The organism is Pseudomonas sp. VS40 (assembly GCF_018587885.1).
In the GTDB taxonomy this organism is placed as follows: domain Bacteria; phylum Pseudomonadota; class Gammaproteobacteria; order Pseudomonadales; family Pseudomonadaceae; genus Aquipseudomonas; species Aquipseudomonas pergaminensis.
Genome location: NZ_JAGYWD010000012.1, coordinates 1 through 57,671, shown reverse-complemented (window position 1 = coordinate 57,671; position 57,671 = coordinate 1). Strand labels below are relative to the sequence as shown.

47 protein-coding genes (1 of these 47 running past the window's edge) are annotated in these 57,671 nt (G+C 61.7%); 19 read left to right on the top strand and 28 right to left on the bottom strand.

The window, feature by feature from the left end:
• On the bottom strand, positions 1-348 hold the 5' end (the start) of the coding sequence (ettA, locus tag KHP07_RS26660) for an energy-dependent translational throttle protein EttA (RefSeq protein WP_025859215.1). 1,317 nt of this gene lie to the left of the window's left edge; the window shows 348 of its 1,665 coding nt (coding positions 1-348); the start codon lies at positions 346-348; its stop codon lies off the left edge, out of view.
• Positions 349-509: 161 nt separating this feature from the next.
• On the opposite strand from ettA, the gene KHP07_RS26655 reads away from it, so the two are divergent.
• From KHP07_RS26655 to glyA, 3 genes are all read left to right on the top strand, one after another.
• Positions 510-1,121, top strand: a complete 612-nt coding sequence (locus KHP07_RS26655) for a LysE family translocator (protein WP_100492124.1) — start codon at positions 510-512, stop codon at positions 1,119-1,121.
• Between the two features lie 115 nt (positions 1,122-1,236).
• Positions 1,237-5,088, top strand: coding sequence for a bifunctional diguanylate cyclase/phosphodiesterase (locus tag KHP07_RS26650; RefSeq protein ID WP_099491003.1), 3,852 nt, complete (start codon positions 1,237-1,239; stop codon positions 5,086-5,088).
• Positions 5,089-5,318: 230 nt separating this feature from the next.
• A complete protein-coding gene (gene glyA / locus KHP07_RS26645; protein WP_017737423.1) occupies positions 5,319-6,572 on the top strand; it encodes a serine hydroxymethyltransferase in 1,254 nt (417 codons plus the stop codon).
• A 177-nt stretch (positions 6,573-6,749) separates the two neighbouring features.
• Here the strand turns inward: glyA and yjiA are convergent, their stop codons facing one another.
• The 3 genes from yjiA to KHP07_RS26630 form a co-directional block, all read right to left on the bottom strand.
• A complete protein-coding gene (yjiA, locus tag KHP07_RS26640) occupies positions 6,750-7,709 on the bottom strand; it encodes a GTPase (protein ID WP_214498332.1) in 960 nt (319 codons plus the stop codon).
• Between the two features lie 147 nt (positions 7,710-7,856).
• Entirely contained in the window at positions 7,857-8,054 is a 198-nt protein-coding gene (locus KHP07_RS26635) for a YbdD/YjiX family protein (protein WP_003194308.1), read from the bottom strand.
• Positions 8,055-8,069: 15 nt separating this feature from the next.
• The gene (locus tag KHP07_RS26630; protein WP_034107129.1) at positions 8,070-10,136 is read right to left on the bottom strand and encodes a carbon starvation CstA family protein; all 2,067 of its coding nucleotides are present in this window, start codon (positions 10,134-10,136) and stop codon (positions 8,070-8,072) included.
• Between the two features lie 174 nt (positions 10,137-10,310).
• Here KHP07_RS26630 and KHP07_RS26625 point away from each other — a divergent pair, with 174 nt between their 5' ends.
• On the top strand, positions 10,311-10,679 hold the full coding sequence (locus KHP07_RS26625; RefSeq protein ID WP_214498331.1) for a PilZ domain-containing protein: 369 nt from the start codon (positions 10,311-10,313) through the stop codon (positions 10,677-10,679).
• 135 nt (positions 10,680-10,814) lie between these two features.
• Here the strand turns inward: KHP07_RS26625 and radA are convergent, their stop codons facing one another.
• The 3 genes from radA to katB all read right to left on the bottom strand — a co-directional run bounded on the left by radA (position 10,815) and on the right by katB (position 14,405).
• Positions 10,815-12,182 carry a DNA repair protein RadA gene (gene radA, locus KHP07_RS26620; protein WP_003235145.1) on the bottom strand — a complete coding sequence of 456 codons (1,368 nt, stop codon included), beginning with the start codon at positions 12,180-12,182 and terminating at the stop codon, positions 10,815-10,817.
• Between the two features lie 35 nt (positions 12,183-12,217).
• Complete coding sequence (locus KHP07_RS26615) at positions 12,218-12,757, bottom strand: ankyrin repeat domain-containing protein (RefSeq protein ID WP_099491006.1); 540 nt, start codon at positions 12,755-12,757, stop codon at positions 12,218-12,220.
• 106 nt (positions 12,758-12,863) lie between these two features.
• The gene (gene katB / locus KHP07_RS26610) at positions 12,864-14,405 is read right to left on the bottom strand and encodes a catalase KatB (RefSeq protein ID WP_078050264.1); all 1,542 of its coding nucleotides are present in this window, start codon (positions 14,403-14,405) and stop codon (positions 12,864-12,866) included.
• 287 nt (positions 14,406-14,692) lie between these two features.
• Between katB and mscL the strand changes: the two genes are divergently transcribed.
• A complete protein-coding gene (mscL, locus tag KHP07_RS26605) occupies positions 14,693-15,112 on the top strand; it encodes a large-conductance mechanosensitive channel protein MscL (RefSeq protein WP_078050265.1) in 420 nt (139 codons plus the stop codon).
• A gap of 45 nt (positions 15,113-15,157) precedes the next feature.
• Here mscL and KHP07_RS26600 read toward each other — a convergent pair whose 3' ends face one another.
• On the bottom strand, positions 15,158-15,934 hold the full coding sequence (locus tag KHP07_RS26600) for a ferredoxin--NADP reductase (protein WP_099491007.1): 777 nt from the start codon (positions 15,932-15,934) through the stop codon (positions 15,158-15,160).
• 379 nt (positions 15,935-16,313) lie between these two features.
• On the opposite strand from KHP07_RS26600, the gene KHP07_RS26595 reads away from it, so the two are divergent.
• A complete protein-coding gene (locus KHP07_RS26595) occupies positions 16,314-17,024 on the top strand; it encodes a helix-turn-helix transcriptional regulator (RefSeq protein ID WP_078050267.1) in 711 nt (236 codons plus the stop codon).
• 157 nt (positions 17,025-17,181) lie between these two features.
• Positions 17,182-18,306: a methyltransferase gene (locus KHP07_RS26590; protein ID WP_100492116.1), complete on the top strand. Its 1,125-nt coding sequence runs from the start codon at positions 17,182-17,184 to the stop codon at positions 18,304-18,306.
• Positions 18,307-18,371: 65 nt separating this feature from the next.
• On the opposite strand, the gene KHP07_RS26585 is transcribed toward KHP07_RS26590, so the two are convergent.
• From KHP07_RS26585 to KHP07_RS26575, 3 genes are read right to left on the bottom strand one after another with little or no spacing between them, the layout of a single operon-like run.
• Entirely contained in the window at positions 18,372-18,539 is a 168-nt protein-coding gene (locus tag KHP07_RS26585; RefSeq protein WP_078050269.1) for a DUF2474 domain-containing protein, read from the bottom strand.
• Positions 18,540-18,551: 12 nt separating this feature from the next.
• Positions 18,552-19,559, bottom strand: a complete 1,008-nt coding sequence (cydB, locus tag KHP07_RS26580; RefSeq protein ID WP_078050270.1) for a cytochrome d ubiquinol oxidase subunit II — start codon at positions 19,557-19,559, stop codon at positions 18,552-18,554.
• Between the two features lies 1 nt (position 19,560).
• Positions 19,561-21,000, bottom strand: coding sequence for a cytochrome ubiquinol oxidase subunit I (locus tag KHP07_RS26575; RefSeq protein ID WP_100492115.1), 1,440 nt, complete (start codon positions 20,998-21,000; stop codon positions 19,561-19,563).
• 318 nt (positions 21,001-21,318) lie between these two features.
• On the opposite strand from KHP07_RS26575, the gene KHP07_RS26570 reads away from it, so the two are divergent.
• On the top strand, positions 21,319-22,545 hold the full coding sequence (locus KHP07_RS26570) for an MFS transporter (protein WP_214498330.1): 1,227 nt from the start codon (positions 21,319-21,321) through the stop codon (positions 22,543-22,545).
• Positions 22,546-22,693: 148 nt separating this feature from the next.
• Here KHP07_RS26570 and KHP07_RS26565 read toward each other — a convergent pair whose 3' ends face one another.
• From KHP07_RS26565 to KHP07_RS26550, 4 genes are all read right to left on the bottom strand, one after another.
• Entirely contained in the window at positions 22,694-24,877 is a 2,184-nt protein-coding gene (locus KHP07_RS26565) for a xanthine dehydrogenase family protein molybdopterin-binding subunit (protein WP_099491010.1), read from the bottom strand.
• A complete protein-coding gene (locus tag KHP07_RS26560) occupies positions 24,874-25,863 on the bottom strand; it encodes an FAD binding domain-containing protein (protein ID WP_078050274.1) in 990 nt (329 codons plus the stop codon). Before KHP07_RS26560 ends, KHP07_RS26565 begins: the two co-directional genes overlap by 4 nt.
• Positions 25,860-26,366, bottom strand: a complete 507-nt coding sequence (locus KHP07_RS26555) for a (2Fe-2S)-binding protein (RefSeq protein WP_100492114.1) — start codon at positions 26,364-26,366, stop codon at positions 25,860-25,862. Before KHP07_RS26555 ends, KHP07_RS26560 begins: the two co-directional genes overlap by 4 nt.
• A 96-nt stretch (positions 26,367-26,462) precedes the next feature.
• Complete coding sequence (locus KHP07_RS26550; protein WP_078050276.1) at positions 26,463-26,909, bottom strand: DUF4879 domain-containing protein; 447 nt, start codon at positions 26,907-26,909, stop codon at positions 26,463-26,465.
• Between the two features lie 173 nt (positions 26,910-27,082).
• Between KHP07_RS26550 and KHP07_RS26545 the strand changes: the two genes are divergently transcribed.
• Together KHP07_RS26545 and trmA are read left to right on the top strand one after the other, a co-directional pair.
• Positions 27,083-28,378 carry an NCS2 family permease gene (locus tag KHP07_RS26545; RefSeq protein WP_078050277.1) on the top strand — a complete coding sequence of 432 codons (1,296 nt, stop codon included), beginning with the start codon at positions 27,083-27,085 and terminating at the stop codon, positions 28,376-28,378.
• On the top strand, positions 28,375-29,454 hold the full coding sequence (trmA, locus tag KHP07_RS26540; RefSeq protein WP_078050278.1) for a tRNA (uridine(54)-C5)-methyltransferase TrmA: 1,080 nt from the start codon (positions 28,375-28,377) through the stop codon (positions 29,452-29,454). Before KHP07_RS26545 ends, trmA begins: the two co-directional genes overlap by 4 nt.
• A gap of 88 nt (positions 29,455-29,542) precedes the next feature.
• Here the strand turns inward: trmA and KHP07_RS26535 are convergent, their stop codons facing one another.
• The 7 genes from KHP07_RS26535 to KHP07_RS26505 form a co-directional block, all read right to left on the bottom strand.
• On the bottom strand, positions 29,543-30,859 hold the full coding sequence (locus KHP07_RS26535) for a TolC family outer membrane protein (protein WP_214498329.1): 1,317 nt from the start codon (positions 30,857-30,859) through the stop codon (positions 29,543-29,545).
• Positions 30,856-32,181 (bottom strand): HlyD family type I secretion periplasmic adaptor subunit, encoded by a 1,326-nt coding sequence (locus tag KHP07_RS26530; protein WP_214498328.1) that lies wholly within the window; start codon positions 32,179-32,181, stop codon positions 30,856-30,858. Before KHP07_RS26530 ends, KHP07_RS26535 begins: the two co-directional genes overlap by 4 nt.
• Complete coding sequence (locus tag KHP07_RS26525) at positions 32,178-33,914, bottom strand: type I secretion system permease/ATPase (RefSeq protein ID WP_214498327.1); 1,737 nt, start codon at positions 33,912-33,914, stop codon at positions 32,178-32,180. Before KHP07_RS26525 ends, KHP07_RS26530 begins: the two co-directional genes overlap by 4 nt.
• Before the next feature lie 176 nt (positions 33,915-34,090).
• Positions 34,091-34,714, bottom strand: coding sequence for a heme acquisition protein HasA (locus KHP07_RS26520; protein ID WP_078050282.1), 624 nt, complete (start codon positions 34,712-34,714; stop codon positions 34,091-34,093).
• Positions 34,715-34,817: 103 nt separating this feature from the next.
• Positions 34,818-37,568 (bottom strand): TonB-dependent receptor, encoded by a 2,751-nt coding sequence (locus tag KHP07_RS26515; protein WP_214498326.1) that lies wholly within the window; start codon positions 37,566-37,568, stop codon positions 34,818-34,820.
• Between the two features lie 1,020 nt (positions 37,569-38,588).
• Positions 38,589-39,587 (bottom strand): FecR family protein, encoded by a 999-nt coding sequence (locus KHP07_RS26510; RefSeq protein WP_214498325.1) that lies wholly within the window; start codon positions 39,585-39,587, stop codon positions 38,589-38,591.
• A gap of 63 nt (positions 39,588-39,650) precedes the next feature.
• Positions 39,651-40,172, bottom strand: coding sequence for an RNA polymerase sigma factor (locus KHP07_RS26505; protein WP_078050285.1), 522 nt, complete (start codon positions 40,170-40,172; stop codon positions 39,651-39,653).
• Between the two features lie 207 nt (positions 40,173-40,379).
• On the opposite strand from KHP07_RS26505, the gene aroQ reads away from it, so the two are divergent.
• Positions 40,380-40,829: a type II 3-dehydroquinate dehydratase gene (gene aroQ / locus KHP07_RS26500; protein ID WP_078050286.1), complete on the top strand. Its 450-nt coding sequence runs from the start codon at positions 40,380-40,382 to the stop codon at positions 40,827-40,829.
• Positions 40,826-41,674 (top strand): shikimate dehydrogenase, encoded by an 849-nt coding sequence (locus KHP07_RS26495; protein ID WP_214498324.1) that lies wholly within the window; start codon positions 40,826-40,828, stop codon positions 41,672-41,674. The genes aroQ and KHP07_RS26495 overlap by 4 nt, the downstream gene beginning before the upstream one ends.
• Before the next feature lie 145 nt (positions 41,675-41,819).
• On the opposite strand, the gene KHP07_RS26490 is transcribed toward KHP07_RS26495, so the two are convergent.
• Together KHP07_RS26490 and quiC are read right to left on the bottom strand one after the other, a co-directional pair.
• The gene (locus KHP07_RS26490) at positions 41,820-42,461 is read right to left on the bottom strand and encodes a TetR/AcrR family transcriptional regulator (RefSeq protein ID WP_078050288.1); all 642 of its coding nucleotides are present in this window, start codon (positions 42,459-42,461) and stop codon (positions 41,820-41,822) included.
• A gap of 77 nt (positions 42,462-42,538) precedes the next feature.
• A complete protein-coding gene (quiC, locus tag KHP07_RS26485; protein WP_214498323.1) occupies positions 42,539-44,440 on the bottom strand; it encodes a 3-dehydroshikimate dehydratase QuiC in 1,902 nt (633 codons plus the stop codon).
• 222 nt (positions 44,441-44,662) lie between these two features.
• On the opposite strand from quiC, the gene KHP07_RS26480 reads away from it, so the two are divergent.
• Entirely contained in the window at positions 44,663-45,997 is a 1,335-nt protein-coding gene (locus KHP07_RS26480) for an MFS transporter (protein WP_099491020.1), read from the top strand.
• A gap of 1 nt (position 45,998) precedes the next feature.
• On the opposite strand, the gene KHP07_RS26475 is transcribed toward KHP07_RS26480, so the two are convergent.
• Positions 45,999-46,877 carry a DMT family transporter gene (locus KHP07_RS26475; RefSeq protein WP_078050291.1) on the bottom strand — a complete coding sequence of 293 codons (879 nt, stop codon included), beginning with the start codon at positions 46,875-46,877 and terminating at the stop codon, positions 45,999-46,001.
• 178 nt (positions 46,878-47,055) lie between these two features.
• On the opposite strand from KHP07_RS26475, the gene KHP07_RS26470 reads away from it, so the two are divergent.
• The 3 genes from KHP07_RS26470 to KHP07_RS26460 all read left to right on the top strand — a co-directional run bounded on the left by KHP07_RS26470 (position 47,056) and on the right by KHP07_RS26460 (position 49,505).
• The gene (locus KHP07_RS26470; RefSeq protein ID WP_078050292.1) at positions 47,056-47,472 is read left to right on the top strand and encodes a membrane lipoprotein lipid attachment site-containing protein; all 417 of its coding nucleotides are present in this window, start codon (positions 47,056-47,058) and stop codon (positions 47,470-47,472) included.
• Between the two features lie 155 nt (positions 47,473-47,627).
• Positions 47,628-48,515: a KPN_02809 family neutral zinc metallopeptidase gene (gene ypfJ, locus KHP07_RS26465; protein WP_078050293.1), complete on the top strand. Its 888-nt coding sequence runs from the start codon at positions 47,628-47,630 to the stop codon at positions 48,513-48,515.
• Positions 48,516-49,505 carry a hypothetical protein gene (locus tag KHP07_RS26460; RefSeq protein ID WP_100492104.1) on the top strand — a complete coding sequence of 330 codons (990 nt, stop codon included), beginning with the start codon at positions 48,516-48,518 and terminating at the stop codon, positions 49,503-49,505. It begins immediately after the preceding gene.
• Between the two features lie 130 nt (positions 49,506-49,635).
• Here the strand turns inward: KHP07_RS26460 and KHP07_RS26455 are convergent, their stop codons facing one another.
• The 3 genes from KHP07_RS26455 to KHP07_RS26445 are packed head-to-tail and all read right to left on the bottom strand — an operon-like array spanning position 49,636 to position 51,697.
• The gene (locus KHP07_RS26455) at positions 49,636-50,223 is read right to left on the bottom strand and encodes an HAD family hydrolase (protein ID WP_214498322.1); all 588 of its coding nucleotides are present in this window, start codon (positions 50,221-50,223) and stop codon (positions 49,636-49,638) included.
• Entirely contained in the window at positions 50,220-51,089 is an 870-nt protein-coding gene (gene tesB, locus KHP07_RS26450) for an acyl-CoA thioesterase II (RefSeq protein WP_025858197.1), read from the bottom strand. The genes KHP07_RS26455 and tesB overlap by 4 nt, the downstream gene beginning before the upstream one ends.
• Before the next feature lie 38 nt (positions 51,090-51,127).
• A complete protein-coding gene (locus KHP07_RS26445; protein WP_214498321.1) occupies positions 51,128-51,697 on the bottom strand; it encodes a GNAT family N-acetyltransferase in 570 nt (189 codons plus the stop codon).
• A gap of 75 nt (positions 51,698-51,772) precedes the next feature.
• On the opposite strand from KHP07_RS26445, the gene KHP07_RS26440 reads away from it, so the two are divergent.
• The 3 genes from KHP07_RS26440 to KHP07_RS26430 all read left to right on the top strand — a co-directional run bounded on the left by KHP07_RS26440 (position 51,773) and on the right by KHP07_RS26430 (position 57,546).
• Positions 51,773-52,693, top strand: coding sequence for a histone deacetylase family protein (locus tag KHP07_RS26440; RefSeq protein ID WP_100492102.1), 921 nt, complete (start codon positions 51,773-51,775; stop codon positions 52,691-52,693).
• Positions 52,694-52,922: 229 nt separating this feature from the next.
• Positions 52,923-56,246: a type III effector HrpK domain-containing protein gene (locus KHP07_RS26435; RefSeq protein WP_214498320.1), complete on the top strand. Its 3,324-nt coding sequence runs from the start codon at positions 52,923-52,925 to the stop codon at positions 56,244-56,246.
• A 73-nt stretch (positions 56,247-56,319) separates the two neighbouring features.
• Positions 56,320-57,546: a TIGR03862 family flavoprotein gene (locus tag KHP07_RS26430; RefSeq protein WP_214498319.1), complete on the top strand. Its 1,227-nt coding sequence runs from the start codon at positions 56,320-56,322 to the stop codon at positions 57,544-57,546.
• The last annotated feature ends 125 nt before the right edge of the window (positions 57,547-57,671 follow it).

The following is a 57,671-nucleotide window of genomic DNA, read 5'->3' as shown; positions in this document are numbered from 1 at the left end:
GGCATCCGGTTCGGCGTAGGCGGCGTAGACCTCGTCCAGGCGCGCCTGGGCGTCCTTGATCACGCTGACGGCCTCTTCGACCACTTCACGCACGGTTTTGGCCGGGTCCAGCTGAGGCTCTTGCGGCAGGTAGCCGATGTTCAGCTCGGGCATCGGGCGGGCTTCGCCTTCGAACTCGGTGTCGACGCCGGCCATGATTTTCAGCAACGTGGACTTACCCGAACCGTTGAGGCCGAGCACGCCGATCTTGGCGCCTGGGAAAAAGGACAGCGAAATATTTTTCAGGATTTCCCGCTTCGGAGGGACAACTTTACCCAGCCGATGCATGGTGAAGACGTATTGAGCCAAAATGTGGACCTCATGAAAAAGTGAGAACAGGCCTACGTAGCGTCATGGCGCTGTACATAGCATTGCGAATCCTCAAGGTTAACCTAAGTGACCGAGCGTATCGAAATCTATCTGTTAGATTAGCTGGCCATCCCCCTCAGCGGCTCCAGGAAACACCCTTCATGCTCAGCGTCATGTCTGCACTCGGGTTGCTGCTATTAATGCCGGGCCCCACCAATACGCTGTTGTTGCGCTCGGGATTACTCGCCGGCTTCAAGCGCGCCTGGCCACTGAGCCTTTTGGAGTGCCTGGCCTACCTGCTGCAAATATCCTTTTGGGGCTACCTGCTCGGCCATCTGGGTGACAGCGCGCCCTGGGGCCTGAAGCTGGTGCAGTTCGCGTCGGTCTGTTATTTGATCAGGACCGCCTACCTGCTGTGGTGCAATCCCGACGAAACACTCAAATCAGCGCCTGAAGCCCGCGTCTCCAGGCTGCATTTCTTTTTGCTGACGCTGATCAACCCCAAGGGTTTGCTGATCGTTTCGTTTATCGTGCCGCTGCAGACGTTTGCCGACGTGGCCCTGTATATGCAGTTCGTCGCGCAATTCACCCTTGTGGTGGTGCCGGTTGGGTGCGTCTGGGTGTTGTTTGGCGCGCGCATCAAACGGCGCGGTTACGCCTGGTTGACGCCGCACACGATCAACCGCACGGCCTCTGTGGTTATCGGCCTCTTCACGCTGGCAATCCTGACTCGGCTGGCGGACAGCCTGATCCACACCGGCGGCGTGCTTTAGTCCCGCCAGGCGGGGCTGGCACTTTGCCACAAGTCAAGGCATGCTAGCCGCCCTCCGGGCGTCCGGCTTATAGTGCACGTCGCGCGCCAGTCCAGCCAAACCGCAGGATCACAGCTTGTCCAAAGTCACGCCGCCAACTCCTCTGCGCGCCGCTCATATTGCGCCGGGAGCGCCCCTGCACGGCACCCTCAAAGGCGCATTGGCGACGCTTGTCCTCATGCTGCTCGCGTTATTGTTCTGGCAGTTGCTGGACCAGTTGCAGCAAAACCAGAAGAACCAGCAGCAATACACCATCGACTACAGCGCCGACCTGGCTGAACAGATCAGCCTGAACATGGCCCTGAGCGCAAAGATCGCCCTGAACCTGCTGCCGATGGTCGAGCCACCGCGCGACAGCGAACAACAACAGGCGTTGATGCGCACCTTGCAACGCTCGCTGCCGGAACTGCGCAGCGTCGCCCTGCTCGCCCCCAGCGGCGCAATGATCAGTGACAGCGCCACCGACAGCCAGGACAGCGCCTGGCTGGAAGAATTGGTACAGCGCAGCCACGCCCAGTCCTATTACCTGAGCAACAGCAACGACGGCACCATCATCTATCTGTTGCTGCACCAGCCCAGCGGCGGTTCACGCCTGTATTGGGCATTGCGCCTGGCGCCCAACTACCTGGCCAACCTCACCCGCCAGGACGGCGAGGGCCAGCGCCCGATGTGGGTCATCGAGAATCGCGTCAACCATCGCGTCATCAACCGTGACAGCGGCATGCCAGCCCAATGGGCCGGCGCCCTCACCCCGGACGAACTGAATAAAAGCGTACTGGTCACGCCCCTGAGCAAAAGCGACTGGCAACTGCGCGGGCTGTTCGACCGCACGGCCGTGCTGGAGCAATTGCTCCCGGCCTTCATCGGCAAATGCCTGCTGGGCCTGGCGTTCTCACTGGTCCCGGTGATCGTGCTGCTCAACATGCGCCGTCGCCAGCGCCAGGTGCACGAAGGCCGCCGGCGCTACCAGGACATTTTCGAAGGCACCGGCGTGGCCCTGTGCGTGCTTGACCTGTCGGGCCTGAACGCCTTCTTCGACAAGACGCTGCTCGAAACCCGCGAGCAGTTGCACGCTTGGCTGCAGGACAACCCCGACCAGCGCCAGCAACTGCTCAAGGAACTGCGCATCACCGAGGTCAACCAGGTGGCGGTGCGACTGCTCAACGTGGGCTCCTGTGAGGAGGCCTGGGAACGCCTGATCGATGACTGCCCGCGCAATGCCACGTCTATCGGTTACCAGATTCTCGAAGCCGTGCTGACCCAACAGCACCAGTTGGAGCTGGAAATCCAGCTCAAGGACGTGGCCGGCAACGAACAATACCTGTGGCTGGTGATGCGCCTGCCGGAGCAGCAGGACGACTTCAAGGCCGTGATCCTCAGCATCAGCGATATCACCAGCCGCAAGCTGATCGAGCTGTCGCTGGTGGAGCGTGAGAGCTTTTGGTCGGACGTGGTGCGCACTGTGCCCGACCACCTGTACGTGCAGGACGTGATCAGCCAACGGATGATTTTCAGCAACCACCATTTGGGGCACACACTCGGCTACAACAAGGCCGAACTGCAGCAAATGGGCGAGTACTTCTGGGAAATCCTGCTACACCCCGAGGACGCCGAGCATTACCACGACTTGCGCCTGGCGCAACGCCAGGTCGGCTATACCACCCAGTTGCAATGCCAGCTGCGTTTCCGTCACCGCAACAACCAGTGGCGGCGCTTTGACATCCGCGAACAGGCCCTGGCCCGCGACAAGTCCGCGCAGATCACCCGCATCATCGGCGTGGCCAAGGACATCACCGACCAGATCGAAGCCAGCGAATCCCTGCGTGACAGCGAACAACGCTACCGCATGCTCGCCGAAAGCATCAGCGACGTCATCTGCTCCACTGACAGCCAGTTGGCCCTCAACTACATCAGCCCCTCGGTCAACGCCGTGCTGGGCTATGACGTGGACTGGGTGTTCAAGAACGGCTGGCAGTCGATCATCGCCAACCCGCAGCAACTGACCGGCATTTATAGCCTGGTGGAACAGGTCAGCCGTGCATTGGGCAATGTCGAGGCACTGAACACGCTGCGCGACGAAGTTCAGACCCAGTTGTTCCTGTTCGACTGCCTGCGCGCCGATGGTCGCAAAGTGCCGATCGAGCTACGCCTGGTACTGGTGTGGGACGAACATGGCGCCTTCGAGGGCATCCTCGGCGTAGGCCGTGATATCAGCCAGCAACGCCGCGCCGAAAAAGACCTGCGCATGGCGGCGACGGTGTTCGAGCACTCCACCTCGGCGATCCTGATCACCGACCCTGCGGGTTATATCGTGCAGGCCAACGAGGCCTTCAGCCGGGTGAGTGGCTATGCGGTCAGCGATGTGCTCGACCAATTGCCGAACATGCTCACCGTCGACGAACAACAGGAAGCCCACCTGCGCTACGTGCTCAAGCAGTTGCACCAGCACAGCACCTGGGAAGGCGAAGTGTGGCTCAAGCGTCGCAATGGCGAGCATTACCCGGCGTGGGTGGGCATTACCGCCGTGTTCGACGACGAAGGCGACCTGGCCAGCTATGTGTGTTTCTTCAGCGACATCAGCGAGCGTAAGGCCAGCGAGCAGCGCATCCACCGCCTGGCCTACTACGACGCCCTGACCCATCTGCCCAACCGCACGCTGTTCCAGGACCGTCTGCACACCGCGCTGCAGTCGGCCGAACGGCAGAAGTCGTGGGTGGTGCTGATGTTCCTCGACCTCGACCGTTTCAAACCGATCAACGACTCCCTCGGCCACGCCGCCGGCGACCGCATGCTCAAGGAAATGGCCACGCGCCTGTTGGGCTGCGTGGCCGAAGACGACACCGTGGCGCGCATGGGCGGCGACGAGTTCACCTTGCTCCTGCAACCGCGGGTCAGCCGCGAGATGGCGCTGAACCGGGCGATTCATGTGGCCGAGCAGATCCTCGCCAGCCTGGTGAAACCCTTCGTACTGGAAGGCCGCGAGTTTTTTGTGACCGCCAGCATCGGTATCGCCCTCAGCCCGCAGGACGGCAATGAGCTGAGCCAACTGATGAAAAACGCCGACACCGCGATGTACCACGCCAAGGAGCGCGGCAAAAACAACTTCCAGTTCTACCAGGCCGACATGAACGCCAGCGCCCTGGAACGCCTGGAGCTGGAAAGCGACCTGCGCCACGCCCTGGACCAGAACGAATTCGTGCTCTATTACCAACCGCAGTTCAGCGGCGACGGCAAACGCCTGACCGGCGCGGAGGCCTTGCTGCGCTGGCGCCACCCGCGTCGTGGCCTGGTGCCGCCGGGGGACTTCATCCCGGTGCTGGAAGAGCTGGGCCTGGTGGTGGACGTGGGTGACTGGGTGATCAGCGAAGCCTGTCGCCAGCTCAAGACCTGGCACCAGAACAAGGTGCGCGTGCCGAAAGTCTCGGTGAACATCTCTGCGCGGCAGTTCTCCGACGGCCAGTTGGGCACGCGCATCGCCACCATCCTCAAGGACACTGGCCTGCCGCCGGCGTGCCTGGAGCTGGAGCTGACCGAAAGTATCCTGATGCGCGAAGTCAACGAGGCCATGCAGATTCTCGACAGCCTGAAAAACCTGGGCCTGAGCATTGCGGTCGACGACTTCGGCACGGGCTATTCGTCGCTCAACTACCTCAAGCAATTCCCCATCGACGTGTTGAAGATCGACCGCACCTTCGTGGATGGCCTGCCCTCCGGCGAACAGGATGCGCAGATCGCCCGCGCCATTATCGCCATGGCCCACAGCCTGAACCTGGCGGTGATCGCCGAGGGTGTGGAAACCCATGAGCAGCTGGACTTCCTGCGTGAGCATGGGTGTGACGAGGTGCAGGGTTACCTGTTCGGGCGGCCGATGCCGGCGAACCGGTTCGAGGCGCAGTTCAGCAATGATGCCCTCTTCATGTTCGACTGAGTTTTTTGCTGGGGCGGATGGCCTCATCGCAGGCAAGCCAGCTCCCAGCCTTGAATGGGTTCACCGATCAAAATGTGGGAGCCGGGCTTGCCCGCGATAGGGCCGGCCCTGGCACCGCTTATCCCCAGATGAGCCCCGCTTATCCGCGACATGATGTCCTTTCATATGCCATCTAAAACCCATTGGGTTAGAATGCCCTCCTTTTCTGCCCCCGATCCTTGAGGACCGCCATGTTCAGCCGTGATTTGACTATTGCCAAGTACGACGCCGATCTCTTCGCCGCCATGGAGCAAGAAGCCGTGCGCCAGGAAGAGCACATTGAGCTGATCGCTTCGGAAAACTACACCAGCCCTGCGGTGATGGAGGCTCAAGGTTCGGTTCTGACCAACAAGTACGCCGAAGGCTACCCAGGCAAGCGCTACTACGGTGGTTGCGAATACGTCGACGTGGTTGAGCAACTGGCCATCGACCGTGCAAAGGAACTGTTCGGCGCCGATTACGCCAACGTCCAGCCGCACGCCGGCTCCCAAGCCAACAGCGCCGTGTACCTGGCCCTGCTGCAAGGTGGCGACACCATCCTGGGCATGAGCCTGGCCCACGGCGGTCACTTGACCCACGGCGCCAGCGTTTCCTCCTCCGGCAAGCTGTACAACGCCGTTCAATACGGTATCGATGCCAACGGCCTGATCGATTACGACGAAGTCGAGCGCCTGGCGGTTGAACACAAGCCAAAAATGATCGTGGCCGGTTTCTCTGCCTACTCGCAGATCCTGGACTTCCCACGTTTCCGCGCAATCGCTGACAAAGTGGGCGCGTACCTGTTCGTCGACATGGCTCACGTGGCCGGTCTGGTCGCCGCTGGCGTCTACCCGAACCCGGTGCCTTACGCTGACGTCGTGACCACCACGACCCACAAGACCCTGCGCGGTCCACGTGGCGGCCTGATCCTGGCGCGCGCCAACGCTGACATCGAGAAGAAGCTGAACTCCGCTGTATTCCCAGGCGCCCAGGGTGGCCCGCTGGAGCACGTAATCGCCGCCAAAGCGATCTGCTTCAAGGAAGCCCTGCAGCCTGAGTTCAAGACTTACCAGCAACAAGTGGTGAAAAACGCCCAGACCATGGCCAGCGTGTTCATCGAGCGCGGTTTTGACGTGGTGTCCGGCGGTACTGAGAACCACCTGTTCCTGCTGTCGCTGATCAAGCAGGACATTTCCGGTAAAGATGCTGATGCTGCCCTGGGCAAAGCCTTCATCACCGTGAACAAAAACTCCGTGCCGAACGACCCACGTTCGCCGTTCGTCACCTCGGGCCTGCGCTTTGGCACCCCGGCGGTGACCACTCGCGGCTTCAAGGAAGCAGAGTGCAAGGAACTGGCAGGCTGGATCTGCGACATCCTGGCAGACCTGAACAACGAAGCCGTGATCGACGCGGTACGTGAGAAGGTCAAGGCCATCTGCAAGAAGCTGCCGGTGTACGGCGCTTGATTGCAGTTGCTTGAACAAGAAGCCCGGCTCTAGAGCCGGGCTTTTTTATGCCTGTTGTTCGGCGCTCCCACTGTGGGAGCTGGCTTGCCTGCGATGGCGGTGGATCAGCCAATGATGTGCCAGCTGTCAGGCCGCTTTCGCAGGCAAGCCAGCTCCCACAGTGGGCCGTATTTCAATTCAAGACTGGTAAACCTTGGCAAAGCCGTCGCGGATTTTGTCTTCCGGTAGCTCATCGGCAATAAACACAATCACGCTCTCGCGCACCTCGCCTTCGGCCCACTCAGTATCCCAATCGAAGCCGTAGAGCTTCAGCACGCCCTGGAACACCATGCGCCGGTCTTCGCCGGCAATGTTCAGCACGCCCTTGTAACGCAGCAATTGCTTGCCGTGGTCTTCCAGCAGGTCGTTCATAAATTCGCTGAGCCGGTCGATATCCAGCGGCTCTTCAGTCCGCAGCACCAGGCTGGAAATTCGGTCGATGGACGGCGCGGCACTGACCGGGCGCAGGCTCATGCCGGCGTTGAGGTTGAAGCCGCGCACATCGAGCAATTCCGCCAGGTCGATGTTGCCATGGTCCACCACACGAATCGGCGCACGGCGGTTGATGCGGGTGAGGCGCTCGCTGAGTGCGTCGAACGTGGCGTCATCCACCAGGTCACGCTTGCTCACCAGCAGGCGGTCGGCAAAGCCAATCTGGGCCTGGGCGATGGTCTGGGTCAGGTGGTGCTCGGCGTGGGCCGCGTCCACCAGGGTGATGATGCCGTCGAGGATGTAGCGCTCGCGCAGGTCCTCGTCGATGAAAAAAGTCTGGGCCACGGGTGCCGGGTCGGCCAGGCCGGTGCACTCGATCACCAGGCGGTCGAAGGCGATCTCGCCGCTGTCCAGGCGTTCAAGCAGCAGGTACAGGGCTTTGGTCAGGTCCGTGTGGATGGTGCAGCACACGCAGCCGTTGGACAGGGTCATGACTTGCACAGGCTCGGCACCCAACAGCTGGGTGTCGATGCCGGCGTCACTGAATTCGTTTTCGATCACGGCGATTTTAAGCCCGTGCTCGGCTTTGAGCAGATGGCGTAGCAAGGTGGTCTTGCCGGCGCCGAGGAAGCCGCTGAGGACGGTGACCGGGATGGGAGAGGACAAAGAATTCTCCTTGAAGAAACACAAAACAAATGTGGGAGGGGGCTTGCCCCCGATAGCCGTGTGTCAGGCACTTATCTGTCACTGACACACCGCTATCGGGGGCAAGCCCCCTCCCACAAGGGATCACTGCCCGCCCGAACTATCGGGTTAGCAGCACTTGGGCCCACCCTTGCCACCGTAACGGGCCTCTTGGCGTTCCCGGAAGAACGCCTTGTAGTCCATCACCGGTTTGTCCGGGTGTTTGGTTTGCATATGCTCGACGTAGGTGTCGTAGTCGGGCATGCCGACCATCAGGCGCGCGGCCTGACCGAGGTATTTACCGAGGCGACTGATGTCATTGAACATGGTTGCAATCCTCGATTACGCGTCCGGTACCGCCTGGAACGGGGCTTCTTTATCCGTACGCTCTTTGTTGCCCCAGGCGGCGACGCCGACCTTGAGCGCATAGAACAGGATGCTGAATACCACGAACAGGAACAGCGCCGTCAGCGTTGCGTTGGTGTAGGCGTTCCAGATCACGTGCTGCATCTGGTCGATGCTCTTGGCCGGGGCCAGGATCTGGCCGTTGGCCAATGCATCGCTGTACTTCTTGGCCAGCGACAGGAAGCCGATCGCCGGGTTGGCGTCGAACAGCTTGATGAAGCCCGCGGTGGTGGTGCAGATCAGCAGCCAGACGGCCGGCAGCATGGTCACCCAGATGTAGCGTTGGCGTTTCATCTTGATCAGCACAACCGTTGCAAGCATCAGCGCGATACCGGCCAACATCTGGTTGGAGATACCGAACAGCGGCCACAAGGTGTTGATGCCGCCCAGTGGGTCGATCACGCCTTGATACAGCAGGTAACCCCACATGGCCACGCAACCGGCGGTCGCGATCAGGTTGGCGGTCCACGACTCGGTGCGTTTCAGCGCCGGCACGAAGGAGCCCAACAGGTCCTGCAGCATGAAGCGACCGGCACGGGTACCGGCGTCGACAGCCGTCAGGATGAACAGCGCTTCGAACAGGATCGCAAAGTGGTACCAGAACGCCATGGTGTTCTCACCCGGCAGTACGCTGTGCAAGATCTGCGCGATACCCACCGCCAGGGTCGGAGCACCACCGGCACGTGCCAGGATGGTGGTTTCACCGATGTCATGGGCCACGGCAGACAGCGCTTCGGGCGTAATCGCAAAGCCCCAGCTGCTGACAGTCTGTGCCACGGTGACCACGTCGGTGCCGACAATCGCGGCCGGGCTGTTCATGGCGAAGTACACGCCCGGCTCGATCACCGACGCGGCAACCATCGCCATGATGGCCACAAACGACTCCATCAGCATGCCGCCGTAACCGATGTAGCGGGCATGGCTTTCATTGGCCAGCAACTTCGGCGTGGTGCCCGAAGAGATCAGCGCGTGGAAACCCGAGACCGCGCCACAGGCAATGGTGATGAACAGGAACGGGAACAGGCCGCCCTTCCACACCGGGCCGGTGCCGTCGATGAACTGGGTCAATGCCGGCATTTTCAGGTCGGGCATGGTCACCAGGATGCCGATGGCCAGGGCGATAATGGTGCCGATTTTCAGGAAGGTGGAGAGGTAGTCACGTGGCGCCAGGATCAGCCACACCGGCAGTACCGCCGCGACGAAACCGTAGCCGATCAGCATCCAGGTGATCTGGATCCCGGTGAAGGTGAAGGCCTTGGCCCAGACCGGGTCAGCTGCAATCTGCCCGCCCAGCCAGATCGACCCGAGCAGCAATAGCACGCCGATGATCGAAATTTCACCGATGCGGCCTGGGCGGATGTAGCGCATGTAGATGCCCATGAACATCGCGATCGGGATGGTCGCCATCACCGTGAAGATGCCCCACGGGCTCTCGGCCAGGGCCTTGACCACGATCAGCGCCAGCACCGCGAGGATGATGATCATGATCAGGAAGCAGCCGAACAGCGCGATGGTCCCCGGGATGCGGCCCATCTCTTCGCGAACCATGTCGCCGAGGGAGCGACCGTTACGACGCGTGGACAGGAACAGGATCATGAAGTCCTGCACCGCGCCGGCCAGCACCACGCCGGCAATCAGCCAGAGCGTGCCGGGCAGGTAGCCCATTTGCGCCGCCAGCACCGGGCCGACCAACGGGCCTGCACCGGCAATCGCCGCAAAGTGGTGACCAAAAAGGATATGTTTGTTGGTCGGCACATAGTCCAAACCGTCGTTGTTGAGCACTGCGGGGGTGGCCCGCCGTGGATCGAGTTGCATCACGTTGTTAGCGATGAACAGACTGTAGTAACGGTACGCAACCAGGTAGATGGCCACAGCAGCGACCACAATCCACAAGGCGTTGATCGCCTCGCCGCGGCGCAAGGCCACTACGCCCAGGGCGCACGCTCCTACAATTGCCAGCACCAGCCAGGGTAGGTGGCGTAGCAGGCTATTATTATTTTTCATTTTTATATTCCAGCCAGGGTGGACAGAAAGGACAGCCATCCGGAGTTTAGCGCTACTGGCCTTAAAGGCCACCCCCCTACGTTGGTCTAGAGCCTTGCGGCGGCAAAAAAAGCAGAAATAAATGCCCGATGATGGCTCGGGGCTACAATCCCTCTATCCACAGAGGATTTGACCATGAGCGAGCAACCCTCAGATCGCCGACGTTTTCGGCGTATTGCCTTTGATGCGCGCACGACCATTGCACAGGACGGCTGGAATTGGCCGGTGCAACTGGTGGATTTATCGCTGAAAGGCTTACTGGTGAAACGGCCCGACGACTGGCGGGGTGATCGCGCGGAGCCCTTCGACGTGGATATTCGCCTCGATCCGCAGGCGCATATAAATATGCAGGTAAAACTCGCCCACGACGATCATGGCCAGTTGGGCTTTGAGTGCGAGCACATTGATGTGGAGTCGATCAGCCATTTGCGGCGGCTGATCGAGCTGAACCTAGGTGATGAGGAGGAACTGCACCGGGAGTTGGCGGCATTGATAGAGGCCTAACGACCAACACCTAAAAAATGTGGGAGCTGGCTTGCCTGCGATAGCAGAGTGTCAGCTAATGCTGTGCAAGCTGATCCACCGCAATCGCAGGCACGCCAGCTTCCACATGGAACACTGTGCCAGTGAGTTCTTCGATTATTCGAAGAGTGCATCCAGCGCTTGTTCCAGGCGCGTCACCCCAATGATCTGAATGCCCGGCGGTGATTCCTTGGGCGCATTGCCCTTAGGCACGATCGCCCGCTTGAAGCCATGTTTGGCCGCCTCCTTCAAACGTTCCTGCCCACTCGGCACCGGGCGCACCTCGCCCGACAAGCCGACCTCGCCGAACACCAGCAAGTCATGGGGCAATGGCCGGTTGCGCAGGCTGGACATCACCGCCGCCATCAATGCCAGGTCGGACGCGGTCTCCAGCACCTTGACCCCGCCGACTACGTTGAGGAACACGTCCTGGTCGTGGGTGGGAATACCGCCGTGGCGGTGCAACACGGCCAGCAGCATCGCCAGGCGGTTCTGATCCAGGCCCAGGGTCACACGGCGCGGGTTGGCCAAATGGCTGTCATCCACCAACGCCTGGACTTCAACCAGCATTGGTCGGGTGCCTTCCCACGTGGCCATCACCACACTGCCTGGGACTTCTTCCTGGGCGCGGGTCAGAAAGATCGCCGACGGGTTGGAGACTTCTTTCAGCCCACGGTCAGTCATGGCAAACACACCCAACTCGTTCACCGCGCCAAAACGGTTCTTCACCGCCCGCAGCAAACGTAGGCGGCCATCGGACTCTCCTTCGAAATACAGCACGGTGTCGACCATATGCTCCAGCACCCGTGGCCCGGCCAAAGCGCCCTCCTTGGTCACATGGCCGACCAGGAAAATCGCCGTGCCGCTCTGCTTGGCGTACCGCACCAGCAGCGCCGCACTCTCGCGCACCTGGGACACGCCACCCGGCGCCGACTGCAATTGCTCAGTGAAGATCGTCTGGATCGAGTCGATTACCATCACCTTGGGCTTTTCGATACGGGCCGTGGCAATGATGCTTTCGATGCAGGTTTCGGTCATGACCCGCAACTGGTCCTGGGGCAACCCCAAGCGACGGGCGCGCATGGCGACTTGCTGCTGGGATTCTTCGCCGGTGACATACAGCGCCGGCATGCGACTGGCGATGCTGCACAAGGTTTGCAGCAGGATGGTCGACTTGCCGATGCCCGGATCGCCACCGATCAGCACCACTGAGCCGTCCACCAGGCCGCCGCCCAGCACGCGGTCCAACTCGCCGGACGCGGTGGAGAAACGCGGGATCTCTTCGACGCTGACTTCGGCCAGGGTCTTGATCTGTGCCTGTTGCCCGGTCCAGCCGGCACGACCGGTGGGGGCTGCGGCGCCGCCACTCTCGATCATGGTTTCAGTCAGGGTGTTCCACGCGCCGCACTCGGTGCACTGGCCGGCCCACTTGGGAAAGGTCGCGCCGCACTCCGTGCAGCCGTACATGCGCTTGGCCTTTGCCATTTGAGAACCTCCAACCGAAAAACCGCGATGATAGCTCAGCGCGACGCCGGGGTCCGGATTTCACCGCTGGCCAATCGTGAAGCACTGTTGCCGACCGGGTCTTCAGCGTTGAGATCGGCGCCTCTGGCTTTCAGTTCGTCCAGCAACTCGATCCGCTTGAACAGCCCGGCGTACATGGCCGCCGTCTGCCCGGCGCCGTTGCGCTGGTCGGGGTTGCAGTCGGTGGCCAGCAGGCGTTGGGCGATTTTCAGTTCGCCTTTGAAGATCGCGCCCATCAGCGCCGTGTTGCCGCGTTTGTCCTGCACGCAGGCGTCGGCACCGGCGTTGAGCAGGCGCTCCACGAACGGGCCCTGGCCGTGGTAGGCGGCGAGGATCAACGCGGTGTAGCCCTTATCGTCTTGGGTGTTGAGGCTGTAGCCGGAATCGATGAAGGTGTTGAGCATGTCGAGGTCGCCACGGCGGGCGGCGTCGAAGTAATAGTCCTGCAGTTGTGTCTTGAGCTTCGCCGGGTCGGCCGGTTCGGCCCACGCGCCGAACGCCAGGCATGCCAACACTGCGCCTATGAAAATTCGCATAACCAATCCTCCGTATTACCCCCCTGTGTAGGAGCCGGCTGGCCGGTGATGGCGTATTCGAGGACGCCATCGCCGGCAAGCCGGCTCCTATAGGGGGGCTGCCTGGTTAGTCGGTGAGTTTTGCCGCCAGCGCCTTCACGCGCGCCAGGTCACCCTTGGCAACTTTGGCCACGCCAGTGCCGTACTCGGGATCGGCCTTGTAGAGGAACGACAAGATGATGTGCTTGCTCTCGTCATCGGTAGTCGCCAGCGAGCCGCCGAAGTTGTCGATCAGGTCCTGGCGCTCTTTCTTGCTGTAAGAACGGTACAGGTCACCGGCCTGCTTGAAGTTCTGCTCACGCTGGATCTTCGCCTGCTGGGTGCTGCCCGACAGTGCCGACTGGCTGTAGCGCGCGGTTTGCGGCTCTTCCCGTGGCAACAGGCGGCTTGGCTGGTAGTTCACGCCGGTCGTGGTCTTGCCGAAGTTCATCGCACCGTCCTGGTTGCCGTTATTGACGGTCACCCGTGGGGCGTTGATCGGCAGTTGCAGGGCGTTGGCGCCCAGGCGGTACATCTGGGTGTCGGCGTAGGAGAATACCCGGCCTTGCAGCAGACGGTCTTCCGACGGTTCGATACCCGGCACCAGGTTGGCCGGGGCCATGGCCACTTGCTCGGTTTCCTGGAAGACGTTGGCCGGGTTGCGGTTCAGCACCATTTGCCCGACTTTGCGCTCGGGCACATTCGGCCAGATCTTGGTGGCGTCCAGCGGGTCGAAATCGAACTTGGCCAGGTCTTCAGGCTTGAGCACCTGCACGTACAGGTCCCACTTGGGGAAGTCGCCCTTGTTGATATGCGTGACCAGGTCGTTGGTCATATGGCTGTAATCGCGGCCCTGCACTTCGGTGACTTGCTTGGGATCAAGGTTCTTGATGCCTTGCAGGCTCTTCCAATGGAACTTGACGTAGTGCACTTCGCCCTTGGCGTTGATCAACTTGTAGGCATGGACGCCGTTGCCGTCCATTTCCCGGTAGCTGGCCGGGGTGCCGGAGTCGGAGTACAGCTCGGTCAGCGTACGAGTGGCTTCAGGCACATGGGAGAAGAAGTCGAAGCGACGGGAGTCATCGTCCAGGTTGGTGCGTGGGTCCGGCTTGAAGGCGTGGACCATGTCCGGGAACTTGATGGCATCGCGGATAAAGAACGTCGGAAAGTTGTTGCCTACCAGGTCCCAGTTACCTTCTGCGGTGTAGAACTTGGTAGCGAAGCCGCGTGGGTCACGCAGGGTTTCCGGGGAGTGGTTGCCGTGGACCACGGCGGAGAAGCGCACGAATACCGGCGTGGCTTCGCCGGCGGCGAACACCTTGGCCTTGGTCAGGTCGCTGAGGTTGTCAGTGACGGTGAAGGTGCCGTGGGCGCCGGTGCCACGCGCGTGCACCACCCGCTCAGGGATGCGCTCGCGGTCGAAACGCTGCAGTTTTTGAATAAGCTGTACGTCTTGCAGCAGCACCGGGCCAGTAGCGCCGGCGGTCTGCGAGTTCTGGTTGTCACCCACGGCAGCGCCATTATCGCGGGTCAGGTTGGCGGCTTGCACAGACAGGGAAAGCAGGCTGGCAGTCACCAGCACCAACGCAGATCGCGCTGAAACAGGCCTGCGGCTCATTGGATTCTTCATCGAGGTTTCCTCTGGTTTTTTTGGTGCACATTCAGTTGTGCTTGCCAGAGGCTAGTGACCCGAGCGTCAGAAGATAAATAGAAAAGCCGTACCAACCCGATTAATAAAATAATGTGGTAACCCACTGATATAGCGGGTATTTCGCGCGCGATTAGTGGCACTTTGCAAACTATTTGCGATTTAATGTGTCGATAAAAACTAACAGTGTTAACAGTTGTGTCGGGCAAGCCCGCTATGACTGAATTACACTGGGTTCCACCCTTCTCATCTGTAACAAGGAATAACCTATGGGCGTGATCAGTGAGTTCAAGGCCTTCGCGGTCAAAGGTAATGTGGTCGACATGGCCGTCGGTATTATCATCGGCGCAGCCTTCGGCAAAATTGTTTCCTCGTTTGTAGGCGACGTGGTGATGCCGCCGCTCGGTCTGCTGATCGGGGGGGTGGATTTCGGCGACCTGGCGATAACGCTCAAGGCAGCGCAAGGCGATCTGCCTGCGGTTGTCCTGGCGTACGGCAAGTTCATCCAAAGCATCATCGACTTTGTCATCATCGCGTTTGCGATCTTCATGGGTGTGAAGGCAATCAACCGCCTGAAGCGTGAAGAGGCCGTGGCGCCGAGCCTGCCACCGACGCCGAGCAAGGAAGAAGTGTTGCTGGGTGAGATCCGCGATCTGCTCAAAGCACAGAACGACAAGCCGCTTCAGTAAAGACCGGTTTGAAAAAAAAGGCGCCTGCTTGAGGCGCCTTTTTTATTACCAGTAGTTTTCCACCGCCACCTGGCCGGGGCGGCGGCTCAAGCTCAGGTTCATGTCGCGCTGTTTGAGTAACTGGCGCGTGTCATCGACCATCTGCGGGTTGCCGCAAATCAGCACGCGCGAATGTTCCGGGGTCAACTCGACGCCGGCTGCGCGCTCCAGCTCGCCACTCTCTATGAGGGTGGTAATGCGCCCGTTCAGCGCGCCCGGATGCTGTTCACGGGTGACGGTCGGGATGTAGGTGAGCTTGTGCGCATATTCAGCCAGGTACTCGCGTTCGCCCAGTTCCTTGATCAGGGTTTGGTAAGCCAACTCCTTGGCCTCGCGTGCGCTGTACACCAGGATGATGCGTTCGAATTTCTCCCAGACCTCGAAGTCCTGCAGGATCGACAGAAACGGCGCTACCCCGGTGCCGGTGCCCAGCATCCACAAGTCACGGCCATCCACGAACCGGCTCAACGTCAGGAACCCGGTGGCCTGGCGCTCCACCATCAAGGTATCGCCCACCCGCAGGCGGCTCAGCTCACTGGTGAACTCACCGTCCGGGACGACGATGGAGAAGAAGTCCAGGTGCTCGTCAAACGGTGATGACACCAAGGAGTACGCACGCCATACGGTGCTCCCATCCGCCTTGGTCACCCCCAGGCGCACGAACTGGCCCGCGGTAAACCGAAAGCCCGGGTCACGAGTGGTGCGCAAGGTAAACAGGCTGGGGGTCAGCGATTGCACGTCGAGCAAGGTCTGGCGGGTAAATTTCTCAGCACTGGCCGTCATGGGGGGCTCCGTTCTACAGGTGCCCTAGTGTCCCTCAAAGTCGCGCGCGGAAACACCCACGCAGGGTAGTGGCATCATCAACGCACACGATAATGGCAATATAATTGCACCACTAATTAATTCGCTATTAGCATTCCCGGCAGGTTTATAAACAGGTTGTTAGTTGCCCGCTACAGCATCTTCAAGCCCCTAAAAAGCCGGGACTTTCCAACTAGCAGCTAGCAGCACCAACTGACCCCTGGCAGAAAAATTCTTAAACCCGCCCGCGCAAGAACAAAAATTTCCTCTCGCAGTGTAGTCCGTGTCCTACACTCACTTTCGTGCGGTTTTGGGGGTTCAGGACGTACCCCAGGCCACGGAAATTCATGGAGAGTGACCAATGATCAATTGGCGAAATACCCGACTCCGTAAGCTGGAAGGCGAGAACGAGATCACCAGTGTGTTTGAGATGGTCATCAACCGGGCGTATGAGCTGGGCTTTCAATACTGCTCTTTCAAGATGACGTCCCAACAGCCGAACAACCAAACCAATCCATTTGAAATCAGCAACTACCCGAACGAATGGACAACTTTGTATAAACAGGCACGCTTCTTCGACGTAGACCCCATTGTGAAACGCTGCAAAGAGTGCGTATTGCCCATTGTCTGGGAGGAAAAAACCTTCAAAGACGCACCCGGCCTCTGGTCGTTGGCCCAGACCTTGGGCGTGAGCGTGGGGTGGACCCAGGCCGTACATGATTTCCAGGGTGTGTTCAGCATGTTGACTCTGGCACGGGGCAACAACAACGTCAGCCCGGAGGAGCTGTACGAAAATGCCGGCCAGGTATTGTGGTTGTGCCATGCAATGCATGCCGTGGTGGCGCAGAAGTATGCCGAGACCCCGGACGTCAGCCCGGCCAGCAAATTGACCTCACGAGAAAGGGAGATCCTCATGTGGTCCGGCAAGGGCAAGACCGCAGCAGACATCGCCACCATCCTGTGCTTGTCCGAACGAACAGTTGGCTTTCATATCTGCAGTTGTTTCAAAAAGCTTGGGGTCAATAACAAGATTGCCGCCGTGCTCTGCGCCGCGCGCAGCGGGATTATTTGACTGGCAAAGAAACACCGCATGTATTCCCGCTGAAAAAAACGTAACATTTACGGCCAATTCTGAGTGTTGAGCAGCCCCCGGGGCCGCCCGTTGTTCACTCAGACGGTTTGGCCGAAGACTGCCGAACACCCATCGTTTACCCAGAGCCTCCCCCGCCATGCCCCTGCTCGAAAGCCCCTTCGCCCAGCTCGATCTGATCCGCCAGCCAGAGCAACATAACGATCCGCTGCAAGCCTTCGATGCCGCCGACGAGTACCTGCTCAGTCATCTGGCCGAACAGCAGCCGACGGTGGCGACGCGCGTGCTGGTGCTTAATGACAGCTTCGGTGCCCTGGCCGCCAGCCTTCAAGGCCAGGTGCAAGTCACGTCCAGCGGCGATTCATTCCTGGCCGCCCAAGGTCTGGAGAAAAACCTGGTGCGCAACGGCAAGGCCTTTGATGCGGTGGCCTTCATTCCCGCCAGCCAGGTTCCGGTCGGCCCTTTTGATCGTGTGCTGATCCGTGTGCCGAAAACCCTCGCCTTGCTGGAGGAACAGTTGATCCGCTTGCAGGGCCAATTGGCGCCAGGCGCAGAAGTGATCGCCGGGGCAATGATCAAGCACTTGCCACGGGCGGCGGGCGAGTTGCTGGAGCGTTACATTGGGCCGATGCAGGCGTCGCTCGCGGTGAAGAAGGCGCGATTGCTGATCGCCACTGTTGAAGAACGCCCCGCCGCCGTCTCGCCCTACCCCACCCGCTACACCTTGGACACCCCGGCCATTGAGCTGCTGAACCACGCCAACGTGTTCTGCCGCGAAAGCCTGGACATCGGCACCCGCGCCTTCCTGCCACACCTGCCGAAAAACCTGGGCAGCGCCCGCGTGGCGGACCTGGGTTGCGGCAACGGTGTGCTGGCGATTGCCAGCGCCCTGCAAAACCCCGAAGCACACTACACCTTGGTAGATGAGTCCTACATGGCCGTGCAGTCGGCAGCCGAAAACTGGCACGCCGCACTCGGTGAACGCGATGTCGTCGTGCGCGCCGCCGACGGTTTGGCCGGGCAAGAGCCGCAATCGCTGGACGTTGTGCTGTGCAATCCGCCTTTTCACCAGCAGCAGGTGGTGGGCGACTTCCTTGCCTGGCGCATGTTCCAACAGGCGCGGGAAGCCCTGGTGGTCGGTGGTGCCCTCTATATAGTTGGCAACCGTCACCTGGGTTATCACACCAAGCTGGCGCGCTTGTTCCGGGGTGTCGAGCAAGTCGCCACCACGCCTAAATTCGTGATCCTCAAAGCGCGCAAATAAAAAAACCCTGCTTCTCTGGCGAGAAGCAGGGTTGAAAACCGGGCTGCAACGCCCGGATCGGGATGTCAGTGGGTGGTCAGGCCGGCCGCATTCATGAACATGCGCATCAGGCTGGCCACAATGAACAGGGCCAGCACGCTGCCGGTCCAGATCATCGCCAGCCACCCCAAGCGTCGCCACAATGGCTGCTTCTCGGCCTGTTCAATCTCGTGCAACGAAGGTTTACCGGACATGGGACGACCCTCCTAGTGATAACCGTCTTCGTGGGTGACCTTGCCGCGGAACACGTAGTAGCTCCAGAAGGTGTAGCCCAGGATGAACGGGATGATGAATAATGTGCCCACCAGCATGAAGCCCTGGCTTTGCGGTGGCGCGGCAGCGTCCCAGATCGATACGGATGGCGGGATGATGTTCGGCCACAGGCTGATGCCCAGGCCGCTGTAGCCCAGGAAGATCAGCACCAGCGTCAGCAGGAACGGCGTGTAGTGCGCGTTACGCGCCACCGCGCGGATCAGCCCATACATGGTCACCAGCACCAGGATCGGCACCGGCAGGAACCAGAACAGGTTGGGCAGGGTGAACCAGCGCGAGGCGATTTCCGGGTGCGTCAACGGCGTCCAGATACTCACGATGCCAATCACCGCCAGCACCACGAAGGCCAACGGCCGTGCGAGGTTATGCATCTTCTCCTGCAGCGGTCCTTCGGTCTTCATGATCAGCCAGGTGCAGCCGAGCAACGCGTAGGCGATGATCAGCGCCACGCCGCAGAACATCGTGAACGGCGTGAGCCAGTCCAGCGAGCCGCCGGCAAACTGGCGATCCACCACCGGGATGCCGTCGATAAACGCCCCCAGCGCCACGCCCTGGAAGAACGTCGCCGCCAGCGAGCCGCCGATGAAGGCTTTGTCCCACAGGTGACGCTTGTGATCCTTGGCCTTGAAGCGGAACTCGAAGGCCACGCCACGGAAGATCAAGCCGATCAACATCAGGATCAGCGGCAGGTACAGCGCCGACAACACCACCGAATAGGCCAATGGGAACGCGCCGAACAACGCCGCGCCCCCCAGCACCAGCCAGGTTTCGTTACCGTCCCACACCGGGGCCACGGTGTTCATCATCACATCACGGTCGGTCTTGCCGGGGATAAACGGAAACAGGATGCCGATACCCAGGTCGAAGCCGTCCATGACCACGTACATCATGATGCCGAAGATGATGATCACGGCCCAGATCAGCGGAAGATCAATACCCATCTCAATTCCCCTTGTGCTGGATGTGCGCGTGATCGTCGTCGCTGCCGTCATCGGCTGCAGACAACGGACGAGCCGGCGTGCGTTTCTGGCCAGGGCCACCGTGGGTAGGTTCGCTGCCTTCGTGGGTCTGAGGACCTTTGCGCACCAGGCGCATCATGTAGCCCAGGCCCGCACCGAACAGCGCGAAGTACACCACCACGAACAACACCAGGGTGATCGTCATCTGCGCCAGGCTATGCCCGGAGGAAGCGTCCGCCGTGCGCATCAGCCCGTAGACCACCCACGGCTGGCGACCGATCTCGGTGGTGAACCAGCCAGCGAGAATCGCGATCAGGCCGGACGGCCCCATCCACAGCGCCAGGTACAGGAACGGCTTGGATTTATACATCTTGTCGCCCCGGCGCAGCCAGAGGCTGAACAGGCCGGTGAAGATCATCAGGAAGCCCAGGCCGACCATGACCCGGAACGACCAGAACACAATGGTCGAGTTGGGACGGTCCTCGGGCGGGAACTCCTTGAGCGCCGGTACCTGTTTATCCAGGGAGTGGGTGAGGATCAGGCTGCCCAGGTACGGAATTTCAACCGCGTACTTGGTCTTCTCGGCCTTCATGTCGGGCCAGCCAAACAGGATCAGCGGCGTCGGTTCGTTGCCGATGTTTTCCCAGTGGCCTTCGATCGCGGCGATCTTTGCCGGCTGGTGTTTCAAGGTGTTGAGGCCATGGAAGTCGCCGATCACCGCCTGGATAGGCGCAACGATCAGGGCCATCCACATGGCCATCGAGAGCATTTTGCGGATCGCCGGGTTGTCCTTGCCGCGCAGCAGGTGCCAGGCCGCCGAGGAGCCGACGAAGAACGCCGTGGCCACAAAGGCCGCCGTGGCCATGTGCGCCAGGCGATACGGGAACGACGGGTTGAAGACCACGGCGAACCAATCGGTGGGAATCACGCGGCCATCAATGATTTCGAAGCCCTGGGGCGTCTGCATCCAGCTGTTGGACGAGAGGATCCAGAACGTGGAAATCAGCGTACCCACAGCCACCATCACGGTGGAGAAGAAGTGCAGGTTACGCCCGACCTTGTTCCAGCCGAACAGCATCACGCCAAGGAAACCGGCCTCGAGGAAGAAGGCCGTGAGCACTTCGTACGTAAGAAGCGGCCCGGTGACGGCGCCAGCGAAATCCGAGAAGCGGCTCCAGTTGGTGCCGAACTGGTACGCCATGACCAAACCGGAGACCACGCCCATGCCGAAGTTGACGGCAAAGATCTTCGACCAGAAATGGTAGAGGTCACGGTAGGTGTCGTTGTGGGTCTTGAGCCACAAGCCTTCCAGCACCGCGAGGTAACTGGCCAGGCCGATGGTTATCGCCGGGAACAGGATGTGGAAAGAGATGGTGAACGCAAATTGAATTCGGGCGAGATCTAGCGCCTCCAAACCGAACATAAGTCTTCCTCTGTCAGGTAATACCGGCTGCTGGCGGGAGCCTGCACCCACTGCCCCCACGGATATGGAGTCTGGCGAATTTCAATTCGTTTCTTTTTTTAACCCACCGCGTAGGGAATCTGGCCCTGGGGCCGCCAGGGCAACGCCCGGGCGGGCATTGATCTGGATCAAGCATTGCTGAAAGAGTAGTCCCATTTTCAGGAATGAACTGTGTGGTCTTTTGCCGCGTGACAGACTGCCTCAGCTCAGTTCTTGCAACTATCTGTTACAACTTAATGATAATCTCGGCGCTCCCTCCGGCCCTGACCTGAATTCCCGATGCCTAGTGAACCCGCGTTGCTGTTGCGTCATCACCGCCCTTTCATCGCGTTCTGGCTGGCGCGCATCTTTACCGCCAGTGGTTTCCAGATGCTCACCGTGGCCATCGGCTGGAACCTCTACCAACTGACCGGCAATGTGCTGGACCTGGGGTTGGTCGGGCTGGTGGAGTTCGTGCCACGGGTGCTCTTCATGCTGCACACCGGGCACGTGGCCGACCGCTATGAACGGCGCAAGGTCGCAGCCATCTGCCAGACCGTGCAGGCGCTGATTGCCCTGTCCCTGGCCATAGGCGGCCTGACCGGCAACGTGACCCGCGAGATGATCTTTATCCTCGCGTTCCTGCTGGGCGCCGCGCGCTCGTTTGAAATGCCCACCACCCAGGCGCTACTGCCGAGCATCGTGCCCAGCGCACTGTTCCCACGGGCCGTGGCTTCGTCGCAGTCGGCCCAGCAACTGGCAACCATCGTCGCGCCGGCGCTCGGCGGTTTGCTCTACGCCTTTGGCAGCGTGTGGGTGTATGGCCCCACCGTGGTGCTGTACCTCATCGCCTGCGTGCTGACCCTCAACCTGCCCGCCCGCCAGACGCCGCTCAACAAAGGCAAGGCCACCCTGGATTCACTGTTGGCCGGCATCCGTTTTATCCGCAGCCGCCCGGACATCCTTGGCGCCATCTCCCTCGACCTGTTCGCCGTGTTGCTGGGGGGCGCCACCGCGTTGTTGCCGGTGTTCGCCAAGGACATCCTGCTGACCGGCGCGTGGGGCCTGGGCCTGCTGCGTTCGGCGCCGGCCGTGGGTGCGTTGTTGATGTCGCTGTGGCTGGCGCGGTTCTCGGTGGACCGCCATGTCGGCCGCGTGATGTTCACCGCCGTCGGCGTGTTCGGCGTGGCAACCATTGCCTTCGGCCTGTCCACCTCGTTCTGGTTTTCCCTGGCGGTGCTGGTGGTGCTGGGGGCAGCGGACATGATCAGCATGGTCATTCGCGCGTCGTTCGTGCAGTTGGAAACGCCGGACGAAATGCGCGGGCGCGTCAGTGCGGTCAACGGCCTGTTTATCGGGGCGTCCAACCAATTGGGTGAGTTCGAGTCGGGCATTACCGCCCACTGGTTCGGGACCGTGCCCGCCGTGGTGATGGGCGGGATCGGTACATTGGTGGTGACGGGGGTGTGGATCAAGCTGTTCCCGACCCTGGCGAATCGCGACCGCATGCATGTGCCGGTGGAGTAGCCCAACGTCTAAGGTGTGCCTCAATACCTGTGGGAGCCGGGCTTGCCCGCGATGGCGGTGTATCAGCCAGTGATGCGTTGACTGATACACCGCCATCGCGGGCAAGCCCGGCTCCCACAGTTGATTTTCAGTGGGTCATAGGTCCGGGTCAGAGGACCTTATCCAAGGTGATCGGGAACTCCCGCACCCGCTTGCCCGTGGCGTGATAAATCGCATTCGCCACCGCCGCTGCCACCCCGACTATGCCGATCTCACCCACGCCCTTGGACCCCAGGGCATTGACGATCTCGTCATGCTCCTCGACAAATACCACGTCGATCTCGCCAATATCCGCGTTAACCGGGATGTGGTACTCGGCCAGGCTGTGGTTCATGTAGCGCCCCAGCTGATGGTCGATCTGGGTTTCTTCGTGCAGGGCCATGCCGATCCCCCACACCACGCCGCCAAGGATCTGGCTGCGGGCCATTTTCGGGTTGACCACACGCCCGGCGGCAATCGCACTGACCACGCGGCGCACCTTGATGGTGCCAAGGTCTTCATCCACCTGCACCTCGACAAACACCGCCGAATGGGTGGCAGTGCTGTAGCCCTCGCGTTTCTTATCGGGCTCGCTGTCGACCTGCACCTCCAACCCATCCTCGCCGCTGTCCTTGACCAACTGCGCCAGCGACACACTCACGTCCCCGGTATGCAGGTGGCCGTCTTCGAAGCGCACGGATTCGGCCTCCTTGAAGACCGGGTACGTCTGTCGGGCAATGGCCAGCAGTTTGCCGGTCAACGCTTCGCAGGCTTGCTGCACGGCCGTGCCGACCGAGGACACGGTAAACGACCCGCCCTGCAACGGCGCGGTGGGTAATGACGAATCGCCAAGCAGAAACACCACGTCCTCGACGGCCACACCACTGGCTTGCGCCGCGATCTGGGTCATCACCGTGTAAGTGCCGGTGCCGATATCGGTGGTGGCACTGCTGACCGTCAGCTTGCCCTGCGCGTCGATCCGCGCCTTGGCGCTGGCCTTCATCTGCATGGCTTCCCACACCCCGCCGGCCATGCCCCAGCCGATCAACTGGCGCCCGTCACGCATGCTGCGCGGCTCGGGGTTGCGCTGGCTCCAGCCGAAACGCTCGGCACCTTCGCGGTAACACTCGCGCAGGGCCTTGCTCGACCAGGGTTTGTCTTCGTTCTGGTTGCGCTCGGCGTAGTTGATCAGCCGCAGTTGCACCGGATCGATGCCCAGGGCGCAGGCCAGTTCGTCCATGGCGCACTCCAGGCCGATCACACCGAGGGCAGCACCGGGGGCGCGCATGTCCAGGGGCGTGAACACATCCAGTGGCACCAACTTATAAGTAAGCTGCACGTTATCGCAGTGATAGAGCATGCCGCTCCACTCCACCACATGCTCGCTGAAATCCTCGAATCGCGAGGTCTGGCCGATGGCGGTGTGCCCCAATGCCGTAAGGCGTCCATTCGCGGCGGCGCCCATTTGCAAACGCTGCAATGTGCGCGGGCGGTAGCCGAAGGTAAACATTTGTTGGCGGGTCAGGGTGACGCGCACCGAGCGTTTGAGCGCCAGGGCGGCCATCACCGCCAGCGGCAACTGGTACTGCGGGCGCAAGCCAGAACCAAAGGCGCCACCGACGAACGCGGCAAAAATACGCACCTGGCTTTTATCCAGGCCGAAGACCTTTTGCACATAGGCCTGGCAATTCTGTGGGCCCTGGGTCTTGTCATGGATGTGCAGGGTACCGTCCGGCTGATACAGCACGGTGCTGGCGTGAGGCTCCATCGGGTTGTGGTGTTCGATGGGCGTGCTGTAGTGCAAGTCCAGGCTGACCGCAGCGCCGGTCCATTCGGCCTGGAAGTTGCCGCGCGGCGCGGGCGGGGTCTGCGGCGAGGCATGCGCCTGCTCCTGTTGGGCCAACAGGTCGGTTTCGAAGGCTTCGGTTTCGTACTCGATGTCTACCAGGGAGCCGGCATGCCGCGCCAGCTCGAGGTTATCGGCGATCACCAACGCCAGGGGCTGGCCGCTGTACAGCACGTGGTCGTTGTAGAGCGGGCGAAACGGCGAGCCGTCGGCGGCGTCGTCGTCCTGGAAAGCATCGTCATAACTGGCGATTTTTGGCCGGTTGAGGTGGTGGATAACCTCCACCACACCCGGCAGGGCCAGCGCCTTGGAGGCGTCGATGCGTAGCACACGGCCCTTGGCGACGGTGCTGGACACCACGCTGCCATGCAGCAGGCCATCCTCGGGAAACTCACCGGCATATCGCGCCTGGCCGGTGACCTTGAGCAGACCGTCGACCCGGTCCAAAGGTTTGCCGATAGCGGTCATGAGCGTTCTCCTGCGACAGCGGCGTCACTCAGGGCACGAATGATCCCCCGGCGTGCCAGCTTGATCTTGAACCCGTTGTGTTCCAGCGGCTCGGCGTCTTGCAACAGGGCATCGGCGGCGTGGCCGAAGGTTTCGCGGCTGACTACCTGGCCGATCAGCCCGGCTTCCACTGCGCGGTCGCGCCAAGGTTTGTGGGCCACGCCGCCAAGGGCCAGGCGGGCGTCGACGATGGTGTCGCCGTCCAGTTCCAGCGCTGCCGCCACCGACACCAGGGCGAAGGCATAAGACGCGCGATCGCGGATTTTCAGGTAGTTGCTATGGTGCGCCAGGTTGTCGGCGGGCAGCTCGACAGCGGTGATCAGCTCATCGTCGGCCAGCAGGTTGTCGCGTTGCGGCGCATCACCGGGCAGGCGATGAAAATCGGCAAACTCGATGATCCGCGCACCACCACGGCCTTCGACATGCACCCGCGCCTCCAGCGCCGCCAGGGCGACGCACATATCGGATGGGTGGGTGGCGACGCACTGCTCACTGGCGCCGAGGATCGCGTGGATCCGGTTCAAGCCGGTGCGCGCCGGGCAGCCACTGCCGGGCTCGCGCTTGTTGCACGGCACGGTGGCGTCATAAAAGTAGTAGCAGCGGGTGCGCTGCAACAGGTTGCCGCCAGTACTGGCCATATTGCGCAGTTGCGGCGAGGCGCCGGCGAGGATGGCCTGGGACAGCAGTGGGTAACGCTGTTCGATCAGCGGGTGCCAGGCCAGGTCGGCGTTACTCACCAGGGCGCCGATCAACAGGCCCCCGTCGGTCGTCTCCTGAATGTCATGCAACGGCAGGCCGGTGATGTCGATGAGGTGCTCGGGGCGGCTGATGTTCTCTTTCATCAGGTCCAGCAGGTTGGTGCCACCGGCAATAAAGCGCGAGGCGCCACTGCTCAGGTGCACGGCCTCCTGTACATCGACGGGCTTGCTGTAATGGAAGGGGTTCATTGCTCACCTCCCACGACTTCCACGATGGCGTCGCGGATATTGCTGTAGGCGCCGCAGCGGCACAGGTTGCCGCTCATCAGCTCCTGGATTTGCGCGCTGTCGTGGGCACGACCTTCATTGGCCAGGCCCACGGCGGAACAGATCTGGCCGGGGGTGCAGTAACCGCACTGGAAGGCGTCGTGCTTGATGAACGCCTGCTGCATCGGGTGCAGTTGGTCGCCGTTGGCCAGGCCTTCGATGGTGGTCAGCTCGGCGCCGTCGCACATCACCGCCAGGGTCAGGCAAGCATTGATTCGTTTGCCGTCGCGCAACACCGTGCAGGCGCCGCATTGGCCGTGGTCGCAGCCTTTTTTGCTGCCGACCAGGTCGAGTTGCTCGCGCAACAGGTCGAGCAGCGTGGTCCAGGGCAACACATCCAGTTGGCGGTCCTGGCCGTTGAGGCTCAGGCGTATCGAGTGGCTGGCGAACGGTTGGGCCGCCGCGCCATTGGGGGTCGCGCTCATAAACACCTCACGGGTTGGTGGACATCCGCGGCGTTCAGGAAAGTCGCCGTCTCAGGGGTACGACTTCCCAGGGTATTGAGCGTTCAAGGTGATTGATCAGCGGATATTGAGCTGCGTCGACAAGGTGTTGCGCGGCGGGTTGATGGACGAGTTGCTGTATTGGAACCAGCCCTGGGCCTCGACATTCAGGTCAAACACATAGATGTAGCCCATCAAGGTGCCGGCGCCACTGCAGGCTTCGCTAACGTTGCCGACCTGGCACACCGCCGTGCGCTGGCCATTCAACACCGCGCCATTGAAGAGGCCGACCGGATTATTCCCCAGGCCCACTTCCATCACCGACACCTTGGTGGGGCCGCGGTGCGTACACATCGCGGTGTCCTGTGCGCGCTCGGGGATGGTTTCCGTGCAACCGGCTGACTCAACCTTGAACACACGCACTTCGCTCAAGGGCGGTGCAGTCGCGCCCCACGCCGGTGCTGCGCCGAGCAACAGGCTGATACAGGGGATCAGGGCTAGACTCCACGGGCTGGCGTTTTTCATGTTGCAGGTGACCTTCGTTTAAACGTCGGCGCAGTATGCCTCAAGGCCTCGGCTGCTGGTATGATGCGCCGCTTTTTCCGATCCTCTCTGAAACCACAGGCGCTTGGCGCAGTTTGTGCTTTGACTTAGAGGTCAACAAATCACGACGCCACAGAGCGTCACAGGGAGCAGGCATGCTGGAAAAGCTGTTTCAACTCAAGGCACACAACACCAACGTGCGCACCGAGATCCTCGCGGGTATCACGACATTCCTGGCCATGGCCTACATTCTGTTCGTGAACCCGAGCATCCTCGGCGAAACCGGCATGGACAAGGGCGCCATCTTTGTTGCGACGTGCCTGGCAGCGGCCATCGGCTCGACCGTGATGGGCCTGATCGCCAACTACCCGATCGCACTTGCGCCAGGCATGGGCCTCAACGCCTTCTTTACCTACACCGTGGTCCTGCACATGGGCCACACCTGGCAGGTTGCACTGGGCGCGGTGTTCATTTCGGCGGTGCTGTTTTTCATCCTGTCGATCTTCCGCATCCGTGAGTGGATCATCAACAGCATCCCGCTGCCGCTGCGTTCGGCGATTGCCGCCGGTATCGGCCTGTTCCTGGCGCTGATTGCCCTGCACAACGCCGGTATCGTGGTCGGCAACCCGAACACGCTGGTGGGCATGGGTGACCTTAAAAAGCCCGCGGCGATCCTCGCCACCCTCGGTTTTATGCTCATCGTGGCGCTGGAAGCGCTCGCCGTGCGCGGTGCGGTGCTGATCGGCATTCTGGCCGTCACCCTCGTGTCCATCCTGCTGGGCGTCACCGAGTTCGGCGGCGTCGTGTCGATGCCACCGTCCCTGGCCCCTACGTTCCTGCAACTGGACATTAAAGGCGCGTTGGACATTGGCCTGGTCAGTGTGATCTTCGCGTTCCTGTTCGTGGACCTGTTCGACAACTCCGGCACCCTGATTGGCGTAGCCAAGCGCGCCGGCCTGATGGGCAAGGACGGCCACATGCCGAAAATGGGCCGTGCGCTGATTGCCGACAGCACCGCCGCCATGGCCGGTTCCCTGCTGGGGACGTCGACCACCACCAGCTACATCGAGTCCGCCGCCGGTGTGAGTGCCGGTGGCCGTACCGGTTTGACCGCCATCGTGGTCGCGGTTCTGTTCCTGTTGGCCTTGTTCTTCGCGCCGCTGGCCGGCAGCGTTCCCGCCTTCGCCACCGCGCCAGCATTGCTGTTCGTGGCGGTGCTGATGACCCAGGGCCTGGCCGAAATCGACTGGGATGACATCACTGTTGCAGCGCCGGTGGTGATCACCGCCCTGGCGATGCCGTTCACTTACTCCATTGCCAACGGCATCGCCTTCGGTTTCATCGCCTGGACCGCCATCAAGCTGCTTTCGGGCCGCTACCGTGAGCTGAACCCGGCGCTGGTGATTCTGTCGATTCTGTTTGTGATCAAGCTGGGCTGGTTCAACGCATGACTTTTGACGCCGCACGCTACACCGCTCAACTGCAAGACAAGGTCACGCGCTTGCGTGACCTGCTGGCACCGTTCGACGCGCCAGAGCCACAGGTCTTCGACTCGCCGCTGCAGAATTTCCGCCTGCGCGCGGAGTTTCGCCTGTGGCGCGAAGGCGGTGAGCGCCACTACGCGATGTTCTCCCAGGACGACAAGCGCACGCCGATCCTGATCGAAGAGTTCCCCATCGCCAGCCAGCGCATCAACCAGTTGATGCCGCAGCTCAAGGCCGCCTGGCAAGCCAGCGCCGCCCTGAGCCATAAGCTGTTCCAGGTGGAGTTCCTCACCACCCTGGCCGGCGACGCGATGATCACCCTGTGCTATCACCGCCCGCTGGATGAGCACTGGCATACCGCTGCAAACCAGCTGGCAGCCGACTTGAATGTCAGCATCATCGGCCGCTCAAAGGGCAAGCGCGATGTGATCGGCCATGACTACGTGGTGGAAAAACTCGACGTGGGCGGCCGCACCTTCAGCTACCGCCAACCCGAAGGCGCCTTCACCCAGCCCAACGGCACAGTGAACCAGAAGATGCTCAACTGGGCTTATGAAGCCCTGGGTGATCGCCCGGATGATCTACTGGAGTTGTATTGCGGCAACGGCAACTTCACCCTGCCCCTGGCTACGCGTGTACGCAAAGTACTGGCTACCGAAATCAGCAAGACCTCAGTGAATGCTGCCCTGAGCAACCTTGATGAAAACGCGGTGGATAACGTCACGCTGGTGCGTCTCTCTGCCGAAGAACTCACCGAAGCGCTGAACGAAGTGCGTCCGTTTCGTCGCCTGCACGGTATCGATTTGAAGAGTTACGAATTCGGCAGCGTCTTCGTCGATCCACCGCGCGCCGGCATGGACCCGGACACCTGCGAACTGACCCGCCGCTTCGACAACATCCTGTACATCTCCTGCAACCCGGAGACCTTGGCGGCGAATATTGCGCAACTGCACGACACGCACAAGATTACCCAGTGTGCGCTGTTTGACCAGTTCCCGTGGACCCACCACATGGAATCCGGGGTGCTGCTGACTCGTCGCTAACCCGCAAAACCTGCAGGAGCCGGCTTGCCGAAGCGGTTTTACAGATGAGTAAGCACAAAAAACCCGGCGAATGCCGGGTTGTAACCACTCATGCCGAGGGCTGGAAATACCCCGCCAAGGCCCGCAAGTCCTGCTCGCTCAGCAACCCCGCGTAATACTTCAGCTGAATCCTCGCCAACAGATACGCATGTCGCGCATTCGCCAAATCGCGGCGGGCGGTGAAGAGTTGTTGTTCGGCGTCGAGCACGTCGAGGTTGACCCGCTCACCGCCGGCCACACTCTTTTTCGTCGCAGCGACTAAAGCCGTGGCAGAGCTGACGGCCATTTCATAAGCACGCACTTTGGCCGCGCCGCTGGTGTTGAGGTTGAACTGTTTGCGCAACTCCACCAGCGTGGCCGAGGTTTGCGCGTCCAGCTCGTACTGGGCCTGGGACAACTGGTTCGCCGCCTGGCGCGTGGAGGCTGATACGCCGCCACCGGCAAACAGCGGCAGGCTGACCTGGATGCCGACGCTGTTGGTGTCGTACTTCTGGTTGTAGCTGCTTTCCGAATCGGAACTGGTCTGGCGGCTGGTGGCGTACAGGCTGACCTTGGGCATATGACCTGCACGCTTGCGTTCCACTTCATAGGAAGCCACGTCCAAGGCGTGGTGCTGGGATTTAAGCTCCGGGTTATTGGCCATGGCCATTTCGCGCCAGGTTTCGAAACGGTTGGGCTGCAGGGGCGGAATGTCGAACTGGCGCGTCAGCGGCGCCAGTTCTTCGATCTGCAGCGGTTGGCCGACGATGGCTTCCAGCTCGCGCAGGGCGCTGTCCTGGGCATCCTGGGACTCGATCTCTTCGGCCTGGGCCAGGCTCAGGCGCGCCTGGGTTTCCAGCACATCGGTGCGCGTGCCTTCACCGCCCTTGAGCAGGCGATCATTGAGTTGCAGGCGCTCGGCATACGCACGTTTCTGTGCGCGACTCAGCTCAATACGTTCTTGCGCCAGCAAGGCCTGGCTATAGGCGTTGAGCACCCGCACTGCCAGTTCCTGGCTCTTGCCGCGAAAACGCTCATCGGCCATCAATGCCTGGGCAGTGCCCTGGCGAAACCGCGCGTAGGCTTCGTAATCGAGCAGCGGTTGCTGCAAGGTCAGGGTCGACGCGTAACTGCGGTAGTCACGGTCGCTGGTGACATCACCCGCCGTCACTTCGGATTCGTTGCGCGAGTTGTTGTAGCTCCACGCCAGGTTCGGCAACAACGCCGCACGCCCGATCACACGATTTTCTTCACCGGCCTCACGCTCCTGGATAGCGGCCTGAAAGGTCGGGTCGTTACGCAGGGCCAAGTCGTAGGCATCCAGCAAGCCCAGGGCATGCGCCGCCGAGGTACAACCAAAACACAGGGTAAACAACAGCGCCTTCATTCTTCCACCAGGGCCATATGGGTGCGATCCATCAGGGGTTTGAACAGGTAGTTGAGCATCGAGCGCTCACCGGTCTTGACGAAGGTTTCCACCGGCATGCCCGGGCGTATCTGCACGCCGTCCAGTTGTTGCATGCCCGCCGCGCTGACCTGGGCACGCAGCGTGTAGTAAGGCTCGTCGGTGCGTTCATCGACCTGGCGGTCTGCCGAGACCAGGGTGACTTCACCGGCCACCCGTGGCGTGGTGGCCTGGTTGAAGGCCGAGAACAGCAACTCCACCGGCAAGCCCGGATGCACCTTGTCGACCATCTGCACTGGCACCCTGGCCTCCACCAACAAGGGTTCACCCTGGGGCACGATGTCCATCAACGCCTGGCCGGGCTTGATCACCCCGCCCTCGGTGTACACGTCCAGCCCCACCACCACGCCGGACGCCGGCGCGCGCACCAGGCTGTTGGCCAGTTCGAACTCGGCCGAGGCCAGGCGGTTGCGCAGGTCGTCGCTGCGGGTGCGGGTGTCGGCCAATTGGCTGCGCAGGTCTTTCTGGAAGTCTTCGCCCAACTGGCGGATTCGCAGGCGCAACTCCAGTACCTGGCGTTGCAATTGGCCGATACGGCCGTAGTCCTCGGCGATGGCGCCGTCGACCTGCGAGTACAGGCGCTCGCTGTCGAGCAGGCGATTACGCGGGATGTAACCGTCACGCGCCAGTTCGCGCAGGCCCTGCAGTTGCTCATTCAACGCCGCGCGTTGCTGGACTTTGCTGGCTTGCGAATCCCGTGTCCCGCGCAACTGCGCCTCGGCGCCAGCGATGGTTTCGCGCAGGCCTTGTTGCTCGGTGGCCAGGGCCTGGGCACGGCTATTGAACAGCTGTCGTTGCAGGTTCAGGGTGCCCGCCGCCTCCGGATCATTGAGCAATTCGGGACCAAAGGTGATCGCCGGCGCCCCCTCGCTTTCGGCACTCAAGCGCGCTTCGCTGGCCAGGGAGGCCAGGTACTGGCTGCGCAGCGACTGCATCTGCCCGCGCAATGGGGTTTCTTTTAATCGCAGCAGCACCTGGCCGGCGCTGACCACCTCACCCTCGCGCACTTCAATGCGCTCGACGATGCCCCCGGCCGGGTGTTGCACGGTCTTGCGATGGCCCGACACCATGACCTTGCCCGACACCGCCACGCCCTTGTCCAGCGGCGCCAACGCCGCCCAACCGAGGAAACCGGCAAAGCCACCGAGTACCAACAGCCACCCCAGGCGCGAATACTTTTTGTCATCCAGCGCCAGCACATTGTTCGGCGCCTCGCTGATCAACACGGGTTTGTTCTGGCTCATGCCTGTTTTCCTTCACCGAGGCGGTAACTCATGCTCAGGGTCGACACCGGCTTGTTCGCGGCGGGCTTTTGCCGGGCCTCCAACACGCGCGCAGTGGGCCCGAACGCCTGCAACTGACCGTCCTTGAGGATCAGCAGTTGGTCCGTCAGGGTCAGCACGTTGGGTTTGTGGGTGATGAGGATCACGGTACGGCGCTGTTGCTTGAGCTGGTTGATGGCCTGGAGCAAGGCCTGCTCGCCCACTTCATCAAGGTTGGCGTTGGGCTCGTCCAGCACGATCAGCGCAGGCAGGCCGTACAGCGCACGCGCCAGCGCGACGCGCTGTTTCTGGCCGCCCGACAAGCCGGCACCGCCCTCCCCCAACTGCGTGTCGTAGCCCTGGGGCAGTTGCAGGATCAGGTCATGCACGCCGGCCATTTGCGCGGCAGCGAGGACCTTGTCCGCCTCCTCCTCGGCAAAGCGTGCGATGTTTTGCGCGATGCTGCCGGCGAACAATTGAATGTCTTGCGGCAGGTAACCGATGTGCGGCCCCAACTGCTGCTTGTCCCACAGGGCCAGGTCGGCACCGTCCAGCCGCACTTTGCCGGCCAGGGGCGCCCAGGCGCCCACCAATAGTCGGGCCAGGGTGGATTTGCCGCAGCCCGACGGCCCGATCACGCCCAGGACGTCGCCCGCCGCCAGGGTGAAGCCCAGGTTGGCGAGCGCGGGCCGACGGCTGCCGGGAGCACAGGCGCTGACGTGCTCCACGCTCAGCTGGCCTTTGGGCACCGGCAGGTTCATACGGGCGGGCCGCGCGGGGTTGTCCGCCAGCATCTGCGACAAGCGCTGGTACGCCAGGCGCGCCGAGCCCCATTGTTTCCACACGCCGATCAGTTGGTCGATGGGGGTCAGCACCCGGCCCATCAGGATCGAACCGGCAATCATCATCCCTGGCGTGATATCGCCCTGCACCGCCAGCAAGGCACCCAGGCCCAGCACCAGGGACTGCAACGCCAGGCGCACACCCTTGGACCAGGCACTGACGGCCGCAGTCTTTTCACTCGCCAGGTTTTGCTGGGCCAAGAAAGCTTGATGCTGGCTGAACCAACGCGCGCGCAATGTGCCGAGCATGCCCATGGCTTCGATGGTGTCGGCATTGCGCAGGTTGGCCGTGGCCTGCTGGCTCGCGCCGATGGACAGCTGGCTGGCCAGGGCCATCGGTGCCTGGCTGACGTGATGGTTGACCCACGCCAACGCCATCAACAACACCGCGCCAACCAGTGCCAGCACGCCGAGCCAGGGGTGGAACAGGAATATGACCAACAGGTACACCGGAAACCACGGCGCATCGAAAAACGCGAACAACGCCTGGCCGGTAGCGAACTGGCGCAGGGTGGTCAGGTCATGCAGCGCCTGGCCGGCCGCCTGGGTGCCGCCCTTGAGTTGCGCTTCGAACGCAGCGTCGTACACCCGCTGGTTCAAGCGCATGTCCATCTGTGTGCCGAGGCGGATCACCACCTGGCTGCGCACCCACTCCAACGCGCCCATCAGGCCGAACAGGCCGAGGATCATCAGCGTCAGCATCAGCAGGGTCATCTGGTTACCCGAGGCCAGCACCCGGTCGTACACCTGCAGCATGTACAGCGCCGGGGCGAGCATCAGCAGGTTAATCACCGCCGAGAACAGGCCGATGTTGAAGAAGCCACTTTTATAGGCCGTGAGGGCGGCCAGGGTTTCGTTGCCGGCGTGGCGCATCTGGGGATTCTCAAAGGATTGAGCGGGCAGCGTCGCCGCGTTGACAGGCCATGCGACGCTGCGCAGAATTCGGCACCGCCGTCGCCTGAAGAATTAGAAGGCTTGGGCAACGACGGTGTGTCATGCGGCGAATGGGAGAGCGATCTTCCATTCGCTTTTTTCATGCAGCAGAGGGTTTAGGCCGCGAGTGCCCAGTCCTGCGCCACGTCTTGCACGCCCACCAGCGCAACGTCGGTGGCCGCCGGGGAAGCGGCGTGGCTGGCGACCGCAGCGGCGATGTCGTCGAAGGTGCTGTTGAGGCCTTCGCCGATCGAACCCAGCAGATCGGTGAGGACGGTTTCCAGGGCAGACGTGTTGCCCTGCATCAGGCCGTAGATCACGCTCTGCACCTCGTTGCCGACGCGACCGGCGTCCGATGCCGCGCTCAGGTCGAGGCCGTTGAACGCCACCTTGAAGTCGGTCAGGCTGAAATCGCTGCCGCCGCCACCGCCCAGGCCAGTGCCCAGTTGAACGTTATCCAGCTCGCCCCACAGGAAGTGGTTCTGGTTGCTGCTCGCCGGCAGCGTAGGGTTGAACACGTAGTGCAGGCCATTGCTGGTGTCGCTGTCGGCGATAAAGGCGTAATCCGAGCTGTTGGCACCGTGGGTAGCGTACTGGTCACCGCTGAGGGAGCCATTGCTGAAACCACCGGTATTGCTACTGCCGTGACCCGCAGTGGCGAAGCCCAGGGCCCAGGCGCTCAGGTACTCGTTAACAGTGATAGAACCCAAGCCAGAATCGTAGCTAACAGAAATAGTCATCACTAAACCTCGTTAAACAACGCTATTGATGAGCACGCACAAGTGGCGCACTTTTTTACCCACCCTTGGGTAAAACCATTGATCAAGTACAGGCTGCTACTGATCAGAATTTGTATTCCAACATCCCGCTCAGGGTCCGGCCGCGGGCCAGGCTGAGGTTGTTGGCATCGCCCATGGCGACGAAATAGGCCTCATCGGTGGCGTTTTCCAACGCCAGCGCAATGTTCAAGTGGTCGGTCATCCAGTAGCTGGCGTACAGGTCATACAGGGTGTACTGGGGCCAGAGCGCCTGGTCGATCAGGTCGTAACCCTGCTGATTCAGGTTCTCCCCATTGCCCGCGCTGTAGCGCACACGCACGCCGGTATCCAGGCGTTTGTCCAGGAAGCGCGCCCCCAGGGTCAGGGAGCCGCGGTCGGCGGGCATGTAGGTGGCGTTACCCATGATCCGGCCGCAACTTTCCTTGTTGTTGGCGACGTCATCGTCGAGCACTTCGTAGCGGGTCACGAGCCGGATGCGGGAAACGCCGTTTGCGTCCACATAGCGCTCGATACGCGACGTGCTCGGCCCGTTCTTCTTCGCGCCGCCCAAGTAGTAGTTCTTCGAACAGAACTCGTTGCTGCCGATCATGTGGGTGTAGCTGAAGTTGGCGTACGCCCGGCCCATGTCGTAGTTGAGCTGGTACTCCATGCCGCGAAAGCGCGTGGGGTTGGTGTTGTTGACGTAGGCCATGGTGCCGAGAAAGCCGCCGACGGTGGTTTCCGGCAGGCTGACGCTGGTGTTCAGGAACGAGAAGTTCTCGATCTTGGTATCGAAGTAAGCCACCTTCATGCCCAGGCGGTCGTCACTGAACAACAACCCTTCCTTGAACACGTTCATGCCCACTTCCCAATCCTTGGATTCCTCCGGCTTGAGGTAAGGGTTTGGAAACACACGCTCACCCGAGCCGCCGCCGTGGGGGCGACCGGTCATGAAGGTTTCGGTCACCCCTGGTGGGCGCCAGCCCTTGCCCCAGCGGGTGTACAACTGCAACCAGTCCACGCCGGGTTTAACCGCGATGCCGAAGGTCGGGGAAAACTGGCCTTCCTCACGGTCGATATCAATCACTTCGGACACGCGCTTGGCGCCCACCAGGCTGCTGTAGAAGCGATCACGCCGGTACAGCGTCATGCCGGTTTCGCCTTCAAGCCTGTAGCGGTCGTAACGCAGGCCGCCGTCGACGGTCAGCCAGTCGTCATATTCGTATTGCAGGTTATTGAAGAGGCTGGCGATGGTACGTTTACCGCCGGGCGTGCCGCCTTCGGCATAGGGCAGCAGGCCGAGCAGGTTGACGGCTTCGACCTTGTTGGTCCGTGGCTTGAACTCGTCCTGGTACAACTCCACGCCGTAGTTCCAGCTCACATGTCCCCATTCGCCGAAATCAAACCGCGAGGTGTTGTCACCCTGTAGACCCCAGGTGTCAGTCTGGAAGTGATCGGTGTAGGCCCCCACGTAGTTGCCGGTGCCCACCGACGCCATGTTCGGTGTGTTGGCACGGTCCAGTTGAGTGGTGACGTAGTAAACCTTGGCCTTCAGATCGACCAGTGGGTTATCCGGCGTGTAGCTGTAGTCCAGCGCAAAGTTCTTGGCGTTGAGGTTGTTCTTGCTGACACGGTGGTAGAACACACTTTGATTGTCATCGGAGGTATAGGCCCAGGCATCGTTGCTGTCGCTGTCACTCTCCAGGTAGCTCAGTTGCACACGCTGGTCATTCGGCAGGTTGAGGCCGAGCTTGATGATCTGCGAACGGGTCACGCTGCCCATGTCGCCGACTTCGCTGTTCAACCATTCATCGAACGCGGCAGGCATGACCTTGCGCGCACGCAGGTTGGTGCCCAGCTTCTGGTCATTGTGGGTACCGGCGCGGTAGTTGCCGAAATGCCGCTCGCTATAGCCGAGCAGCACATCGCCGCGCTCATCACCGAAGGCAAACACGCCACTGCCATTGAAGTAGGTACCGTTGCCCAACTCACCGATACCGCTGCCCGCGCGAAAACGTCCGCCGATCTCTTTACCGTCCTTGAGGAACTCGCTGGCGTCCAGGGTCTTGAACGAGGCGATCCCGCCGAGTACGGCCGCCCCACCCTGCCCCGACTGGCTGCCCTTGTCGATCTCGATGCTGGAAACGAACTCCGGGTCGATCACCATGGTGCCGTTGCGCTGCTGGTGACCGTTGACGTTGAAGTTCTGGCGCATGCCGTCGATGTTCATGTTCACGCGGCCGTAATCCTGCACGCCACGAATATTCACCGAGAGGCCGGGGTCACGCTGGTTGACGGCGGTGTAGACGCCGGCGGTTTCCTCAAGCATGTCGGCCGCGTGACGGGGTGGGCGTTTGTCGATCATGTCACGGCTGATGACTGCCACGGACTTTGGGGTCTGATACACCCAATCACTGGCCTGGCCATTGGTGTTGCCGGTGATGGTCGTGGTGCCTACGGTCATGGCGCCGTCGTGATCGTCGCGGACACGGTTGAGCGTGACCTGGCGCTCGCTGGTAAAGCGATACTCCACCGGCGCGGCCCCGAGCAAACGGCCCAGGCCTTCCTGCACGCTGAAACTGCCCTTGATCGCCGTGCTGCTCAAGCCTTGCAGACGCTGGCTGTCGAACAACACCTGCAAACCGGCCTGATCAGCAAAGGCCAGCACGGCACTGCCCAGAGGTTGCGCGGGAATATCAAACGTCAGCACGGCAGGTTGAGTCGCGCCCGACTGCGGCTGCGCGGCACACACCGGAGCGACTGCGGCGAACAGCCCCAGATGAATGGCCAGGGCTAACCGGCTACCGGTGATACGCCCCTTGTTGAGTGCTGACATTTCGGATGTTCCCTGCGCTAAGCGTTTTTTGTTTATGCGAATGCTTCTCACCTAGCAAGACGTACGACGCGCAGGAAGTCAGTAAGACTTTTTCAAAAGTTTTTTAACAAAGGGATGTCAGGCAGCAAAAAGGAGCCGACTTGCCGGCGATAACCACAAGTACAAACACAACGCTGTAGCCCCAGGTACCCACGATGCGAAGCGAGCCGCTTTTGATCGTGATCTTGATCTGGCTTTTGATCGTGATCTTGATCTGGCTTTTGATCTTAGGCGCCCCGTTAAACACGCTGGCCGGAATTCGACAGGGATTTGGGGGGTAAACCGGCAGGGATGCCGGTTTAGCCGCCCCGCGCCATGGATGGCGCGTGGCGGCGGCCCCCCAAATACCTGTCGGATTACGGGCACACCGAGCCTAGGCGAGGTGCCGAGTGTTGGGGCAAGAGCGTTTTGCTTACTTTTGCGCTTTTCAAAAGTGAGCCGCCGTAAGGGCGGAACCCAAAGCAGCCGTTACCCAAATAACGGATATGTACCCGGTCTGACCCAACATCCAGGTCGGCTGTGAGGCTGCCTTCGCAGGCAAGCCAGCTCCCACATTTTTGGATCGCGGGGGGACAGTTAGATTGTGGTCGGCTGTGAGGCCGCCTTCGCAGGCAAGCCAGCTCCCACATTTTTGGATCGCGGGGGGGACAGTTAGATTGTGGTCGGCTGTGAGGCCGCATTCACGGGCAAGCCTGCTCCCACAGTTGGATCGTGGGGTGACAGTGGGAGAGTGGTCGGCTGTCAGGGCGCCTTCTCAGGCAAGCCTGCTCCCACATTTGGATCGCGGGGTGACAGTTAGATTCTGGTCGGCTGTCAGGCCGCCTTCGCAGGCAAGCCAGCTCCCACATTTGGACCGTGGGGTGACAGTGGGAGAGTGGTCGGCAGTTAGGCCGCCTTCGCGGGCAAGCCTGCTCCCACAGTTGGATCGGCTGTCAAGCCGCTGGCGGGAGCACGGTCCCTTGGCCAGCGCCAACAAGACAATCAATAGATCAGGCTTAAGCCCGCCAGGTCCAAGCGCTGCACTTGCAGCTCCTGGGTCAGCGTGCCAAGGGCAGTGTCGAGCATGTCGAGACGAAACACCCCGCTGACCTCGCGATCACCCAATGCCGAATCGGCCAACACCACACGCCCAGGCCGGTAGCGGTTGAGCTGCTCGATAACCTTGGCCAACGGCTGGCGATCAAAAATCAGCACGCCGCGTCGCCAACTGGTGGCCCGCTCCACATCGAGCTGGTCCAGGGGCACGATGCCCTCCTCGAGGTTATAGCGCGCAGCCAGGCCCTCCTTGACCACCCGGTCGGCCGGCCCCTTTTTCGGGATAGCTTGCAAGGAAACCTCGACACTGTGCTCCAGCACGCCGACCCACGCCTGGCTATCGCCCTCGCGCTCCACCACAAACCGCGTGCCCAAGGCGCGGGTTTGCCCCCCGGCGCTTTGCACCACGAACGGCCGGGTTTCCTCACCCACCATCGGCGCCACATCAAAGATCGCCGAGCCCTGGAGCAGGCTGATACGGCGTTGCACACCGTCGTAGTCCAGGCGGATGGCACTGTCGGAGTCAAGCTCCACCTTGCTGCCATCGGCCAGGTGCACGGTGCGCACCTCGCCTTTCTGGGTGATGTAGTCGGCTTGCATCCGCAGCACCATGTCCGGCCCGCGCACCCAGCCGACACCGGCCACCACCATAACCAACGCGACGGCGGCCGCACGCTGCCATGGCCGACGCCGCGTGGAACGCCGCACGGGTGGCGTCGCCGCTGGCGGGCGCTGACGGTGCACCGGTTCGTCCTTGTACACGTCACCCAATGCCGCCCAGGTCTGCTCGGCAAAGCGTAATGCCGCTTCATGGCGGCTGTCGCAGGCGATCCAGTGCTGCAGTTCGGCCTGCTCCTGGTCGGTCAGGGCACCGGCGTGCAGGCGCACCGCCCACTCGGCGGCCGCCTCGGTAATGCTGTGCTGTTGCGGACCCTGGCTATTCACGTGTGAATCTCGAATTTTTCGTTATATAACGCTGTGACGTCTGACCTGGTGCATTTCGGTAACTCATTCGTCGGATGGCGCCACCTCGCCTTCCTGCAAGCGCTGCATCACGTAGGCCAACGCCTTGGCCAGATGCTTTTGCACTGAGCTGTCAGAGATGTCCAAGTGCCGGGCGACCTGGGCGTGGGTCATGCCTTCGATGCGGTTGAGACGGAAAATCTGCTGGGTGCGTTCCGGCAACTCCGCCAGTGCCTGCTTCAATGCCTGTCGCTGTTGCTGCGCCATTGCCTGAGCCTCCAACCCGGCCACTTCATCTTCAATCTCGGCCAGCGCCTCATGGGGCACGGAGTCTGTCTTGCGCCGCGCTTCCTGGCGAATATGGTCGATCAGCAGATTGCTCGCCGTTCGATAGAGATAGCCCTGGGAGTTGTCGATGCGCTCGCCGGCCGGTTTTTCCGCCAGGCGCAGGAAACTCTCCTGCACCAGGTCTGCGGCCAACTGCGGGTCCCGCACCTTGCGCGCCAGATACCCGCGCAAGGTATCGGCGTGCTTGAGAAACAGGCCTTTGAGATCCACGTCCGACAAACCGACTCCCTGGAATGTTAAGGAAACAGACGGGCATCTTAAGCGTTGTCGAGAATTATTTTCAATTGATATCTAATCTGATTCCGCCGCAGCAATGAGCCGATTAACAGTTCGGTAATCGAACACATCCGCCGCCATCAATTGACCAAATTAACCAACCAGTACATTTTATCCACACAACTAACAAGAACTGTGGAGATCCACCCTATGCCGCCCATCGTGCTGGTGCTCAACGGCCCCAACCTCAACCTGCTCGGCACCCGCGAGCCCGCTACCTACGGCCACGAAACCCTCGCCGATGTCGCCGCCCTGTGTGGCCGCAGCGCCGATCAGCTCGGTTTGAACATCGAATTTCGCCAGACCAACCACGAAGGCGAATTGCTCGACTGGATCCACGGCGCCCGCGCCCGCTGCGCGGGCATTGTGATCAACCCCGCGGCCTGGACCCACACCTCGGTGGCGATTCGCGACGCGCTGGTGGCCAGTGAAGTCCCGGTGATCGAAGTGCATCTCTCCAATGTGCATGCCCGCGAAGCCTTTCGGCATCACTCGTTTGTGTCGCCTATCGCCAAGGCGGTGCTCGCAGGGTTCGGCAGCCATGGCTACCACTTGGCCCTGGAACATTTCAGCCAGTTGCTCAAAGGGTCGTCCCGATGAAACCGCGCATCCTCGCCGGCCTGATCGGCGCCGGTATCCAGGCTTCCCGTACACCTGACCTGCATGAACAGGAAGGTGATGCCCAGGGCCTGCGCTACTTGTATCGCCTGATCGACCTCGAACCGCTGCGCCTGGACATCAACGCCCTGCCCGACCTGCTGGACGCCGCCGAACTCATGCACTTCACCGGACTGAACATTACCTACCCGTGTAAGCAGGCAATCCTGCCGTTGCTCGATGAATTGTCCGACGAGGCTCGCGGCATTGGCGCGGTCAACACGGTGGTGTTCAAGGACGGCAAACGCATCGGCCACAACACCGATTGCCTGGGGTTCGCCGAAGGCTTTCGGCGCAACTTGAATGACGTCGCCCGCGAGCGTGTGGTGCAGATGGGTGCCGGCGGTGCTGGCGCGGCGGTGGCCCATGCGCTGCTGGCGGAAGGTGTGCAGCACTTGAGTATTTTCGACGTGGACGCCAGTCGCGCCCGCGACCTTGTGGATAACCTTGCGCTGCGTTTCGGCGCTGGTCGGGCCCAGGTGGGCCAGCACCTGGAAAACGCGATGGCCGAGGCCGATGGCTTGGTCAATACCACGCCGATGGGCATGGCCAAACTGCCGGGCACGCCGGTGCCTCCAGCGTTATTGCGGGCGCAATTGTGGGTCGCGGAGATCGTGTATTTCCCGCTGGAAACCGAACTGCTACGCGACGCCCGCGCCTTGGGTTGCCGCACCTTGGACGGCGGCAACATGGCGGTGTTTCAGGCGGTGAAGGCGTTTGAGTTGTTCAGTGGGGAAGTGCCGGATGCACAGCGTATGTTGGCGCATTTCCAGGCCATGAATACCTAACTGCCGAAACCGGATCAAAAAATGTAGGAGCGGGCTTGCTCGCGAATGCGGCGGGTCAGGCAACCATGTTGCGACTGATCCACTGCATTCGCGAGCAAGCCCGCTCCCACATTGATTGCATTTCAGTTTTGAGAGCCGCGCTTACTCACGCCTGCAAGTAACGCATCACCGACTCACAAATCATGTCCCGATGCCGCTGTTTAACCGCCTCATCCGACAGATCGATCTGAAAAATCTCACTGAAGGTATGGCGGTTGGACACGCGGTAAAAGCTGAACGAGTTGATCAGCAGGTGCACGTCCAACGGCTCCAGCCCTTCCCGGAACAAGCCCAGCTCGGCACCACGGCGCAAGGTTTCGCCCAGCCCTTCAAGGATCTTGCTGTTCATCGCCTTGATGGTGTCGGTGCGCTTCACATATTCGGCATTGTGGATATTTTCGATACTGACGATGCGCACGAAATCCACGTTCTGGTCATGGTGATCAAAAGTGAATTCCACCAGCCGCCGGATCGCCTCGCGCGGTTCCAGCGCCGTGAGGTTCATGCGTGTTTCGGTGTTGCGAATGTCGCCGTAGAGTTTCTCCAGGACCTCGACGTACAACTGCTCCTTACTGCCGAAGTAGTAATAGATCATGCGTTTGGAGGTGTGGATACGCTCGGCGATCGCGTCCACGCGAGCGCCGGAAAGGCCCTGCTGGACAAACTCGACGATGGCTTCCTGGAGTATGTTCTCGCGGGTCTTTTCCGGATTGTTCTTACGACTCTTGCGGGGTGCCTCGGAGGTCATGGTGCGCTCACGGCCAGTGTTATGCAGGCCGTGATTATGGGCCGCGACGCTCGCCGAAGGAAGCACCCGACCCGCCGTTATAAACGTGCCTGGCGCGCCGCACCGCTGCGCGATTTGGCCATCGCCGCCAGGCGCACTGCCACGTTGGCCGCGCCGTAGCCGGCATAGCCGTTCTTGCGCTGGATGATCTCGAAGAAAAACCGCCCCTCGAAAGGCTCGGTGTACACGTGAAACAACTCACCGCCCTGAGCGTCGCGGTCGTACAGCACGTTGTAGTACGCCAGTTCGCTGAGGAACTCATCGTCAAAGTCGAAACGCGCCGCCAGGTCATCGTAATAGTTGAGCGGGATATCCAGCAGCGGCACCCCGGCCTCTTTGGCGCGGCGCACTTCGGCGAAAATATCCGCGCAGTCGAAGGCAATGTGGTGCACGCCCGAGCCGCGATAGCTCGATAGCGCGTGGGAAATCGCCGTGTTGCGGTTTTCGGAGATGTTCAGCGGCAGGCGGATCGAGCTGCAACGGCTGCGCAGGGCACGGCTTTTCACCAGGCCGTAAGGGTCGGGCAGCACCACTTCGTCATCGGCTTTGAAATCCAGCAGGCTCTTGTAGAACAGCACCCAACTGTCGAGGCTGTCGGCCGGCAAGGCCATGGCCATGTGGTCGATGCGCAGCAAGCCGCCGCTGGACGACGCGGCAGGCTGCAGGTTGAAGTCGGTGTCATACAAGCCGCCTTCGCTTTGATCCACCAGGTAAATCAGGCTGCCATCTGGCGCACGCACCGCCGCCAGTTCCAGCTCGTTGGGCCCGACCAGGCCGCGATACGGCTGGCCCTTGTACGCCACCGCCCGTTCCAGGGCTTTGGCGCTGTCCTTGACCCGAATCGCGGTGGCGCACAACGACGGTCCGTGGGCCTCAAAAAAGTTGTGCGCGAACGAATAGGGCTCGCAGTTGAGGATCAGGTTGATATCACCCTGGCGCAACAGGCTCACGCTCTTGGAGCGATGCTGCCCGGCCTTGACGAACCCCAGGCGTTCCAGCCAATGGGTGAGCTTGGCGCCGAGGCTTTCGTCCACGGCGAATTCGAGGAACTCGATGCCGTCGTATTCGCTGGCCGCCGGGGTGTCAAACAGAATCTCGACAGGTTGCGCTGGCACTTCCTGCTTCAGACGCTCGCGGGTTTTCTCTTCCAGGTACAGCAAGGAGCGCAGGCCATCCGCCGCATTCGCGCGAGTCGGCGCGGCGCGGAAGCCGTCGTTGAAAATCTCCAGGGACAGCGGCCCGGTGTAGCCACTCTTGATGATCGGCGCGAGGAACCCCGCCAGGTCGAATTCGCCTTGGCCGGGGAAGCAGCGGAAATGCCGGCTCCACTCCAGGACGTCCATGGCCAGGATCGGCGCGTCGGCCATCTGCACGAAGAAAATCTTGTCGCCGGGGATCTCGGCGATGGCGCTCGGGTCACCTTTGAGGGACAAGGTGTGGAAGCTGTCGAGCAGCACGCCAAGGCTCGGGTGATCGACCTGGCGCACCAGGTTCCATACCTGTTGCCAGGTGTTCACGTGCTTGCCCCAGGCCAGCGCTTCATAGCCAATGCGCAGGCCACGGCGGCCGGCGTGCTCGGCGAGCAGGCTGAGGTCGTCGAGCAAAATGCGTTCGTCACCCACGCAGTCGGCCGAGGCATTGCTGCACACCAGCACCAGGTCGGTGCCCAGTTCCTGCATCAAGTCGAATTTGCGTTCGGCGCGCTCCAGGTTGCGGGCCAGGCGGTCACGGCGGCAGCCTTCAAAGTCGCGAAACGGCTGGAACAAGGTAATGGCAATGCCGAGGTCGGCGCACATCTGCCTGACTTCGCGGGGGCTGCCATCGTAATACAGCAGATCGTTTTCGAAGATTTCTACACCGTCGAACCCGGCCGCCGCGATGGCTTCGAGCTTTTCTGGCAGGGTTCCGCTCAAGGAAACGGTGGCAATAGAGCGTTGCATGGGCGACTCCCGGCATTTGAGGATGGTCTTATTTACGGCAAATTATTGGCCGCTAAACTGTCGACAGCAATTAAAATGTACGAACCGGTTAGTTTTTGGTGCGATTATCGAACACTATGCCGCTTTGGCGAATTGACGATTTTTTAGCCGCTGCTCACCATCGATCCGGTAACAAAGACCCAGAACACACCATAAAAATTTCAAAAAAACGGGTACGACCTCATGCCTCTGCAAAACTCCGCCCTGGCCGCGCGCCCGGGCAACCCGCACGCCGGCATCGGCGACAAGATCCGCGGCGCCCTGGCCGTGGGTAAAACGCGCTGGGGCATGCTGGCCCTGGTGTTCTTCGCCACCACCCTCAACTACATCGACCGCGCCGCGCTCGGTGTGATGCAGCCGATCCTCGCCAAGGAAATGAGCTGGACGGCGATGGACTACGCCAACATCAACTTCTGGTTCCAGGTCGGCTACGCCATCGGCTTCGTGCTGCAGGGCCGCTTGATCGACCGGGTGGGCGTGAAACGCGTGTTCTTCTGCGCGGTGCTGTTATGGAGCCTGGCGACCGGCGCCCACGGCTTGGCCACTTCGGCGGTGGGTTTCATGGTGTGCCGGTTTATCCTCGGGCTGACTGAAGCGGCCAACTACCCGGCCTGCGTCAAGACCACACGCTTGTGGTTCCCGGCCGGCGAACGGGCGGTGGCCACCGGTATTTTCAACGCCGGTACCAATGTCGGCGCGATGATGACGCCGATGCTGCTGCCGTTGATCCTGCACGTGTGGGGCTGGCAGGCGGCGTTCCTGTGCATGTCGGCACTCGGCGGGATCTGGCTGGTGTTCTGGGGCTTGAAGTACTTCAACCCGGAAGACCATCCCACCGTCAAACAATCCGAACTGGACTACGTGCAGCAGGAAGTCGAACCGGAACAGCCCCGCGTACCGTTCAGCCGCATCCTGCGCATGCGCGGCACCTGGGCCTTCGCCCTCGCCTACTCGATGACCGCACCGGTGTTCTGGTTCTACCTGTATTGGCTGCCGCCGTTCCTGAACCAGCAATACAACCTGGGCATCAACGTGACCCAGATGGGCATCCCGCTGATCATCATTTACCTGACCGCCGACTTCGGCAGCGTAGGTGGGGGGATTCTGTCGTCGTTCCTGATCGGTCGTGGAATGAACTCGATCAAGGCGCGGTTGCTGTCGATGCTGCTGTTTGCCTGCTGCATCGTCGGCGTGATCATGGCCGCCGGCTCAAGCCAGCTGTGGGTCGCGGTGTTTGCCATCTCCCTGGCGATTGGCGCGCACCAGGCCTGGACGGCCAACATCTGGAGCCTGGTGATGGACTACACCCCCAAGCACATGATGAGCACGGTGTTCGGTTTCGGCGGCATGTGCGCGGCCATTGGCGGCATGTTCATGACCCAGATCGTCGGCCACATCCTGACGGTGACCAACAACAACTACACCGTGTTGTTCACCCTGATCCCGGCGATGTACTTCATTGCGCTGACCTGGATGTACTTCATGGCCCCGCGCAAGATCCCGACCGTAGACGTCTAAGCTATCTGCGCCGCTGCTGCCAGGCAGCGGCCAGCCCGCTCATGCAGATCACCCCGATGCCGACCACCGTGGTCAGGTCCGGGGTGTGGTTGAACACCAACCAGCCCAACAACCCCGCGAACACGATCTGGCAATAGCCGAACGGCGCCAGCAAGGCCGGCGCCGCAAAGCGGAACGCCTGGGTCAGCATCAAGTGCGCGGTCATCCCGCACGTGCCCAGGGCCAGCATCAACACGCCATGCCACAGCGTGGGGACCTGCCAGAAGAACGGCACCATCGCACTCATCACCAAGGTATTGCACAGGCCGGCGAAGAAGTTGCTGGTGGTGGGCGTGTCGTATTGGCTGAGGATGCGCGTGAGCAGTTGGTAGAAGCAGAAGAACAGCGCCGAACACAGCGGCAGCAACACCGCCGGGGTGAACAGTTCGCCGCCGGGGTGGATGATGATCAGTACGCCGACAAACCCGCAGATCACCGCCAGCCATTGGCCACGCGTCACGTGCTCACCCAGCAGTGGCACCGAGAGCGCCGTCACCAGGATCGGCGCCAGGAAGTTCACCGCCGTGGCTTCCGCCAGGGGGATGTAATGCAGCGCCGTGGTGAAAAACAGGCTGGTGCCCAACAGGCACAGCGCCCGCACCACCTGCATCCCCGGCCGCTTGCTGCGCAACACCCGCAGGCCCGATTGCGGCAGGAAGATGCCTGCCATCAATAAGGTGTGCACCAGGTAACGGGCCCAGACCACCATCACGATCGGGTAGAACCCCGCCAGGTATTTGGACAAGGCGTCATGGCTGGAAAACAGAAACGTCGCCACCACAATCAGCAAAATGCCTTTGAAGGGGTGGTTGACGCCGGAAAGCGGGGTACTGACAGTCATTGAATTCTCTTGCGTGGCGCACGGTAGGACTCAACCCGGTAATCTAGCAGCCGGGCCGGCGTCTGCCCCAAGAGCATAACCAAACACCGTGCGAACAGCGCACTAAATCACCGGATTCGAGTCCAACGCTGCACCTTAGACCCTGCGTTGTACACTTTTTAACCAAGGCGCTGCCGCTATGAAAAAAATACTCTTTGTTCTTTCTGCCCTTGCCCTGCTCACCGCCTGCAACCAAGAAGCCAAGGACGCGCCCAAGCCCGCGCCGGCTTCCGTACAGGCCACCCTGGTGCCGCAAACCCCACCCACCGACAAATGGGTCGGCAAATGGATCGGCGTCGAAGGCCTCAACCTGACCATCGCCAAGGACGACAGCATCGGCCGTGGTCACTACATCCTCACCATGCAATACGGCCTCGACGCCGATGACTCGGGCACCTTCAAGGGTGAAGCAGCCGAGGACGGCATCACCTTCACCCGTCCGGACGGCCCGCAACTGCTGCGCGCCGGCGACGGTGCCGCCACCGGGTTGAAATGGCTGGCGGATAAAAAGGATTGCCTGGTGGTGGATACCGGCGAAGGTTACTGCCGCGACTGAAGCGGTTTTGCTGACACAAGTTTCATCTGGCGCCCCTGCCGGGACCGGCCGAGAGCAGCGATACTACGCAGCTCTCGAACCTGTCGGACAGCCGGGCTGGCGCCATTCCTACGCACCAACAACACTGTTCCAGAGTTCATCGAGAGGATTGCCCCATGCTATGGAAAAAAGGCCGACGCAGCGACAACGTGGTAGATGCCCGCGATGACACTGGAGGCGGTGGTGGCGGCATGCGCTTTGGGGGCGGCAAGGGCCTGAGCCTCACGGCCATCGTGCTGATCGTCGGCATCGGCTGGCTGACCGGCCAGGACCCCATGCAGATCCTCGGCCAACTGACCGGCCAGATGGAACAGGCGCCGTCGGTGAGCACGCAGTCGCGCCAGGCCCCTCCGGCCAACGATGAGCAAGCGGATTTTGTCCGCGCCGTACTGGGCGATACCGAAGACACCTGGGGCCAGGTGTTCCAGGAAAACGGGTTGGCCTACAAGAACCCGAAACTGATTCTGTTCCGCGGCCGGGTGAATTCGGCCTGCGGCGGCGCCACCTCGGCCAGCGGCCCGTTTTATTGCCCGGCTGACCAGCAGGTGTACCTGGACCTGGATTTCTTCCGGGAAATGTCGCAACGCTTCCAGGCCGCCGGCGACTTTGCCCAAGCGTATGTGATCGCCCACGAAGTCGGGCACCACGTGCAGACGCTGCTCGGCATCTCGTCGAAGATCCAGGCCGCGCGCCAGCAGGGCCGGCAGATGCAAGGCGATGGCGGCCTGCTGGTGCGCCAGGAGCTGCAAGCCGACTGTTTTGCCGGGGTATGGGCCAACCGTGCGCAAAAACGCCTGAACTGGCTGGAGCCTGGCGATATTGAAGAAGCACTGAATGCGGCCAACGCCATTGGCGATGACCGCTTGCAGCAACAGGGTCAAGGGCGCGTGGTGCCGGACTCGTTTACCCACGGCACCTCGGCACAGCGGGTTCGCTGGTTCAAGACCGGCTTCGCCCAGGGCCAGATCACTCAATGCGACACCTTTACCGCCAAGAGTCTTTAGATGAATAAACGATTGGGATTGCTGCTGGGTTTGTTGGTCACCTGTTCCGCCTTGGCCGCCGGGCCTGTCGTAAAAGAGCATGGCGTAAAAGAAGTCAGTCCCGATCGTTTCCACCTGGAGGCCGGCGACCTCAGCCTGGGTTTAAGCCAGGACTGGACTAAACCGCTGCCCCAGGTCACCCGCGCCTTGATCATCGTGCATGGTCGCCTGCGCAATGCGCAGACTTACCTGCAAAGCGGTGAAGACGCCGCCGAGCATGTGGGCCAGGCCGCCCATACACTGGTGATTGCGCCGCAGTTTCTAAATGAATCCGACGTGAAGCGTAACCACCTCGACAACCAGCTGCTGCACTGGAATGGCAACGACTGGATGGCCGGCGACCCCTCCACCGGTCCGGGGCAGATCAGCTCCTATGGCGCTCTCGACCAGATCATCAAGCACTTGGGCAACCGCAAGCTGTTCCCGGCGCTCAAAGAGATCGTGATCGCCGGCCATTCCGGCGGCGGCCAGGTGGTGCAGCGTTTCGCGCTCACCGGACACGACCACCCAACCCTGCAGACCGAAGGCATCAGCCTGCGCTACGTAGTGGCCAATCCATCCTCCTACGCCTATTTCACCCCGCAGCGCCCGGTGAAATTCGACACGGCCAGTTGCCCCGATTTCAACGACTGGAAGTACGGCCTGCAAAACCTGCCGGCCTATGCCAAGGGCCAGAGCGCCGAGCAGCTTGAGCAGGCCTACGTGTCCCGCAACATCACCTACCTGCTGGGCCAGCAAGACACTGACCCGAACCACCCGGCGCTGGATAAAAGCTGCGCCGCCGAAACCCAAGGCGCCTATCGCCTGATTCGCGGGCACAACTATTTTGACTACCTCAAGCAGCGTCATCCGCAGTTGAGCCATCATCTGGTGGAAGTGCCGGGGGTGGGGCATAACGGGGATGGGATGTTTACGTCACCGGAAGGCCAGCGGGTGTTGTTCGTCCAATAACTGACGGAACCGGATAAAACTGTGGGAGCGGGCTTGCTCGCGAATGTGGTGTGTCAGTCACTGAAAATGTTGACTGGCGCACCGCATTCGCGAGCAAGCCCGCGCCCACATTGGATCTTCAAAGACCGATCTAAATCATCCGGCGCAACACCGAGCAATCCTCGGCATGCCAATCTGCCAATTCCGGCCAGGGGTTCTCCGGCAGGTTCACCAATACCGTCCGCGTTCCCGCCGCCCGGCCACAATCCAGGTCGAAGCGGTAATCGCCGACCATCACCATTTCGCTCGGCGCCACGTCCCAAGCGGCCGCCAGCTTCAGCAAGCCATCCGGATCGGGCTTGGGTTGCGCATCATCACGCCCCAGCACGTCCTCGGTGGCAAAGCAGTCCGCCAGGCCGATCGCTTCCAGGGTGATATGCGCCAACTCGCGCGCATTACGGGTCAGGATGCCCAGGCGATAGCCACGTCCGGCCAGCTCGCGCACCAGTTCCACCGCGCCTTCGGCAGCCACCGAATCCAGCGCCAACGCCCGCTCATGCTCCAGCAGCCAGGCGTGCTTGGCCGCCGCAACCTCCGTCGGCAACGCCGCCAGGTGAGTGAGGATGTCGTCCTCGGGCGGAATCTCCAGGGCCACGCGAATGGCCGCGAAGTCATGCACGGCGACCGTGAGGGTGCCGTCCATGTCGAACACCCAGTGCCTGACGTCCGCCAGGCTCATGCCCAATCCTTGCGATGGCGAATCAGGCCTTCCTGGGTCACCGAGGCCACCAGTTGCCCGGCGCGGTTGTACACGCTGCCACGGGAGAAGCCACGGGAATTGCCGGCCCATGGGCTGTCCATGGCGTAGAGCAACCAGTCATCGGCACGCAGGTCGGCGTGGAACCACAGCGCGTGGTCGAGGCTGGCGACCTGCATGTCTTTCTGCCACACGGTCTTGCCATGGGGCAGCAGCGAGGTGGTCAGCAGGCCGAAGTCCGAGGCGTAGGCCAGCAGGTATTTATGCAGCGCCGGCGCATCAGCCAGGGCGCCGTCGGCGCGAAACCACACGTATTTGACCGGGTCGGACGGTTGCGGGTTGAACGGGTCTTTTTCGGTGACCGGGCGCACTTCGATCGGCTTGGGGCACAGCAGCTTGTCGCGCATGTGCTCGGGGATCAGGTGCGCGCGCTGCTGGGTCAGTTCCAGCTCCGACGGCAGGTTTTCCGGGCCAACCACCACGGGCATGGTGGTCTGGTGGTCGAAGCCTTGTTCGTCGTACTGGAACGAGGTGGTGCAAGTGAAGATCGGGTGGCCCTTCTGGATCGCGGTCACGCGGCGCGTGCTGAAACTGCCGCCATCACGCACACGGTCCACCGAATACACCACCGGCAACTTCGCATCGCCGGGGCGCAGGAAGTAACCGTGCAGGGAATGCACGTGCCGCGCTTCTTCTACGGTCTGGCTGGCAGCCGACAACGACTGGCCGAGCACTTGGCCGCCGAACAGCTGGCGAAAACCCAGGTCCTGGCTGCGGCCGCGAAAGAGGTTTTCCTCGATCGGCTCCAGGGTCAGCAAGTCCACCAGATCTTCCAATACTTGGCTCATAGAGCAACTCCTAAAATCTACGGGGCATTCCGGGCTGCCTATCCGTGCAGCGTGTCCAACCATTGGGCGCGGGTGATGCGGTACAAAACATGATGGCGCAGCGGGTCATCGGCTGCGACCTTGGGGTGTTCAAAATCTGCCAGCGGATCGTAATGCATACCGATGGCTTGCATGACTTTTTGTGATGGCAAATTGGCTTCCGTGGTGAAGGCGACGATTTCGTCCAAATTCAAACGATCAAACCCACAGCGCAACGCGGTCCACGCGGCCTCGCTGGCATAGCCCAGGCCCCAGTGCTCGCGGGCCAGGCGCCAGCCGATCTCCACCGCCGGGGCGAAGTCGGCGTCGAAGCTGACATTCAGCAGCCCGGTAAGGCCGATGAATTCGCCGGTGTCCTTGCGCTGCAATGCCCACAGGCCAAAGCCGTATTCGGCGAAGTGGCCGCGAATGCGGCCGATCAACGCGGCGCTTTCCAAGTGGCTCAGTTTGGCCGGGAAATAACGCATCACCTGCGGGTCGGCGCACATGCGCGCAAACTCCGGCAAGTCGCTGTCGCGCCATTGGCGCAACACCAGGCGTGCACTTTCCAATTCCAGTATCGGCTCCATGGGTCCCCTCCCTTGCCATGTGCGTGAGTGTACAGCGCTGTTAAGATCCGTCGCAGGTTCCCGTCAGAAAATCCCATGCCTTTGCCATTGATCTACCACGATGACTACAGCCCCGAGTTCCCGGCGGACCATCGGTTCCCCATGGACAAGTTCCGCCTGCTGCGCGACCACCTGGTGGACAGCGGCCTGACCGAGGACAGCCAGTTGCTGCGCCCGCAACTGTGCCCGCCAGAGATTCTGGCCCTGGCCCATGACAGGGGCTACATCGAACGCTACATGGGCGGCGAGCTGTCTCGCGAAGACCAACGTCGCCTCGGCCTGCCGTGGAACGAAGCCCTGGCCCGACGCACCGTACGTGCGGTCGGCGGCTCGATCCTGGCGGCGGAGCAGGCGCTGGAACACGGCCTGGCCTGCCACCTGGCGGGCGGCACCCACCACGCCCACTACGATTACCCGGCGGGTTTCTGCATCTTCAATGACCTGGCGGTGATCAGCCATTACCTGCTGGCCAGCGGCCGAGTGAATCGCGTGCTGATCTTTGATTGCGACGTGCACCAGGGCGACGGCACCGCACGCATCCTCCACGACACGCCGGACGCCATCACCGTGTCGCTGCACTGCGAAAAGAACTTCCCGGCCCGCAAGGCCCAGAGTGACTGGGACATCCCGTTGCCGATGGGCATGGGCGATGCCGACTACCTCAAGGTGGTGGACGACGCGCTCAATTACCTGCTGCCGCTCTACCAGCCCGACTTGGTGCTGTACGACGCTGGCGTCGACGTGCACAAGGACGATGCCCTCGGCTACCTCAAGCTGACAGACCAAGGCGTCGCCGCCCGCGATGAAAGCGTGATGCGCCACTGCCTGGGCCGCGACATCCCGGTGATGGGCGTGATCGGCGGCGGCTACAGCAAGGACCGCCCCGCCCTCGCCCGCCGCCATGGCATCCTGCACCACAGCGCGCAACGGGTGTGGACGTCATCAGGCTGTCACTGAACTGTGAGCGTTACCCACAATGCCTGTGGAACCACCTGTGGATAACTTGAGCGTAAGGACCTGAAAGCCTATACCGGTATGGCCTGCAAGAAACTGTACGTTTTTTGATCAGATAGTTGTCCACACGCGTGAAACGTTGTGGAACCTGGCGTCCGTGGCCGTTTTGCAACAAAACTGCCGCACGCTGGCGTCACCTTGAAGGCCTCTCCCGCTTTCAGAGTACCCCGCGATGGCAACGTACAAGATCGGCAGCAACTCGACACCCGGCAATGACGACGCCCTGAAGAAAGTCGCTGCCACCTTCGACGCGGCAATGTCCCGCGCCCTGTCCGGCTTCAAGGAAGCCGCCCACCCCGGCAACTTCAAGGTGCTGGCCGTGACCGACAACACCAAGGACCAGAAGATCGCCGACGTCAAAGCCACCGGCGACCAAGAAGCGATCAAGCGCCTCGACGACCCAAACCTGGCCGACATCAGCAACACCGGCGTGCCCCTGGCCAACATCGCCAGCATCACCAAGATTTCCGATAACGTCCTGGAGCTGAAAACCCGCGACGGCAAGGACATCATCATTATCAAGCAGATGACCCCATACCTGTTTGACGGCATGGCCGGCAAAGCCGACGCCGTGGACGCGCTGAACAAGAGCAAGGCCGACGGCTACCGCATCGCCCAGGCCGGCGACACTGCACCGGGCCTGGACACCTACAAGGCCATCGGCCCGGCTGACGAAGTCGGGCCGGGGATGATTCGCTACGAAACCATGTCGGGCGACAAGGTGGTCGTCAGTAAGGAAACCAACCTCGACCTGTACGAAAAAGTGAAGTCCGACGGTGAAACCTGGGGCCTGATCAACGACAGCAAGAACGACGGCTACCGCTTGGCCGGCGCCGATGAAGCCGGCAGCGTGAGCCTGGTGGGCACCCCGCAAGAACTCGGCCACGGGCTGATCCGCTACGAAACAGCTTCGGGCGACAAGATCATCGTGTCCCAGGCCATCAGCCCCGACCTGTACGCCTCGGTGGTGAAAGAATCCAACGGTATCTTTGGCGTCGACGGCGCCGTGGACACCAACTGGATCGACAACTCCAAGTACGCCAGCGCCAAGGACTGGGACAAGATCGTCGGCAACACCAGCGGCACGCCAACCCAGGAAGAGCGTGATCTCGACCGCCCGCGCGCCGCCTCGAAGATGCTCAGCGACAACTGGGACAAATGGGGCCTGCACGACCGCCCCATCGACTTCTCCAACCCGCCCGCCGACCTGCCGCCCGAAGCCCAGGCCTGCCTCAAGTACCTGGCCGGCAGCCCGAGCCTGATGAACGCCCTCGACAGCGGCGGCCTGGGCAAAAGCGATGGGGTGATTACCCACGCCGATGTGGATAAGTTCATCAGCCAATCGAACAAGGACCTGTCAGCCGCCTCGAAGTCCTACGGCACCTTCCTCAACAAGAACCCGGATGCCACGAACCTGGCCAAGGAAAACGCCAAGTCCGCCGCCATCGTCATGGCCAATATTTCCCTGGTAAGCAGCGCCGGCCCGGAAATGCAGGGGCCCAACCAACGCGCCAACAATGGCAGCCTGAACACCGCCAATCTCGCGGCGATCAAGGATGACTCGGGCCTGAGCCCCGAGTTGACCGGCGCCGCAGGCTATTGGTCCACCCCCGGCATGCTGCGCACCCTCGACATGGCCGGCGACCTGCCCGCCACCGCCAAGGCCGACGGCATCACCCAACAGAAAAACATCGGCGCGTGGCTGGAAAACCAGGCGCCCAAGGACGACCACGGCGTGTTAATGATGCTCAGCAACGCCGCGGTACGCAGCTCGGTGGCCGACGTCGACACCTCCAAACTGACCAAGGACGTGCTCGAACACCCGGAGAACTACGACGGCAAGACCAAAGCCGCCGTGATGATGGAAATCAGCGACGCCCGCGCGCGCATGGCCGCCAGCGATAAAGTGGGCGACGGCGACCTGTATGCGGGGATTACGGCGGACACCGAGTACCACCTCAACCCGACCAAATCCAAGGTCACCGACCAGCTCGATGCCGCCATCGGCAAGTTGTCCAGTGACCCGGATGTGAAGACCTTCCTCTCGCAAAACCAAGCGTCCGGCATGCGCGATATCGTCAACAGCGACCCGGCGATCAAGCATGAACTGCAGGCCTACCAGGACGGCCAGATCAACAGCGGCAATGTGCTCAACACCGCCCTGAACACCAAAGGGGCTGATGGCAAACCGCTGTCGCTCATGGACGCCCTGAGCCTGGCCGGCACCGACGCCACCCTCACCGACCTGGCACTGGGCGGCGATGGGCATGTGGACCTCAGTGTCATCGCGCAAAAGTCCGGCAAGTCCGGGGACATCGAGCAGTTCTTCAAGGACCACATCCTCAACGGCAAGGACCTGGAAGACGCCCTCGCCCAGCCGAATGCCGACCCGATGACCGCCATCGGCCAGTACGCCGCCCACGCCGAGCTGCTCAAGGAATTCCTCGGTGACAAGGTCTCGGCCCAGGACTCATCGACGGTGCAGCAGTACGTCAACCAGGCGGTGTCCGACTCCTTGGTCAACGGCGCCAACGACGACGTGCTCAAGGGGGCGTTCGGCGATGCCAATGGCAACTTCGACGAAGCCAAGACCACGGCCATCATCGAGAAAGCCATGGCCGACGACCCGGAGATGTTCAAAGACGCCACGGGGGCGCAGATCAAGCCACAGGACGTGATCTCGTTGATCCGCTCGATGTGGGACGTGAACCGTCAGGGCCAGAAGATCAGCGACGTACTGCCCAAGGCCGTGGACGGGCTGAAGCTCAACGCCAGCGATTCTTACAAACAAGGCCTGCTGCACATCGGCAGCGCCTTGCTGGCCGGCGGCGTACTGGCGGCGCGCTCGGCCACGGGCGGCAACAGCCCGGCGGACAACGCCGGGCGCGTGGCGGCGGGCATGCAGTTTGCCGGCCTGATCACCGAAGGCGGCACCAAGTACGCCAAGGAAGCCGGCTACGGCATGACCTGGAAACCCACCCCGATCGACCCGAACAAACCCCAAGGGATCGGCGACTTCCCCACCGGCAAAATGGTGCAGAACACCGACGGCCTCAACCGCCTGGGCAACCTGGGCAAGATCGTCGGCGGCACCGGCAGCTTTATCGGCGGCGTGTTCGGCCTGATCAGCGGGGTCAACAGCGCGTTTGCCGGGGATAAACTCAACGCCGGTTTCTCCCTCACCAGCGGCGCCCTGGGCACCGGCGCGGCAGTCGCCTCGATCATCGAAGGCGGCGCGGGTCTGTTCGGCATTGCCGATGCGGCGGCCATCGCGGGGACCTTCGCCGGCGTACTGGGTTGGGCCACCGCCGGTCTGGGCATCGTGACCAGCTTTGTGTTCCCGATCATCGAGGTGGTGAAGCGGGAAAAACAACAGGACGCGTTCTTTGGCAACCTGGTGCCGACCCTGGATAAATATGGTCTCACCGGCGGCCCGATCACCGACGCCGACCGTGCGGACGAGTACCCGCCGTACGCCAACACGGGTTTTGCCTGAGTACGTTTTGCCTAACGGCACGGGGCGCGCATTGCTTACAATGGGCGCCCTTTGTTTTTGACCAGGCCTGCCGATGTCCGCTACTGCTCCTTCCCACGTTGCCATTATCGGCGGCGGCCCTGCCGGGCTGATGGCCGCCGAAGTCCTGAGCCAGGCGGGCGTGCGGGTGGACCTGTACGACGGCATGCCCTCGGTGGGGCGCAAGTTTCTGCTGGCCGGCGTGGGCGGCATGAACATCACCCACTCCGAGGACTACCCCGCGTTTCTGTCGCGCTACGCCGAACGTGCGCCGCACATGGCGCCATTGTTGCGCGCATTTGGGGCCGAGGCGTTGTGTGAATGGATCCACGGTTTGGGGATCGAGACCTTTGTCGGCACCTCGGGCCGGGTATTTCCTACGGATATGAAAGCCGCCCCGCTGCTGCGCGCCTGGCTCAAGCGCCTGCGTGACCAGGGCGTGGTTATCCACACCCGTCATCGCTGGCTGGGCTGGAATGCCGAGGGCGACCTACTTATCCACAGCCCCGACGGCGAAAAAACGGTCCACAGCGATGCCGTGCTGCTGGCCCTCGGTGGCGGCAGTTGGTCGCGCCTGGGTTCCGACGGTGCGTGGCTCAAGTTGCTGGAAGATCGCGGCGTACCCTACGCCCCGCTGCAACCGAGCAACTGTGGCTTCGAGGTGTCGGCCTGGAGCGAGCTGATGGTCAGCAAGTTCGCCGGCGCGCCGTTGAAAAACGTCGCCATCGGGCTGGGGGATGACAAGCCTCGCCTGGGCGAATGCGTGGTCACCGCGACGGGGATCGAGGGCAGCTTGATCTACGCGCTGTCGGCGCCGATCCGGGAAGCGATCAACCGCGATGGTTCAGCCACCGTGCATATCGACCTGTTGCCGAGCAAGCCATTGGACAAAGTCCAGGCAGCCTTGGCAAAACCCCGTGGCTCTCGCTCGATGAGCAAGCATCTGCACAGTCAGTTGGGGTTGGACGGCGTGAAGGCCGCGCTGCTGCGTGAGTTGACGCCTGCCGAGCACTTCACCGATCCGGCGCAATTGGCGGTGGACATCAAGGCGCTGCCATTGACGCTGGTAAAGACCCGGCCAATGGATGAGGCGATCAGCACCGCGGGCGGCGTGCCGTTCGAGGCGCTGGATGAGCGATTGATGCTCAAGCCATTGCCGGGGGTGTTCTGTGCGGGGGAGATGCTGGACTGGGAAGCGCCAACGGGCGGGTATCTGTTGACCGGGTGTTTTGCCAGTGGCAGAGCGGCTGGGCGGGGGATGTTGGAGTGGCTTAATCGCTGAGATTTGCGGTGAATTCCGAGCCGCCTTCGCGGGCAAGCCCGCTCCCACCTTTGACTGCATTCCAATGTTGGAACTCGGTCAAATGTGGGAGATTTGCGGTGAATTCCGAGCCGTCTTCGCGGGCA

What these genes read in the sequence shown, in the direction of transcription:
- KHP07_RS26440 (WP_100492102.1), top strand. Translation starts at nt 51,773, where the DNA reads ATGCCTTTGCCATTGATCTACCACGATGACTACAGCCCCGAGTTCCCG.
- KHP07_RS26470 (WP_078050292.1), top strand. Translation starts at nt 47,056, where the DNA reads ATGAAAAAAATACTCTTTGTTCTTTCTGCCCTTGCCCTGCTCACCGCC.
- KHP07_RS26430 (WP_214498319.1), top strand. Translation starts at nt 56,320, where the DNA reads ATGTCCGCTACTGCTCCTTCCCACGTTGCCATTATCGGCGGCGGCCCT.
- KHP07_RS26515 (WP_214498326.1), bottom strand. Translation starts at nt 37,568, where the DNA reads ATGTCAGCACTCAACAAGGGGCGTATCACCGGTAGCCGGTTAGCCCTG.
- KHP07_RS26520 (WP_078050282.1), bottom strand. Translation starts at nt 34,714, where the DNA reads ATGACTATTTCTGTTAGCTACGATTCTGGCTTGGGTTCTATCACTGTT.
- KHP07_RS26560 (WP_078050274.1), bottom strand. Translation starts at nt 25,863, where the DNA reads ATGAACCCCTTCCATTACAGCAAGCCCGTCGATGTACAGGAGGCCGTG.
- KHP07_RS26455 (WP_214498322.1), bottom strand. Translation starts at nt 50,223, where the DNA reads ATGAGCCTGGCGGACGTCAGGCACTGGGTGTTCGACATGGACGGCACC.
- quiC (WP_214498323.1), bottom strand. Translation starts at nt 44,440, where the DNA reads ATGCAACGCTCTATTGCCACCGTTTCCTTGAGCGGAACCCTGCCAGAA.
- KHP07_RS26655 (WP_100492124.1), top strand. Translation starts at nt 510, where the DNA reads ATGCTCAGCGTCATGTCTGCACTCGGGTTGCTGCTATTAATGCCGGGC.
- KHP07_RS26555 (WP_100492114.1), bottom strand. Translation starts at nt 26,366, where the DNA reads ATGAGCGCGACCCCCAATGGCGCGGCGGCCCAACCGTTCGCCAGCCAC.
- KHP07_RS26565 (WP_099491010.1), bottom strand. Translation starts at nt 24,877, where the DNA reads ATGACCGCTATCGGCAAACCTTTGGACCGGGTCGACGGTCTGCTCAAG.
- KHP07_RS26475 (WP_078050291.1), bottom strand. Translation starts at nt 46,877, where the DNA reads ATGACTGTCAGTACCCCGCTTTCCGGCGTCAACCACCCCTTCAAAGGC.
- KHP07_RS26545 (WP_078050277.1), top strand. Translation starts at nt 27,083, where the DNA reads ATGCTGGAAAAGCTGTTTCAACTCAAGGCACACAACACCAACGTGCGC.
- KHP07_RS26595 (WP_078050267.1), top strand. Translation starts at nt 16,314, where the DNA reads ATGATCAATTGGCGAAATACCCGACTCCGTAAGCTGGAAGGCGAGAAC.
- KHP07_RS26615 (WP_099491006.1), bottom strand. Translation starts at nt 12,757, where the DNA reads ATGCGAATTTTCATAGGCGCAGTGTTGGCATGCCTGGCGTTCGGCGCG.
- KHP07_RS26630 (WP_034107129.1), bottom strand. Translation starts at nt 10,136, where the DNA reads ATGAAAAATAATAATAGCCTGCTACGCCACCTACCCTGGCTGGTGCTG.
- KHP07_RS26445 (WP_214498321.1), bottom strand. Translation starts at nt 51,697, where the DNA reads ATGGAGCCGATACTGGAATTGGAAAGTGCACGCCTGGTGTTGCGCCAA.
- KHP07_RS26495 (WP_214498324.1), top strand. Translation starts at nt 40,826, where the DNA reads ATGAAACCGCGCATCCTCGCCGGCCTGATCGGCGCCGGTATCCAGGCT.
- ypfJ (WP_078050293.1), top strand. Translation starts at nt 47,628, where the DNA reads ATGCTATGGAAAAAAGGCCGACGCAGCGACAACGTGGTAGATGCCCGC.
- KHP07_RS26625 (WP_214498331.1), top strand. Translation starts at nt 10,311, where the DNA reads ATGAGCGAGCAACCCTCAGATCGCCGACGTTTTCGGCGTATTGCCTTT.
- KHP07_RS26480 (WP_099491020.1), top strand. Translation starts at nt 44,663, where the DNA reads ATGCCTCTGCAAAACTCCGCCCTGGCCGCGCGCCCGGGCAACCCGCAC.
- KHP07_RS26550 (WP_078050276.1), bottom strand. Translation starts at nt 26,909, where the DNA reads ATGAAAAACGCCAGCCCGTGGAGTCTAGCCCTGATCCCCTGTATCAGC.
- KHP07_RS26525 (WP_214498327.1), bottom strand. Translation starts at nt 33,914, where the DNA reads ATGCGCCACGCCGGCAACGAAACCCTGGCCGCCCTCACGGCCTATAAA.
- trmA (WP_078050278.1), top strand. Translation starts at nt 28,375, where the DNA reads ATGACTTTTGACGCCGCACGCTACACCGCTCAACTGCAAGACAAGGTC.
- mscL (WP_078050265.1), top strand. Translation starts at nt 14,693, where the DNA reads ATGGGCGTGATCAGTGAGTTCAAGGCCTTCGCGGTCAAAGGTAATGTG.
- KHP07_RS26460 (WP_100492104.1), top strand. Translation starts at nt 48,516, where the DNA reads ATGAATAAACGATTGGGATTGCTGCTGGGTTTGTTGGTCACCTGTTCC.
- radA (WP_003235145.1), bottom strand. Translation starts at nt 12,182, where the DNA reads ATGGCAAAGGCCAAGCGCATGTACGGCTGCACGGAGTGCGGCGCGACC.
- KHP07_RS26530 (WP_214498328.1), bottom strand. Translation starts at nt 32,181, where the DNA reads ATGAGCCAGAACAAACCCGTGTTGATCAGCGAGGCGCCGAACAATGTG.
- KHP07_RS26600 (WP_099491007.1), bottom strand. Translation starts at nt 15,934, where the DNA reads ATGACGGCCAGTGCTGAGAAATTTACCCGCCAGACCTTGCTCGACGTG.
- KHP07_RS26570 (WP_214498330.1), top strand. Translation starts at nt 21,319, where the DNA reads ATGCCTAGTGAACCCGCGTTGCTGTTGCGTCATCACCGCCCTTTCATC.
- tesB (WP_025858197.1), bottom strand. Translation starts at nt 51,089, where the DNA reads ATGAGCCAAGTATTGGAAGATCTGGTGGACTTGCTGACCCTGGAGCCG.
- KHP07_RS26535 (WP_214498329.1), bottom strand. Translation starts at nt 30,859, where the DNA reads ATGAAGGCGCTGTTGTTTACCCTGTGTTTTGGTTGTACCTCGGCGGCG.
- KHP07_RS26435 (WP_214498320.1), top strand. Translation starts at nt 52,923, where the DNA reads ATGGCAACGTACAAGATCGGCAGCAACTCGACACCCGGCAATGACGAC.
- KHP07_RS26590 (WP_100492116.1), top strand. Translation starts at nt 17,182, where the DNA reads ATGCCCCTGCTCGAAAGCCCCTTCGCCCAGCTCGATCTGATCCGCCAG.
- cydB (WP_078050270.1), bottom strand. Translation starts at nt 19,559, where the DNA reads ATGGGTATTGATCTTCCGCTGATCTGGGCCGTGATCATCATCTTCGGC.
- KHP07_RS26635 (WP_003194308.1), bottom strand. Translation starts at nt 8,054, where the DNA reads ATGTTCAATGACATCAGTCGCCTCGGTAAATACCTCGGTCAGGCCGCG.
- glyA (WP_017737423.1), top strand. Translation starts at nt 5,319, where the DNA reads ATGTTCAGCCGTGATTTGACTATTGCCAAGTACGACGCCGATCTCTTC.
- aroQ (WP_078050286.1), top strand. Translation starts at nt 40,380, where the DNA reads ATGCCGCCCATCGTGCTGGTGCTCAACGGCCCCAACCTCAACCTGCTC.
- KHP07_RS26575 (WP_100492115.1), bottom strand. Translation starts at nt 21,000, where the DNA reads ATGTTCGGTTTGGAGGCGCTAGATCTCGCCCGAATTCAATTTGCGTTC.
- KHP07_RS26490 (WP_078050288.1), bottom strand. Translation starts at nt 42,461, where the DNA reads ATGACCTCCGAGGCACCCCGCAAGAGTCGTAAGAACAATCCGGAAAAG.
- katB (WP_078050264.1), bottom strand. Translation starts at nt 14,405, where the DNA reads ATGAAGAATCCAATGAGCCGCAGGCCTGTTTCAGCGCGATCTGCGTTG.
- KHP07_RS26585 (WP_078050269.1), bottom strand. Translation starts at nt 18,539, where the DNA reads ATGTCCGGTAAACCTTCGTTGCACGAGATTGAACAGGCCGAGAAGCAG.